Source organism: Streptomyces sp. NPDC054961, from assembly GCF_053609145.1.
In genome coordinates, this window is record NZ_JBSGWY010000037.1 from 20262 (window position 1) to 73200 (window position 52939).

Annotated in this window: 39 protein-coding genes, 2 tRNA genes and 1 pseudogene; 15 read left to right on the top strand and 27 right to left on the bottom strand. The window is 72.9% G+C overall.

Going from position 1 to position 52939, the window contains the following annotated elements; all coding sequences use genetic code 11:
• Window positions 1-470: 470 nt before the first annotated feature.
• From ACWF9Z_RS27760 to ACWF9Z_RS27795, 8 genes are all read right to left on the bottom strand, one after another.
• Window positions 471-1742, bottom strand: a complete 1272-nt coding sequence (locus ACWF9Z_RS27760) for an MFS transporter (protein WP_453606257.1) — start codon at window positions 1740-1742, stop codon at window positions 471-473.
• Complete coding sequence (locus ACWF9Z_RS27765) at window positions 1739-2152, bottom strand: PaaI family thioesterase (protein ID WP_453606259.1); 414 nt, start codon at window positions 2150-2152, stop codon at window positions 1739-1741. The genes ACWF9Z_RS27760 and ACWF9Z_RS27765 overlap by 4 nt, the downstream gene beginning before the upstream one ends.
• Window positions 2153-2198: 46 nt before the next feature.
• Window positions 2199-4223 carry an oxidoreductase gene (locus ACWF9Z_RS27770; protein WP_453606261.1) on the bottom strand — a complete coding sequence of 675 codons (2025 nt, stop codon included), beginning with the start codon at window positions 4221-4223 and terminating at the stop codon, window positions 2199-2201.
• A gap of 246 nt (window positions 4224-4469) precedes the next feature.
• The gene (locus ACWF9Z_RS27775; protein ID WP_453606262.1) at window positions 4470-5504 is read right to left on the bottom strand and encodes a methyltransferase; all 1035 of its coding nucleotides are present in this window, start codon (window positions 5502-5504) and stop codon (window positions 4470-4472) included.
• Window positions 5505-5737: 233 nt separating this feature from the next.
• Window positions 5738-8761, bottom strand: a complete 3024-nt coding sequence (locus ACWF9Z_RS27780; RefSeq protein ID WP_453606264.1) for an alpha-mannosidase — start codon at window positions 8759-8761, stop codon at window positions 5738-5740.
• A gap of 81 nt (window positions 8762-8842) precedes the next feature.
• Window positions 8843-9718, bottom strand: a complete 876-nt coding sequence (locus ACWF9Z_RS27785; RefSeq protein ID WP_453606265.1) for a carbohydrate ABC transporter permease — start codon at window positions 9716-9718, stop codon at window positions 8843-8845.
• A complete protein-coding gene (locus tag ACWF9Z_RS27790) occupies window positions 9715-10608 on the bottom strand; it encodes a carbohydrate ABC transporter permease (RefSeq protein WP_453606329.1) in 894 nt (297 codons plus the stop codon). The genes ACWF9Z_RS27785 and ACWF9Z_RS27790 overlap by 4 nt, the downstream gene beginning before the upstream one ends.
• 44 nt (window positions 10609-10652) lie before the next feature.
• On the bottom strand, window positions 10653-11987 hold the full coding sequence (locus ACWF9Z_RS27795; RefSeq protein WP_453606266.1) for an ABC transporter substrate-binding protein: 1335 nt from the start codon (window positions 11985-11987) through the stop codon (window positions 10653-10655).
• Window positions 11988-12464: 477 nt separating this feature from the next.
• On the opposite strand from ACWF9Z_RS27795, the gene ACWF9Z_RS27800 reads away from it, so the two are divergent.
• The 3 genes from ACWF9Z_RS27800 to ACWF9Z_RS27810 all read left to right on the top strand — a co-directional run bounded on the left by ACWF9Z_RS27800 (window position 12465) and on the right by ACWF9Z_RS27810 (window position 15131).
• A tRNA-Cys gene (locus ACWF9Z_RS27800) sits at window positions 12465-12537 on the top strand.
• A gap of 20 nt (window positions 12538-12557) precedes the next feature.
• Window positions 12558-14462, top strand: a complete 1905-nt coding sequence (locus tag ACWF9Z_RS27805; protein ID WP_453606267.1) for a hypothetical protein — start codon at window positions 12558-12560, stop codon at window positions 14460-14462.
• A 219-nt stretch (window positions 14463-14681) separates the two neighbouring features.
• On the top strand, window positions 14682-15131 hold the full coding sequence (locus ACWF9Z_RS27810) for a universal stress protein (protein WP_453606269.1): 450 nt from the start codon (window positions 14682-14684) through the stop codon (window positions 15129-15131).
• Window positions 15132-15268: 137 nt separating this feature from the next.
• On the opposite strand, the gene ACWF9Z_RS27815 is transcribed toward ACWF9Z_RS27810, so the two are convergent.
• Both ACWF9Z_RS27815 and ACWF9Z_RS27820 read right to left on the bottom strand, forming a co-directional pair.
• Window positions 15269-16219 (bottom strand): serine/threonine dehydratase, encoded by a 951-nt coding sequence (locus ACWF9Z_RS27815; RefSeq protein ID WP_453606271.1) that lies wholly within the window; start codon window positions 16217-16219, stop codon window positions 15269-15271.
• 115 nt (window positions 16220-16334) lie between these two features.
• Window positions 16335-16979, bottom strand: a complete 645-nt coding sequence (locus ACWF9Z_RS27820) for a TetR/AcrR family transcriptional regulator C-terminal domain-containing protein (RefSeq protein ID WP_453606272.1) — start codon at window positions 16977-16979, stop codon at window positions 16335-16337.
• A 192-nt stretch (window positions 16980-17171) separates the two neighbouring features.
• Here ACWF9Z_RS27820 and ACWF9Z_RS27825 point away from each other — a divergent pair, with 192 nt between their 5' ends.
• The 4 genes from ACWF9Z_RS27825 (at window position 17172) to ACWF9Z_RS27840 (ending at window position 23665) form a co-directional block, all read left to right on the top strand.
• Window positions 17172-18884, top strand: coding sequence for a ricin-type beta-trefoil lectin domain protein (locus ACWF9Z_RS27825; protein WP_453606273.1), 1713 nt, complete (start codon window positions 17172-17174; stop codon window positions 18882-18884).
• 12 nt (window positions 18885-18896) lie between these two features.
• On the top strand, window positions 18897-21341 hold the full coding sequence (locus ACWF9Z_RS27830) for an alpha-N-acetylglucosaminidase TIM-barrel domain-containing protein (protein ID WP_453606275.1): 2445 nt from the start codon (window positions 18897-18899) through the stop codon (window positions 21339-21341).
• A gap of 199 nt (window positions 21342-21540) precedes the next feature.
• Entirely contained in the window at window positions 21541-21999 is a 459-nt protein-coding gene (locus ACWF9Z_RS27835; protein ID WP_453606277.1) for a hypothetical protein, read from the top strand.
• A gap of 88 nt (window positions 22000-22087) precedes the next feature.
• Window positions 22088-23665, top strand: coding sequence for a molybdopterin-dependent oxidoreductase (locus ACWF9Z_RS27840; protein WP_453606278.1), 1578 nt, complete (start codon window positions 22088-22090; stop codon window positions 23663-23665).
• Window positions 23666-23857: 192 nt separating this feature from the next.
• Here ACWF9Z_RS27840 and ACWF9Z_RS27845 read toward each other — a convergent pair whose 3' ends face one another.
• Window positions 23858-24937: a metallophosphoesterase family protein gene (locus ACWF9Z_RS27845; protein WP_453606279.1), complete on the bottom strand. Its 1080-nt coding sequence runs from the start codon at window positions 24935-24937 to the stop codon at window positions 23858-23860.
• Entirely contained in the window at window positions 24934-25716 is a 783-nt protein-coding gene (locus ACWF9Z_RS27850) for a hypothetical protein (RefSeq protein ID WP_453606281.1), read from the bottom strand. Before ACWF9Z_RS27850 ends, ACWF9Z_RS27845 begins: the two co-directional genes overlap by 4 nt.
• A gap of 336 nt (window positions 25717-26052) precedes the next feature.
• Between ACWF9Z_RS27850 and ACWF9Z_RS27855 the strand changes: the two genes are divergently transcribed.
• Complete coding sequence (locus ACWF9Z_RS27855; protein WP_453606282.1) at window positions 26053-27120, top strand: alpha/beta hydrolase; 1068 nt, start codon at window positions 26053-26055, stop codon at window positions 27118-27120.
• A 24-nt stretch (window positions 27121-27144) separates the two neighbouring features.
• Here the strand turns inward: ACWF9Z_RS27855 and ACWF9Z_RS27860 are convergent, their stop codons facing one another.
• Complete coding sequence (locus tag ACWF9Z_RS27860) at window positions 27145-28389, bottom strand: cytochrome P450 family protein (protein ID WP_453606284.1); 1245 nt, start codon at window positions 28387-28389, stop codon at window positions 27145-27147.
• A 198-nt stretch (window positions 28390-28587) separates the two neighbouring features.
• Between ACWF9Z_RS27860 and ACWF9Z_RS27865 the strand changes: the two genes are divergently transcribed.
• Window positions 28588-29517, top strand: coding sequence for an SDR family oxidoreductase (locus tag ACWF9Z_RS27865; RefSeq protein ID WP_453606286.1), 930 nt, complete (start codon window positions 28588-28590; stop codon window positions 29515-29517).
• A gap of 76 nt (window positions 29518-29593) precedes the next feature.
• Here ACWF9Z_RS27865 and ACWF9Z_RS27870 read toward each other — a convergent pair whose 3' ends face one another.
• Complete coding sequence (locus ACWF9Z_RS27870; protein WP_453606287.1) at window positions 29594-30664, bottom strand: enoyl-CoA hydratase/isomerase family protein; 1071 nt, start codon at window positions 30662-30664, stop codon at window positions 29594-29596.
• A gap of 183 nt (window positions 30665-30847) precedes the next feature.
• On the opposite strand from ACWF9Z_RS27870, the gene ACWF9Z_RS27875 reads away from it, so the two are divergent.
• Window positions 30848-32389: a hypothetical protein gene (locus ACWF9Z_RS27875; protein WP_453606289.1), complete on the top strand. Its 1542-nt coding sequence runs from the start codon at window positions 30848-30850 to the stop codon at window positions 32387-32389.
• A gap of 39 nt (window positions 32390-32428) precedes the next feature.
• Here the strand turns inward: ACWF9Z_RS27875 and ACWF9Z_RS27880 are convergent, their stop codons facing one another.
• Together ACWF9Z_RS27880 and ACWF9Z_RS27885 are read right to left on the bottom strand one after the other, a co-directional pair.
• Window positions 32429-34306, bottom strand: a complete 1878-nt coding sequence (locus ACWF9Z_RS27880; protein ID WP_453606291.1) for an FAD-dependent monooxygenase — start codon at window positions 34304-34306, stop codon at window positions 32429-32431.
• A gap of 64 nt (window positions 34307-34370) precedes the next feature.
• The gene (locus ACWF9Z_RS27885; protein ID WP_453606293.1) at window positions 34371-35207 is read right to left on the bottom strand and encodes an AraC family transcriptional regulator; all 837 of its coding nucleotides are present in this window, start codon (window positions 35205-35207) and stop codon (window positions 34371-34373) included.
• A 171-nt stretch (window positions 35208-35378) separates the two neighbouring features.
• On the opposite strand from ACWF9Z_RS27885, the gene ACWF9Z_RS27890 reads away from it, so the two are divergent.
• The 3 genes and pseudogenes from ACWF9Z_RS27890 (at window position 35379) to ACWF9Z_RS27900 (ending at window position 38346) form a co-directional block, all read left to right on the top strand.
• Window positions 35379-36461, top strand: coding sequence for an MFS transporter (locus tag ACWF9Z_RS27890; RefSeq protein WP_453606331.1), 1083 nt, complete (start codon window positions 35379-35381; stop codon window positions 36459-36461).
• Between the two features lie 412 nt (window positions 36462-36873).
• Window positions 36874-37293, top strand: a complete 420-nt coding sequence (locus tag ACWF9Z_RS27895; RefSeq protein ID WP_359950158.1) for a peptidase inhibitor family I36 protein — start codon at window positions 36874-36876, stop codon at window positions 37291-37293.
• 73 nt (window positions 37294-37366) lie between these two features.
• Window positions 37367-38346: pseudogene (locus tag ACWF9Z_RS27900) on the top strand (IS5 family transposase).
• 286 nt (window positions 38347-38632) lie between these two features.
• On the opposite strand, the gene ACWF9Z_RS27905 reads toward ACWF9Z_RS27900, so the two are convergent.
• Both ACWF9Z_RS27905 and ACWF9Z_RS27910 read right to left on the bottom strand, forming a co-directional pair.
• Window positions 38633-39394, bottom strand: coding sequence for a transposase family protein (locus ACWF9Z_RS27905; RefSeq protein WP_453606294.1), 762 nt, complete (start codon window positions 39392-39394; stop codon window positions 38633-38635).
• Window positions 39395-39594: 200 nt separating this feature from the next.
• Window positions 39595-40668: a YncE family protein gene (locus ACWF9Z_RS27910; protein WP_453606296.1), complete on the bottom strand. Its 1074-nt coding sequence runs from the start codon at window positions 40666-40668 to the stop codon at window positions 39595-39597.
• 922 nt (window positions 40669-41590) lie between these two features.
• Here ACWF9Z_RS27910 and ACWF9Z_RS27915 point away from each other — a divergent pair.
• On the top strand, window positions 41591-42289 hold the full coding sequence (locus tag ACWF9Z_RS27915) for a nucleotidyltransferase domain-containing protein (RefSeq protein ID WP_453606297.1): 699 nt from the start codon (window positions 41591-41593) through the stop codon (window positions 42287-42289).
• Window positions 42290-42439: 150 nt separating this feature from the next.
• Here the strand turns inward: ACWF9Z_RS27915 and ACWF9Z_RS27920 are convergent, their stop codons facing one another.
• The 7 genes from ACWF9Z_RS27920 to ACWF9Z_RS27950 all read right to left on the bottom strand — a co-directional run bounded on the left by ACWF9Z_RS27920 (window position 42440) and on the right by ACWF9Z_RS27950 (window position 50962).
• Window positions 42440-43651: an alpha/beta hydrolase family protein gene (locus ACWF9Z_RS27920; protein ID WP_453606299.1), complete on the bottom strand. Its 1212-nt coding sequence runs from the start codon at window positions 43649-43651 to the stop codon at window positions 42440-42442.
• 312 nt (window positions 43652-43963) lie between these two features.
• Window positions 43964-45805 (bottom strand): ABC transporter ATP-binding protein, encoded by a 1842-nt coding sequence (locus ACWF9Z_RS27925; RefSeq protein ID WP_453606300.1) that lies wholly within the window; start codon window positions 45803-45805, stop codon window positions 43964-43966.
• A gap of 327 nt (window positions 45806-46132) precedes the next feature.
• Entirely contained in the window at window positions 46133-47113 is a 981-nt protein-coding gene (locus ACWF9Z_RS27930; protein WP_453606302.1) for a hypothetical protein, read from the bottom strand.
• A 6-nt stretch (window positions 47114-47119) separates the two neighbouring features.
• Window positions 47120-49411, bottom strand: a complete 2292-nt coding sequence (locus ACWF9Z_RS27935; RefSeq protein WP_453606304.1) for a hypothetical protein — start codon at window positions 49409-49411, stop codon at window positions 47120-47122.
• A gap of 8 nt (window positions 49412-49419) precedes the next feature.
• A complete protein-coding gene (locus ACWF9Z_RS27940) occupies window positions 49420-49794 on the bottom strand; it encodes a hypothetical protein (RefSeq protein ID WP_453606306.1) in 375 nt (124 codons plus the stop codon).
• A 634-nt stretch (window positions 49795-50428) separates the two neighbouring features.
• Complete coding sequence (locus ACWF9Z_RS27945; protein WP_453606308.1) at window positions 50429-50641, bottom strand: hypothetical protein; 213 nt, start codon at window positions 50639-50641, stop codon at window positions 50429-50431.
• A 244-nt stretch (window positions 50642-50885) separates the two neighbouring features.
• A tRNA-Pro gene (locus ACWF9Z_RS27950) sits at window positions 50886-50962 on the bottom strand.
• Window positions 50963-51045: 83 nt separating this feature from the next.
• Here ACWF9Z_RS27950 and ACWF9Z_RS27955 point away from each other — a divergent pair.
• Window positions 51046-51645, top strand: a complete 600-nt coding sequence (locus tag ACWF9Z_RS27955; protein ID WP_453606310.1) for a DUF309 domain-containing protein — start codon at window positions 51046-51048, stop codon at window positions 51643-51645.
• Window positions 51646-51852: 207 nt separating this feature from the next.
• On the opposite strand, the gene ACWF9Z_RS27960 is transcribed toward ACWF9Z_RS27955, so the two are convergent.
• Both ACWF9Z_RS27960 and ACWF9Z_RS27965 read right to left on the bottom strand, forming a co-directional pair.
• Window positions 51853-52242: a VOC family protein gene (locus ACWF9Z_RS27960; protein ID WP_453606312.1), complete on the bottom strand. Its 390-nt coding sequence runs from the start codon at window positions 52240-52242 to the stop codon at window positions 51853-51855.
• Window positions 52243-52247: 5 nt separating this feature from the next.
• Window positions 52248-52916, bottom strand: coding sequence for a LutC/YkgG family protein (locus ACWF9Z_RS27965; protein WP_453606333.1), 669 nt, complete (start codon window positions 52914-52916; stop codon window positions 52248-52250).
• Window positions 52917-52939: the final 23 nt, after the last annotated feature.

Here is a 52939-nt window from a genome sequence, read left to right on the forward strand (position 1 = left end):
GGGGGGGGGCCCCCCGCCGGCGCTCCCCCCCCCCCCCCCGCGGCGGCGGGGCGCCGGGCGGGCGCGCGGGGGGGGGCGGCCGGGGGGGGGGGGCCCCCCCCCCCCCGCCGAAGTTCCGCACGGGGATCAACAGCGCGATCAGCGTGAGGGCGAGGGCGCCGATGACGATGCCCGTACCCATCACGTGTCGCGATGCGACCGACATGCTGCCGACGGTGGACCGGCGGATTGACGGCACTGCGCCTCCTTGCTGCCTGGACCGGGAGCGCGCCTGCGGCTCTCGGTCTCCGGGTGGCAAGGGACGCTAGTACCCGCCGGGGCACCTCTTTCGAAGCCCCATCACGAATGGACAAACATCCGGGTGGCGGCCCGGAGGGCTGCTATGGGGGCGGGACCAACGGGGTGGATTTCCCCGTCAGTTGTCCGGATACCGCCTGGTTCATGAGGTGCGCGGAGGCCGAACCCCGCCCCTACTTCCCGGCCCGCCGCACGGTGACGCGGGCCGGGCGGCCCGTCACCGGCTCCCGCCCCGGACCGGTCCGGCTCCCCCGCAGCGGGGTCAGCAGCCCCGAGGCGGCGATCAGCAGGCACAGCGCCCCGGCGGCCAGGCTCACCGGCGGGACCCCGTGGCGGCCGGCCAGCCACATGAGCAGCGCGGCCCCCGCCGGGCCCGAGGCGTTGTGCACCGTCCAGAACGCGGAGGTGACCCGCCCCAGCAGGTGGTCGGGGGTGACCTCCTGGCGCAGGGTCATGGAACAGACACCGCCCACGGTCAGCCCGAACATGAGGAAGGTCGCCGTCACGGCGATCACCGGCAGACTGCGGCTGACCCCCATCACCGCCACCGACACCCCGATCAGGGCCGTCGCGCCCAGCCAGCAGGTGCCGAAGCCGAGGGTCCGCCGGAGCCGTCCCGCGGCGAGGGCGGCCGCGACGACGCCGATGCCGCTCACGGCGATCACGTAGCCGACCGTGGACGCGTCCCGGCCGAGTTCGACCTGGACGCGGTAGATCAGCAGGTCGGTGGCGCCGAGGGTGACGAAGGTCAGCAGGGTGAGCAGGACGGTCAGCGGGCGCAGCAGGGCGTGCGCCCACAGGAAGCGGAAGCCCACCACGAACACCTCGCGCAGCTTCGTCTCCTCGGCCGGTCGCGCGGGCTCCTCGCTCCGGACGGCGAACCTGACCCCAGCCAGACTGACCGCCGAGACCAGGAAGGTGGCCCCGTCCAGGGCCAGCGCCCAGTCGGCACCCACCCCGACGATGAGGGCACCGGCCACGACCGGTCCGAGAATGGTTCCGAGGGCGAAGGTGCCCAGCAGCCGCCCGTTGGCGGTGCCCAGGTCGGCGGGATCCACCAGACCCGGCACGGCGGTCACGTACGCCACGTCGAAGAGCGTCTTCAGGAGCGCGACCAGCACGGTCAGCCCGTACAGCAGCCAGATCCCCGAGCCGCCGGCCGACCACAGCAGCGGTACGGAGCACAGCAGCACCGCCCGCGCGAGATCGCAGCCGATCATCAGCCGGCGGCGGTCCACCCGGTCCACCACGTGGCCCGCGAAGGTTCCCGCCGCGATGGCGACGGCCCCGCCGACGCCGGTGACCAGGCCCATCTGGAAGGCGGACCCGGTGGCCTGGAGGACCAGCAGCGGCAGCGCGAGCATCGAGACGGAGCCCCCGAGCACGGACAGTGCCTGACCGAGCCAGAAGACGGTGAAGTCCTTGTTTCCCCTGAGCGAGCTCATCCCAGCAGGGCGTAGACGGTGGAGGCCTTCGCGGCCGGTTCCGGCGCGCCGTCGGCGGTCATGGTGATGTCGGCGAAGGCCATCCGCTTGCCGAGTTTGGTGATCCGTACGTCGATCAGCACGTCGGCTCCGACCACCGGCCGCTGGAAGCTGGTGGACTGCTGGACGGTGGTCATCGGGCCGTACGCCCCGCGCGCGGCGGAGATCGCGATGACGGTGGCGGTGTCGGCGGCGGCCATGAGGGCCTGGCCGCTGAGGCCTCCGCCGTCGCGGGCGAGAGCGTCCGACCAGGGCAGCCGGAGCACGGCGTGCCGCTCGCCCGTCTCCTGGACGGTGAGCCCGAGAGCGAGCACCCAGGGGGCGAAGTTGTCGTTGAGGATCTTGTCGGCGTCTGCCGGTGTCAGTGTCACCGGGTGATTGTGGCGGCCCGGCACGGGCCGCCACAACATCCTTTCCTCAGAGCGAAGCGGCCAGCTCGGTGCCCTGGCGGATGGCCCGCTTGGCGTCGAGCTCGGCGGCCACGTCGGCTCCGCCGATCAGGTGCGCCTCGACCCCGGCCGCGAGCAGCGCCTCGTACAGGTCGCGGCGCGGCTCCTGGCCGGTGCAGAGCACCACCGTGTCGGCGGGCACGAGGCGCTGCTCGCCGTCCACCGTGACGTGCAGCCCCTCGGCGTCGATGCGGTCGTACGCGGCTCCCGCGACCGAGACGACGCCGCGGTGCTTGAGCTCGGCGCGGTGGATCCAGCCGGTGGTGGTGCCGAGGCCGGCTCCGACCTTGGTGGTCTTGCGCTGGAGCAGGTGGACCTGGCGCGGCGGGACCGGGCGTTCGGGGGCCGCGAGGCCGCCGGGGCCGGTGTAGGCGGTGTCGACGCCCCAGTGGCGGAAGTAGACGGCGGGGTCCTGGGAGGCGCCTTCGCCGCTGTCGGTGAGGTACTCGGCGACGTCGAAGCCGATGCCGCCGGCGCCGAGGACCGCGACGCGCTCGCCGACGGGGGCTCCGTCGCGCAGGACGTCGAGGTAGCTGACGACGTTGGGTCCGTCGACGCCCTCGATGTCGGGGGTGCGGGGGGTGACTCCGGTGGCGACGACGACCTCGTCGTAGCCGCGCAGGGTCTCCACGTCGGCGCGGGTGTCCAGCTTGACCTCGACCGCGCGCTCGGCGAGCTGGGTGCCGAAGTAGCGGATGGTCTCCTCGAACTCCTCCTTGCCCGGGATGCGGCGGGCGATGTCGAGCTGGCCGCCGATGTGGCCGGAGGCCTCGAAGAGGGTGACGGCGTGGCCGCGCTCGGCGGCGGAGACGGCGCAGGCGAGGCCGGCCGGGCCGGCGCCGACGACGGCGACGCGCTTCTTCAACTGCGTCGGAGACAGGACGAGTTCGGTCTCGTGGCAGGCGCGCGGGTTGACCAGGCAGCTGGTGATCTTGCCGCTGAAGGTGTGGTCGAGGCAGGCCTGGTTGCAGCCGATGCAGGTGTTGATGGTCTCGGACCGGCCGGCGGCGGCCTTGGCGACGAAGTCGGCGTCGGCGAGGAAGGGGCGGGCCAGCGACACCAGGTCGGCGCGACCGTCGGCCAGCAACTCCTCGGCGATCTCCGGGGTGTTGATGCGGTTGCTGGTGACGAGGGGGACGGAGACCGAGCCCATCAGACGCTTGGTGACCCAGGTGTAGGCGCCGCGCGGTACGGAGGTGGCGATGGTGGGGATGCGCGCCTCGTGCCAGCCGATGCCGGTGTTGATGATGGTGGCGCCGGCCGCCTCGATCTCCTTGGCGAGGTGGACGACCTCGTCGAGGGTGGAGCCGCCGGGGATCAGGTCGAGCATCGAGAGGCGGTAGATGAGGATGAAGTCCTCGCCGACGGCCGCGCGGGTGCGCCGGACGATCTCCAGCGGGAAGCGCACGCGGTTCTCGTAGGCACCGCCCCAGCGGTCGGTGCGCCTGTTCGTGGCGGCGGCGATGAACTCGTTGACCAGGTAGCCCTCGGAGCCCATGATCTCGACGCCGTCGTAGCCGGCGAGCTTGGCGAGGCGGGCGGCGCGGACGAAGTCCTCGATCGTGCGCTCGACGTCGGCGTCGGAGAGCGCGTTCGGGACGAAGGGGCTGATGGGGGCCTGCAGGGCGCTGGGGGCGACCAGGTCCTTGTGGTAGGCGTAGCGGCCGAAGTGCAGGATCTGCATCGCGATCTTGCCGCCCTCGGCGTGCACGGCCTCGGTGATCACCCGGTGCTCCGCGGCCTCGTCCTCGGTGGTGAGGCGGGCGCCTCCCTCGAAGGGGCGGCCGGCGTCGTTCGGGGCGATGCCGCCCGTGACGATCAGGCCGGCGCCGCCACGGGCGCGCTCGGCGTAGAAGGCGGCGAGGCGCTCGAAGCCGCGCTCGTGCTCTTCGAGGCCGGTGTGCATCGAGCCCATGATCACGCGGTTCGGCAGGGTGGTGAAGCCGAGGTCCAGGGGGCTCAGCAGGTGCGGGTACCGGCTCTGGGAACTCATGGGGGGCGCCTCCTCGCGCGGGGGTGATGACCCTGTTCTAGCTGAGCGGGCGCTTATTTTGCAACTAGGTGCAAAATAGCGCCAAGGGGCTCCGGCGGCCGTATCCGCAGGTCACGGGCCCTGTACGCCCAGGCCTGTGGCGGAGCTCACGACCCGTGGACCCCGAAGACCGGGCGCGTCCGTTCCGTCCGGCGGCGCCTGACGGAACCGCCGGACTCCCGCCGCGACGCCCCGTACGGCGACGGCCTATACGGCGACGGCCTCCACGAGGGACGGCGGCGCCGGGGTCGGCAGGATCCGCTCGACCCGGAAGCCCGCCCGCGCCAGCAGGGCGTCGAGCTCAGCGGCGGTGCGCTCCCGGCCCCTCAGGAGCATCAGCATGACGATGTCCATCTCCACCCCCGGGTGCGGGGCGCTGGCCTCCGGCAGGACCATGTCCACCACGAGGAGCCGGGCGCCGGCGGTCGCCGCCCGGCGGACCGAGCCGAGGATGCGCAGCGCGTCCTCGTCGTCCCAGTCGTGAAGGATGTGCTTGAGCACGTAGAAATCGCCCCCAGTGGGCACGGTGGCGAAGAAGTCGCCGCCCTCGATCTCGTAGCGGCCCGCCAGCCCCGGTCCGTTCAGGACGTGTCCGGCCACCGTGGCCGGCTGGCCGAAGAGCACCCCCGTCAGGGTGGGGTCGCGGGTCAGGAACGCCCGCAGCAGGCCCCCGCGCCCGCCGGCCACGTCGACCACCCGCGAGCCGGGCGGGAAGGCGTACCCCTGCGCGACGAGTCCGTCGACCGGACCGGAGAGCGTCGCCATCGCGGTGTCGAAGGTCGCGCGGTCCTCGGGGGACTTGGCGAGGTGGTCGAAGAAGGCGGCGCCATGGGCCTCGGTGAAGCCGGGCTGTCCGGTGCGCAGGGTGTCCGTGAGCCCGTCGGCCGAGCGGCGGAGCATCGGGTCGGTCATCAGCAGCACGGACGGGTGCCGCGAGCCCGGCAGGTCGGTGCGCAGCCCCTGTCCCTCCTCGGTGAGCCGGAACGCTCCGCGTTCGTCCTCCCGGAAGAGCCCCCGGACGGCGAGCAGGCGCAGGATCCGGTGGAGCGAGGGGCCGTGGGTGGCGGTGCGGGCGGCGAGCTCCGCGGCCGTGCGGGGGCCTTCGGCGAGGTGGTCGGCTATCCGGTGGACGGCCACGGCCCGCAGCGCGGCGGAGTGGATGTGGCCGTACATGGCGTCGTGCAGCGGGGACGGAGCGAAGAGGTCGGTCGGCTCGATCGGCTCACCGGTGGCACTGGGCACGGTTCCACTCCCGAGGTCAGGGGACACCTACCCCTCCATGCTCGCCCACCCGTCCCGCCTTCCGAGGGCGTTCCCTGCCCGGTCCGCCCCGTCAAGGGCGAATTCGGGGCGCGGGCGTGCGGCGGCCCGGCGCCCGCCGCGCCCGTGAACCGCTGCCGCGCCGCGGACGTGTGGGGGAAGGCGGCGGAGCCCCGGCCCGGATGACCGGCCCGGGGCCCCGCGGGAGAGGCGGTTCAGGAGCGGTGGAGACGGATCGTGAGGATCTGGAACGGGCGGAGGGTGAGGGCGACCGCGCCGTCCGGGGCGGGCGCGCCCACGGCCGCGCCCTCCAGGGGGCGTTCGAGGAGGTCGCTCTCGACCGCCGCCGACAGCGGGAAGCCCGCCGTCAGCGTCGCGTTCGCGCGGCCGCCGCGGGATTCGTAGAGGCGGACGACGACGTCGCCGCCGCGGTCCTCGGCGAGCTTGACCGATTCCACGACCACCGCGTCGTTGTCCACCGCCACCAGCGGGGTCACCGGACCCGCCCCGCGCAGCACGCGCTCGGGCAGGTTCAGCGCGTGTCCCTCCCGGACCGCGTCGGCGACGGCCGCGCCCGGGGCGAGCGAGAAGCGAAGGGTGTGCGCGCCCTGGTCGGTCTCCGGGTCGGGGTAGCGCGGGGCCCGCAGCAGGGAGAGCCGGACCGTGGTGGTCTGCCCGCCGTCGGCGCGCATGGCGCGGGTCACGTCGTGCCCGTACGTGGAGTCGTTGAGGACGGCGACGCCCCAGCCCGGCTCTTCCACGTGGATCCAGCGGTGGGCGCAGATCTCGAACTTGGCCGCCTCCCAGGACGTGTTGGTGTGCGTCGCCCGGAACACGTGCCCGAACTGCGTTTCCGATGCGGACCGTTCGGCCTTGACGTCGAGGGGGAAGGCCGCCTTCAGGAACTTCTCCGTCTCGTGCCAGTCCACGTCCGTGACGATGTCCACCGTCTTGGCCCCGGCCCGCAGCGTGAGCGACTGGACGACCGCGGACGAGCCGAACGACCGGGCGACCCGTACCGTCGCCGACGGGGCCCCGGCCTCGGTGACCTCCAGCGCGTCCACCCCGACGAGGTCGGTGACCTTGTTGCGGTAGAACGCGTCGATGTCCCAGGCGTCCCACATGTTCGGGAAGTCGGGGTGGATCTGGAGCAGGTTCGCGGCGGCTCCCGGCGCGACCGACTCCCGTCCGGCCTCCAGGTCGTACACGGACACGATCAGGCCGCGGCCGTCGATCTCCACGCGCAGGCGCCCGTTGGCGAGGACCTTCCCGCCTCCGCGGCGCTCCTCCACCGTGACGGGCCGCCCGGCGGTCTGCGGCCGGCCCGCTCCGCCGGCCGGGACTCCGCGCCGGGCGTGCGGGGCACAGTTGAAGACGAGCTCCTCCTCGCCCGGGCCCGCCAGGGCGGTCTGCGCCGCGCGGGTGAGCGCCCGCAGTTCCTCCCGTACGCGTCCGTACGTCGCGCGCGCCTCGCGGTGCACCCAGGCGATGGAGGAGCCGGGAAGGATGTCGTGGAACTGGTGGAGCAGCACGGTCTTCCAGATCCGCTCCAGGTCCTCGTACGGGTACGCGTACCCGGGGGCCCTCACCGCGGCGGTGGACGCCCACAGTTCGGTCTCGCGCAGCAGCGATTCGCTGCGCCGGTTGCCCTGCTTGGTCTTGGCCTGGGAGGTGTACGTACCGCGGTGCAGCTCCAGGTAGAGCTCGCCGGCCCAGACGGGCGCGTCCCCGTACTCGGCGTGCGCCTTCTCGAAGAACGCGTCGGGGCGCTCGATCTCCACGCGCGGGGAGCCCTCGAGGTCCCGCTGCCGCTTGGCGCGCGCCAGTTGCTCGCGCGTCGGGCCACCGCCGCCGTCACCCCACCCGAAGGGGGCCAGCGAGCGCGAACCCCGGCCCTTCTCCTGGTAGTTGCGGGCCGCGTGCGCCAGCTGGGCGCCGCCGAGGTCCGAGTTGTAGGTGTCGACGGGCGGGAAGTGCGTGAACACGCGGGTGCCGTCGATGCCCTCCCACCAGAAGGTGTGGTGGGGGAACTTGTTGACCTGCGACCAGGAGATCTTCTGGGTCAGGAACCACGTGGAGCCGGAGAGCTTGACGATCTGCGGCATCGCGGCCGTGTAGCCGAAGGAGTCGGGCAGCCAGACGTTCTTGGTCTCGATGCCGAACTCGTCGAGGAAGAACTTCTTGCCGTACAGGAACTGGCGGGCCATGGCCTCGCCGCCGACCATGTTGGTGTCGGACTCCACCCACATGCCGCCGACCGGCACGAACTGCCCGTCCGCGATCTTCTTCTTGACCCGCTCGAAGAGCTCGGGCCGGTAGGTCTTGATCCAGTCGAGCTGTTGCGCCTGCGACATCGCGAAGACGAACTCGGGATGCCCGTCCATCAGGCCCAGCACGTTGGAGGCGGTGCGCGCGACCTTGCGCACGGTCTCGCGCAGCGGCCACAGCCACGCCGAGTCGATGTGGGCGTGCCCGATCGCGCTGATCCGGTGCGCGGAGGCGGCGGCGGGGGCGGCGAGCGCCCCGGCGAGCTCGGCGCGGGCGGCGGCCGCCGTGCCGGGTACGTCGGCCAGGTCCACCGCGTCGAGGGCGCGGTCGACGGCGCGCAGGATCTCGTAGCGCCGGGCGTCGCCCTCGTCGAGCTGCACCATCAGGTCGTGGAGGACTTCGAGATCCTGGACGAGTTCCCATACCTCGGTCTCGAAGACGGTCAGGTCCATCCGGGCGAGCCGGTAGAGGGGGTGGTCCCCGCTGGTCTGCCGGTCGCCCTCGTACGTGACCGCGTGGTCGATCAGGACGGGGTTCGAGGCGCCCTCGACGTACCACTCGACGCGCTCGCCGCCGGCCGCGCGGTCGGCGACGCGCACCCAGTCGTTGTACGGGTTCAGCGCCTTGACCTCGGTTCCGTCGGCCCGGTGGACGAGGCCCTCGCACTGGAACCCGGGCATCATCCGGTCGAAGCCGAGGTCGAGGACGGCCTCCACCGTGCGGCCGGCCCAGTCGGCGGGGACGGTGCCGGTGAGCTTGAACCAGGTGGTGCCCCAGGCCGGGCCCCACGCGTCACCGACGGCGCAGGGGCCGTACGGGGCGGAAAGCCCCTCGGCGACGGGGACGGGCTCGCCGGGGGCCTCCCAGCGCTCCACGGTCAGCGGGACCGAGCGCGCGTGGACGGCGGGCTTGATGCGCTCCTTGAGGACGCGGCGGAGGCGGTGTTCGGTGATGCTGCGGTCGTCGTGCATGACGGCTGCTCCAGGTTGGGGGTGGTGCGAGCGAATCGTGCGGGTGGACGGACGGACGGGGGAAGCCGCAGGGGGCGCGGGTCAGGTCTTGACGGCTCCCTCGCCGACGCCCTTGAAGAAGAAGCGCTGGAGGGCGAAGAAGAGGAGCACGATCGGGATCAGCGCCGTCATCGCCCCCGCGGCGATGATCCGCTGGTCGCTGACGGTGGTGGCGCCGGCCAGGGTCTTGAGGCCGAGTTGCAGGGTGTAGTGGTCGCTGTCGGTCAGCACCAGCAGGGGCCAGAGGAAGTCGTCCCAGGCGCCCATGAAACTGGTGATGCAGACGACGGCCAGGGCCCCCTTGGCGGCGGGGAGGAAGACCCGGGTGAAGCGGGTCCACTCGTTGGCGCCGTCGATGACCGCGGCCTCCTCGACCTCCCTGGGTACGGAGAGGAAGGCCGATCGCAAGACCATGATGTTGAGGACGGAGACCGCGCCGGGCAACCAGACGCCGATGAGGGTGTCGACCAGGCCCATCTCGCGGACCGTGAGGAACATCGAGATCATCACGGACTCGAAGGGGAACATCAGCGTCGCCACCAGGACGGTGAAGACGGCCTTGCGGCCCTTCCAGGCGGCGCGGGAGAGGGCGTAGCCGCCCATGGCCGCGAACAGCATGTTCGAGGTGACGGCGAGGAGCGCCACCGTCAGGGTGTTGCCGACGTACTGGAACAGTGGGAACGATTCGGCGACCCGGACGTAGTTGTCGAGGGTGGGCCGCGAGGGCAGGACCCCGTCGTACACGTTCTCGGTGCGGCCGCGGATCGAGGTCAGGAACTGCCAGACGATCGGCCCGATCATGATCACGAGCATCAGGAGGAGCGTGGCGTACCGGGCGGCGAGGCCGGTCCAGTGGCGCCGGGCGTCGGCTCCCACGCGCCGGCCCGCCGTTTTCCCGGGGGCGGGGAGGGCGCTCACCCTTCGTCTCCCTTCGACAGACGGCGGCCCAGCAGGCTGAAGACCAGCGTCAGGAGGAACAGCAGGATGGAGAGGGCGGCCGCGTAGCCGGTCTCGCCGGCGAAGCCGAGACCGACCTGCCGGATGAGGAAGGGCAGGGTGCGGGCTCCGCCGCCGGGGCCGCCGCTCTCGCCGCCGAGGATGTAGATCTCGGTGAAGACGCGGAGCGCGGAGATCGCGGAGAGGGTGCCGACGAGCAGCATCATCGGCTTCACCTGGGGGACGGTGATGCTGAAGAAGCGGCGGACGGGACCGGCGCCGTCGAGCGCGGCGGCCTCGTAGAGGGAGGGGGAGACGTTCCCGAGGGCCGCCAGGTAGAAGACCATGTAGTAGCCGAGGCCCTTCCACACGGTGACGATCATGGCGGAGACCAGCAGCATGCCGCTGTCGGTCAGGAACGGGATCGGTTCGGAGATGACGCTGAGCTCGATGAACAGCCTGTTGACCAGCCCGTCACTGCGCAGGACCCACTGCCAGATGAGGCCGACGACCACGGCCGAGGCGATCACCGGGGTGTAGAACGCCGACCGGAAGAAGCCGATGCCGGGGACCTCGGTCCGCACGAGGACCGCGAGGGCCAGGGGCAGGAACACCAGGCACGGGACGACGACCACGAGGTAGAGCACGCTGTTGCCGGTCGCGACCCAGAAGTCCGGGTCGGCGAACGCGCGGGTGTAGTTGTCGAAGCCGACGAAGCCGCCGCCGCGCAGGATCTGCGCGTCGGTGAAGGAGAGGATCACGGTGTTGACGAACGGCCAGAGGCTGAACGCCGTCACCATCACCAGGCCCGGTGCGAGGAAGAGGTACGGGGTCCACCACGTGCGGTGGCGCAGTCCCGTCTCGGCCTCCATGGCCCGCCTGGCCGCCTTGGCCGCCTTGCCCTCCGGGGCCGACGTCACTTCCGCGCCGCCTTGGCGAGCAGCTCGTTCGCCTCCTCCTGCGCCCTCCTCACCGCCGTCTTGGCGTCCTGCTCGCCCGTGATGGCCTTCTGCACCTCGCGCACGACCGCGTCGCCGACCTGATTGGTCCACTGGACAGGGGTGTTGGCGTCGAGGTCCGCGGTCTTCAACTGCTCGGCGCCGACGGCCCGGGCCAGCGTCTCCGCGTCCGTGCCGTCGCCCTTGTCCGCGAAGTACGGGTCGGCCAGTCCGGTGGCGTTCGACGGGTAGATGGTGGCCTTCTTCGAGAACGCCACCTGGTTGGGGCCGTTGGTGACCCATCGGGCGAACTCGGCCGCCGCGTCCATGTGCCGGGTGTCCTTCCTGATGCCGAGCGACTGGGCGTAGATGCCGATGTGGCCGAGCTTTCCGGTGACGGCGTTCGCGACCCGCGTCTGGGCGTAGACCTGCGGGGCGTTCTGCTTGATGTCCCTCACGAAGCCCGGCGAGCCGGGGCCGAAGACGATCTTCCCGCCACCGTAGAGCTGGTTGATGTCGGCCGACGTGAGCAGAGACTCCTTGGGCATGGCGCCCTTGTCGTACAGGTCCTTCATCCGCTCGACCCAGCCGACGGCCTCGGCCGTGTCGAAGGTGAACCGGTCCCGCTTCTCGTTCAGGACCGGTATGCCCATCTTCTGCCAGTCTCCGGGCAGCCGGCCCTTGGGGTCGGCCATGAACGCGGCGTACCGGCCACCGGAGGTGGCGGCGATCCGCTCGGCGTAGTCGAAGAACTGCTCGATGCTCGTCGGCGGCTTCGCCGGATCGAGACCGGCCTTCTCGAAGAGCTCCTTGCTGTACGTGAGGATCTCCGGGGTCACGTACCAGGGGTACGCGTACACGCCGTCGCCCTTGCCGGGCAGCTTGAACTGCTGCCACGCGCCCGGGACGTACTCCTTGGCCGCCTCGGGATCGAGCGTGGCCACGTCGGCGAGCATGCCCCGGTCGCCGAGGAGCTGGAAGGAGTCGGTGGAGAGGTTGACCACGTCGGGCAGGGCCCCGGCCTGGGCGTCGGCGACGAGCTTCTCGTTGTAGCCGTCGCCCGGCACGTCCTCCCACTTCACCTCCACGTCGGGGTAGCGCTCCTCGAAGGAGTCGATGACGCCCTGCACGTACGAGGTGAACACGGGCTTCAGCTGAAGGGTGCGGAAGGTGATCCGGCCGGCCACCTTCCCCGTCCTCTCCCCCTCCTTCACGTCCCCCGTGCCTCCGCTCACGCCGCATGCGGAGGCTGCGAGGAACGTGGCGGCCACGAGTGTGGCCATGGCCGAACGGGTCGCGGTCTTTCGGGTCATCGTCGCCGCCTTCAGGGGGAGTTCCGGCCTCGTCGCCGGAGCACTGCGCCCAAACTGGCCCGAAATCAAGTCGCCGTCAATACGACCAAAGCCCAGGCCGCCGGACACCCGTAAGTACCGATTTCCCACAGGAGCGCGGAGGACCGTCCGAAATACCCTCCCTGACCCGGCGCTGAACTGCACTGATGCGCTTTAGTACACAATACGTTTGGCGGAATATCGATGAGGCAACGAACCTCCCTTGCCTTCCAACTTCCGCGTTCTTATGATCCGTTGCACGGCGCGGCACGGTGCGGGCACTAATGCGCTTTACCTCGCACCCGCGCATCGGCTCCGCCGCTCACGGCGAGCCCCCGTCGCGCTGCCCTCGCGGAGCGCCCGGCCGTCGGCGGGTCCGTCCGTGCGGGGGGGGGCGGGTCCAGCCGGTTCCGGTACCGGATGGTGGGCGCGATCTCGGCCGGGGTAGATTCGGCGGCTCGGCGTGTAGCTCAGCAGCCAGAGCACCGACCTGCACAGTCGGAGGGCGCAGGGGCAGGACCTGCCACGCCGGCGATGAACGGGAACAACCGCATGACGCGACCGGCTTGGGTCGACTTCCACCTGGGCCACAGCCGGCCACGGCCCTACGAGCGGGACGCCGCCCTGCTGGCCGGCGTGCCGCCGACCCGGCGCGCCCTGTTCGTGCACGGTCTCACGGGGCCCGGGCTCGCAGCGCTCTGGTCCCTCCTCGAGAGCGGCCGTTACGAACTCCACGCTCCCCAGGAGGCCGCGCTGCTGTGCGTGGCGTGGCTGTTGCGGTCCGGCGACCTGGAGACCGCAGCCGAACTCGCCTTGCTCCTGGACCCGTTCGCGGACCTCCAGCCGTTCACCCCGCGCCCCGGGGCCACCGGGTCCGCCGACTCCGGGATCACGGGCTCCGCGCGCGAGGCGGCCCGGCTGCTCGCGCGGCAACGGCAGAACCCGGCCGTCGCCGCGCAGCGCGAGGCGCTGACCGTGTGGCGGCCCTTCGAGGACGAGTTGCTCGCGTACTGGCTGCGGGCGCACGCGCGCGCCGCCCACGCCCCGCGCGCGGAGGCCGCCGCCCTCATGACGCGGTACGAGGCCCTCGCCGCGGCCCACCCCCTGACCGGCCGGCACCGCTACCCGAAGTCGAACGCGTCGGTCTTGCTGCGGGCACTGGCCGAACGGGCCGACGGCCGCGAACTGCCGCCCCCGCTGGCCGGGTCGCTCCGGCACGCCGTCACCTCGATGGTCGCCAAACGCGGCCGGCCCGGCTCCCCCGAGCACACCCGGCTGCGCCAGGAACAGGTACGCCAGGCCGCCGTCCTGCGCGGCCCGTTCGCGCCCGTCCCCGACCGGTCGAGGATCCCCCACCCCGTCGGCCGGGCCGACGCGGCCGCCCCCACCGACCCGGCCGACCTGGCCGGCCCCACCGACCCGGCCCACCCGGCCGGCCCGTCGGCCCCGGACACCGCGCTGCCCCGGGCCGACGCGCTCGTCGACCTCGCGGCCGCCGAAGAGGCGCGGGCCGCATGGGAGACTGGGCTGTCCGGCGTCCGCCTGCCGCAGTCCGCCGGAGCCGCCCTCGCCCGGGCGTACCACCCGGAGGTCACCGACCCCGCGCTGCGGATCCTGCTGGCGAAGCTGTACCAGGGCGGCGCCCGCTACTGCTCCCACCTGTGGAATTTCGCCGGCCTCGCGGAGCTCCCCTGGATCCGCGCGGTGGCGGGACCGCCCTCACGCGATCCCGGGGCGCTCGCCTTCGCCCTGCGACAGCTGGCCACCGTGACGACGGAAGCCTCCTGCGCCTCCGTCACCGATCCGAGCCTGCCGCTCGTCCGCGGACTGTCCGCGCTGGCCCACGAGGCCGGGGTCCCGGCCTCGTTCGCGGCGGAGCCCTTCGCCGACCGGGACACCGGGGGCGTGAGCCAGGACGTCCTGCCCGCCGCGCGCGTGGCCGCCGAGCTGCTGCGCGGGACGCCGTACGCGCGCTACTACGGCATCGACTACGCCGCGGTCCGCGCCCTGGCCGACGCCGACGACCGGCAGGGCTTCGCCGCCCTGTGCGTCGCGCGCGCCGGCCGCGCGGCACCGGGCACCCCGTTCACCCGGCACGGGAACTCCCCGGAACTCGCCGTCGAGCCCGCCGTGATCGAAGAGGTCCGGGTCCTGACGGCCTTCAACCTGGCCGCGCTGGTCCACCAGATCGGCGTCGTCCCGGGTCCCGACGCCGCGGCCCTCGCCCGGTCCGCGTTCACCGCCGCGCGCCGCCGCGCCGCCACCCCCGCCAGGACGGCCCGCGCCTGGCGGCACCTGCTGTTCCACCTCTCGTTCTGCGCCCCGGACCAACAGGCCTCCGTCCTCGACTGGATCGACTCCGAGACCGCCCGCCTCCCCCGCGGCACGGCCGGCCGGCTCGCCCCCCTGATCGCGAGGCTCCGTACGGCGATGGCGGGCGGGGCCGTCGGCGACTGATCGCCACCGCGACCCAGGGAACCGCTACCCGGAGCACCGCGACCCGGCCGCCCGGCGCCCGGATCGGACGGCGCCGGACCGGACTGCGCCCGGACGGGGGCGGCCCGTGCCGTTCTCCGAAGTCTCCGGTCCGCGCGAGGATCGTCGTTCGAGGTCGGACCGGGTGGTTCGGGTATACAGGATGAGAACGATCATTCGGACGAACCGTGAGGAAACACCGTGAGCCAGAACACCGAGCCTCTGATCGTCGTCGGCGTCGACGGTTCGAACCACTCCAAGCAGGCCCTGCGCTGGGCGGTCGCCCAGGCCAAGGCCGTCGACGGCCGGGTGCACGCCGTCATGGGCTGGGAGTGGAACACCAACCCCTTCGGCGTGAGCCCGTCCGAACAGAACGAGCTCGTCCACGCCGAGGACGCGGCCCGGCAGAAGCTCGCCGACACCGTGGCCGAGGCGGTCGGCACCTCGCCGGGCGTACCGGTCTTCCGCCGGGTGGAGCAGGGCTCGCCCGCGCAGGTACTGGTGGACGCCTCGAAGGAAGCGGAGCTGACGGTCGTCGGCACCCGCGGCTACGGCGGCATCAAGGGCGCGTTGCTCGGGTCGGTGAGCCAGCAGGTGGTCCAGTACGCGGCCAGCACGGTCGTCGTGGTCCGCGAGGACGCCTCCGCCTGACCGCCGCCCCGGACCGCTCCCAGCGGATGCCGGGGGAACGTGGACGGCGGACGGCGGACGGCGGAGAGCGCGGGCCGGATGGCGGAAGGGAGGGCGGAGGGCGGAGGGCGCGTGCCGGATCCCGACGCCGCGCCGGATCAGGCCCCCGGGCCCACGCCCGGGCCCGCGCCCAGGTCCGCCGGGTCGGTGTTCGCGCCGCACAGCACCACCGCGACCCGCTCCCCCAGCGGGCGCGCGGCGACGCGTACCGCCGCCAGCGCGGTGGCGGCTCCGGCCTCGACGACGATGCGGTGCTCCTCCCACAGCGCGCGCCGGGCCGCGACGATCGCCGCGTCCGGGACCAGGACCGACTCCGCGTTCTCCTGCCGCACCGCCGCCAGGGCGTCCGCCGAGACCCGGGTCGCCCCGAGCGAGTCGGCGGCCACCGAGTCCACGGGGACGTCCACGGGCCGGCCCGCTTCGAGGGCCGCGCTCAGAGCGCGGCAGCGCTCCGGCTCGACCGCGACGACCCGTACGCCGTGCTCCCGCGCGGCGGTGGCGACGCCGGCGAACAGCCCGCCGCCGCCGACGGCGACGACGACGGTGTCGAGGCCGGGCAGGGCGCCGCGGATCTCGTCGAGCAGGGTTCCGGCGCCCGCCGCGATGAGCGGATGGTCGTACGCGTGGCTGCTCAGCGCCCCGCTCCCGGCGGCGAACTCCCGGCAGGCGGCGAGCGCCTCGGCGTACCGCTCGCCGACGAGCCGTACGTCCGCCCCGTAGCCCCGCAGCCGCTCCACCTTCACGCGCGGGGCGGTGGCCGGCAGGAACACGGTGGCGCGCACGGATGCGGCGCGGGCCGCCCAGGCGCAGGCGAGGCCGGCGTTGCCGCCGGAGGCGATGGTGACCCCGGCGTCCGGCAGGGTGCCCGCATCGCGGTGGGCGGCCAGGAAGTTGCGGGCGCCGCGGGCCTTGAAGGAGCCGGTGTGCTGGAGGTACTCCAGCGCGTACGAGATCCCCTCGCCCGCGGGTATCACCGAGACGGGCCGCACCGCCCCGGCGATCCGGCCGGCGGCGGCCCGCACGGCGGCGTAGTCGAGCTGCTGTTCCATGAACTCACCCTCTTGTCAGTGGAACGGACCGGACCCGGTCCGATGTGAACCGCCCCGCGGGCCCGCCCTCCCGAGCCGGACCGGAACCGACCCGGCGTCAGGAACCGTCCCGGCGTCAGGAACCGGCGGGCCGGGCCGCTTCGATCAGCTGGCGCAGGGCGCCGTAGTACACCTCGTGGTCGGTCAGGGAGGGCAGCACCTCGGCCAGCCCGCCCGCGAGCACGGGGAACTCGGCGGGGTCCAGGGCCGCCAGCGCCCCGCGCGAGGCGGCGGTGGCACCGGCCGGATCCCGGTGGTCGACGAACGCGGCGCTGCCGAGCGTCAGCAGGTACATCCGGCGGTAGACGGTCATGGCTTCGCCCGGGGTCATCCCGGCGGCGACGCTGTCGGCGAGCGCGGGCTCGACGAGCCGGGCCAGCAGCTGGCGTCCGAGCCAGGGGCGGCCGCCCCGCAGGATCAGCAGCCCGGGGTGGGCCGCGAGCAGCCGGTAGAGGGCGGTGAACCGCTGCTCGGTGGCCTCGGCCCAGCCGGTTCCGGCGGGGATCCCGGGCAGCTGGGCGGCGAGGTGCTCGGTGCAGAGGTCGAGCAGGCCCGCGAGGTCGGCGCAGCGGCGCTGGACGGTGGCGTGCGAGACCTCGAGCCGGTCGGCGAGGGCGCGGAAGCTGAGCGCGGCGGGCCCCTGCTCGTCGAGGATCCGCAGAGCAGCGGCGGCGATCGCCTCGGGGGTGGCCCGGTCCAGGGCGGCTGATCTTCGGGGCATGAGATACACCGTATCATCCAGCGTCACAGCCACTGGCACGTACGCCGTACCGCACGACGGGTCAACCCCAACGTGTGACACCGACTACGCCCATATTGCTGGTCATTGGGCAATAACAGTCGCCTTGTGTTGACAGCGGGTAGTCACACCGCTGCACTGAGCCCTCGACAGCCCCCACGTCAAGGAGACTCCGTGCCGCCTCGCCTGCGTGCGTCGCTCCCCTGTCTGACCGCGGCCGCCGTGCTCGCCCTCGCGCTCTCCCCCGCCCCCGTGGCGGCCGAGCCCAAGGCGACCTCGGACACTCCGCTCGCGCTCACGCCGCCCATGGGGTGGAACAACTGGGCGCACTACATGTGCGACATCGACGAGGCCAAGGTCGTGGCGAACGCGGACGCGCTCGTCTCCACCGGTCTCGCCGCCAAGGGCTACGACACGGTCACCGTCGACGACTGCTGGATGACCAAGAGCCGGGACACGGACGGGAATCTCGTCGTCGACACGGCGAAGTTCCCGCACGGCATGGCCTGGCTCGGCGAGTACCTGCACGCGCGGAAGCTGAAGTTCGGCATCTACGAGGACGCCGGACACCTCACCTGCGAGCGCTACCCGGGCAGCGGTTCCCCCGAGGGCGGCGGGCCGGACCACTACGCGCGCGACGCCCGGCAGTTCGCCTCCTGGGCCGTCGACTACGTCAAGATGGACGGCTGCAACCTGTGGGTGCCCGAGGGCTCCACCAAGGAGCAGGCCTACCGCGACGCCTACAACTCCGTCGCCAGGGCGCTGCGCGACAGCGGCCGGGACATGGTCCTGTCCGCCTCCGCGCCCGCCTACTTCCAGCAGGGCGAATGGGGCGGCTCCGACTGGCACAAGGTGCTCGGCTGGGTCGGCGAGACCGGCCAGCTGTGGCGCGAGGGCCGGGACATCAAGGTGTACAAGCCGGCCGCGCCGGACACCTCGCGGTGGAGCTCGGTCCTGGGCAACTACGGCTACAACCGCTGGCTGGGCCGGTACGCGGGCCCCGGCAACTGGAACGACCCCGACTTCCTGATCGCGGGCGCCCCCGGTCTCACCGCCGCGGAGAGCCGCAGCCAGGTCGGGCTGTGGGCCATGATGGCCGCCCCGTTCATCCTGTCCTCGCAGGTGTCCGAGCTGAGCCCGGCCGGGCTCGCCGCCCTCGGCAACACCGATCTGATCGCTCTGGACCAGGACCCGATGGGCCGCCAGGGCACGGTGGTCTCCTCCAACGCCACCTTCGACATCCTGGTGCGGCCGCTCGCCGACGGGGACCGCGCCGTGGCCGTCCTCAACCGGTCCGGCAACTCCCGCGAGGTCCGGGTGCCGCTCGACGAGATCGGGCTGCCCTCCTGCACGGTCGACGCGAAGGACCTGTGGAGCGGGCAGGCCCGCGAGGTCTCCGACGCGCTGACCGGGACGGTGGCCGCCCACGACACGGCCGTCTGGCGGCTCGCCCCGCGCGGCGGCTGCGCCCGGACGCTGCCCACCGGGCAGATCACCGGCCAGGGGCCCCGCCAGGGCGCCGCCTGCGCCGACGGGGCGAGCACCACCGGGGTCGGCGCCGTGGTGATGGGCGCCTGCACGGGAGCGCCCGACCAGCGCTGGACCCTGCACCGCGACGGCAGCCTGCGGCTGGCGGGAGAATGCCTGTCCGCGGGCGCGGACGGCCGGGTGGAACTGGCCGACTGCTCCTCCGGCCACCGCCGCGCGCCGGGGCAGAGCTGGACGCACCGCCGCGACGGCGCACTGGTCGAGGACGCCGGAGGGCTCTGCCTGACGGCCCCCGCCTCCGCGGCCGCCCCCGCCGAACCGGGCGTCCCGGCCGAGCGGCTGCGGCTGACCGCCTGCGGCGAACACCGGGTCGACCAGGCCTGGTCCCTCCCGGCCTGACGGCCCGCGCGCATGAGGAAGCAGATCGCGGCCGAGCCGACGAGGGCTGCCGAGCCGACGGACACCGCCCGGCGGCCGCGTGCCGCCGAGCCACCCGCCCCGACCGAGACGAGGACGCGCATGCCGGGCCGGAACCCACGAAGCGGCCGGGCCGGGCGGATGCGCCGCCGGGCCACCCTGGCCGCGCTGCCCGCGGCCCTGCTGACCCTGGCGGTCGCCGGGGCCTCCCCCGGGGCGGCCGCCCGCGCCGTCCGGCCCCCCGCCGGATCCGCCGCCCCGGTCACCGTCCGGGCCGGAGCGCCCCGGGAACCGGCACGGGACGTACGGGACCCCGCGCGGACGGCGCCCCGCCCGCGCACCTTCGACGCCGCCCCGGCACGGGCCGCACTGGAACGGCTGCTGCCGCGGCACGCGGCGCAGTTCACGCTGCTGCCCGACGCCGGCACCGGCGCCGACACCTTCACCGTGTCCGGAACCGCCGGCGCGATCACCGTCCGGGGCTCCACCGGAGCCACCCTGCTCACCGGGGTCGGCTGGTACCTCCAGCACGTCGCCGGAGCCGACATCGGCTGGCCGGGCGACAGCATCGGCATGCTGCCCGCCCGGCTGCCCGCCGTGCCCGCGCCGGTCACCCGCAGCGCGCAGGTACGGCACCGGTACGCGCTGAACGACACCGACGACGGGTACGCGGGCCCGTACCGCACCTTCGAGCAGCACCAGCGCCAGATCGACCTGCTCGCCCTGCACGGCATCAACGAGGTGTTCGTCCAGGTCGGCGCCGAGTACGCGTACTACCGGGCGCTCCAGCGCTTCGGCTACACCGCCGCGGAGCTGCGGGAGTGGATCCCCGGCCCCGGCCACCAGAGCTGGTGGCTGCTGCAGAACCTGAGCGGATTCGGCGGTCCGGTCACCGAGCGGCTGATGAGCGAGCGTGCCGAGCTGGGCGGACGGATCGCCGAGCAGCTGCGCGGCCTGGGCATGACCCCGGTGCTGCCGGGCTACTTCGGGACCGTGCCGCCGTCCTTCGCCGCACGCAACCCGGGCGCGAGGACGGTGCCGCAGGGCGACTGGGCGGGCTTCGACCGGCCCGACTGGCTGGACCCGGTCTCCCCGGTCTTCGCCGAGCTGGCCGCCGCCTTCTACGCCGAACAGCGCTCGCTGTTCGGGGACAGCACCATGTACCGGATGAGCCCGCTGCACGAGGGCGGCCAGACCGGCTCGGTGGACGTGAAGGAGGCCGCCGGGGCGGTGCAGCAGGCCCTGTGGGCGGCCCATCCCGGTGCGCTGTGGGCGGTGCTGGGATGGCAGGACGATCCGACGAAGGAGCTGCTGGCCGGGGTGGACACCTCGAAGCTGCTGATCCTGGACGGGCTGTCGGACCGGTACAACCGCCTGGACCGCGAGACCCGTTGGGGCGGCGCCCCGTACGCGCTCGGCACGATCTACAACTTCGGCGGGCACACGACGATCGGCGCGAACACCTCCGTGTGGCTCGAGCGGTTCACGTCCTGGCGGGGCAAGAGCGCCAGCGCGCTGACCGGCATCGCCTATCTGCCGGAGGCCACGGGGACCAACCCGGCGGCCTTCGACCTGTTCACCGACCTGGCGTGGGAGCCGGGCCCGGTCGACCAGCGGAAGTGGTTCGCCGACTTCGCGGGCCGGCGGTACGGGCGCCCGGACACCGAGGCCTCGGCGGCGTGGGAGGAGCTGCGCAAGGGCCCGTACAGCACCTCCTCGGGACTGTGGTCGGAGTCCCAGGACAGCCTGTTCACGGCCCGGCCGAGCCTGACGGCGACGGGGGCGGCCTACTGGAGCCCCAAGTCGATGCGCTATCCCGCCGGTTCGGTACGCCGGGCGCTGGACCACCTGCTCAAGGTGGATCCGCGTCTGCGCGGCTCCAGCGCCTACCGCTTCGACCTGGTGGACACCGCCCGGCAGGCGCTCGCCAACCACGCGCGGGTGCTGCTGCCGCGCGTCAAGACGGCCTACGAGGCCGGGAACCTGGCCCTGTTCCGCGAACTGACCGCCGAATGGGCCGATCGTGAGCGGCAGTTGGACGAACTCGTCGGATCCGACCCGAACTTCCTACTCGGCACCTGGCTGTCGGCGGCCCGCTCGCACGGCGCGGACCGGGCCGAGCAGGACCGGTACGAGTACGACGCCCGCTCGATCCTGAGCGTGTGGGGCCGGCAGAGCACCAGCGAGGGCGGCTTCCTGCACGACTACGCGAACCGCGAATGGGGCGGCCTGGTCGGCGAGTTGTACGCACGGCGCTGGTCGGCCTACTTCACCTCGCTGGAGGAGGCGCTGGTGCGCCGGGCCGCGCCGAAGGCGATCGACTGGCATGCCTTCGAGGAGGGCTGGGCACGGCTCACCACCCGCCATCCGGACCGGCCCCGTGGCGATCCGTACGACCTGGCGGCCGCCGTCGCGGCCACCCTTCCCCAGGCCGGATGACCTGCGCCACGCCCCCGGCGGAGAGCGGGTCATGATGTGATCTTCACCCTCAGGCGGGAATCTCCCCACTCCCCCGAGGGAGCCGCGAGCCGTCCTCCGGCCGGAGGAGCGGAGCGCTCGGTTCACTGTCGGAAATCGATCAAGGGCGGCCGGCGGAGCGATCCGGCGGCCGCTCCTTCCGACGCCGGGAGCGCCCGCCATGTCCCAGACCGACCTGTCCCGGTCCGACAGGCCCGAGACCGACAGGCCCGAGAGCAACAGGTCCCAGACCGACGCGGAGGACCGGCCCTCCGCGACGCTGGAGCTGCTGACGCTCCTCGCCGCCGGAGCCGCCGGAGCCGCCGGGGCGGCCGGTCCCGGACGCGCCGCCCCCGACCGGTTAGCCCGGCCCACGGCGGACCGGGCGCCGGACGGCCCGCGCCGGTCCGACCTGCGGGAGCGGCTCACCGACGGGGTGGTGGAACTGCGCAAGCGCGGGGAGAGCGCCACCCGCCGGGCGGCCGCGCCGGGCGCACCCGCCGCGCCGGGCACCCCGGGCACCTCGGGCCCATCCGGCCCATCCGGCTCATCCGGCGCAACGGGTTCATCCGGTGCGGAGCACTACCTGGAGGCCATGGCCCGGCGGGCCGCGGAGCGGGCCGGCCGCCCTCGCGCCTGACCGCGCCACCGCCTCACCGCCCCCCGCGGAGTCACACTGGAACCCACACGGCTGAACGGCGGCTCCTGCGACGGGCGGTGATCCCGAGATGTCCGGTACGAAAGCGGACCCGGGGCGGCCGCGGCCGTACGCGCTCGGCGCCGTCAGCGGGCTGGTCGCCGCCTTCGCCGGACTGGCGGTGGCGGAGCTGGCCGCGGTGGCCGTACGGCCCGAGGCCTCCCCCGTCACCGCCGTCGGCGGGGCCGTGGTGGACCGCACCCCGGCCGCCCTCAAGGAATGGGCGATCCGCCAGTTCGGCACGGCCGACAAGCTGGTCCTGACCCTCGGGATCGTCCTCCTCCTGGCCTGCGTCGCGATGGCGGCCGGGCTGCTCGCCGTACGGCACCGGCCGGCGGGGATCGCGCTCGCGGCGGCCTTCGGCGTGGCCGGCGCGGCGGCCGCGCTCAGCCGGCCGGAAGCCGGCTTCAAGGACGCGCTGCCCTCGCTCGCGGGCGGCCTGGCGGCCGCCGTGGTCCTGAACCTGCTGGTCACGGCGGTGCGACGGCCCGACCCCCGGCCCGGTGCCGAGGGCCTGGACCGGCGCCGCTTCGGCCGCCTCGCCCTCGCCGTCGTGGCCCTGTCGGCCGGGGCCGGGTACGCCGGGCGCCGGCTCGGGGCCTTCGGATCGGCGGGAGCCACCGCCTCCCGGGCGGACCTCGTCCTGCCCCGGCCCGCCGCGCCCGCGCCGCCGCTGCCGGCCGGCGCGGACCTGCGGATTCCCGGGCTCTCCCGCTTCGTCACCCCGAACGCGGACTTCTACCGCGTGGACACCGCCCTGGTCGTCCCGCGCGTGGACGCGGACTCCTGGCGGCTGCTCATCCACGGCGACGGAGTGGACGCGCCCCTCACCCTCGGCCTGCGGGAGCTGCTCGCCCGCCCGCTGGTCGAGCACGACATCACCCTCACCTGCGTGTCCAACGAGGTCGGCGGCCCGTACGCGGGCAACGCCCGCTGGCTCGGCGTGCGCCTCGCCGACCTGCTGCGCGAGGCGGGGGTCCGCCCGCCCTCGCAGGGCGGTCCGGCCGACCAGCTGGTGGCGCGTTCGGTGGACGGGATGACCCTCGGCACCCCCGTCGAGACCGTGCTGGACGGCCGCGAGGCGCTGCTGGCCGTCGGGATGAACGGCGAGCCGCTCCCCTTCCAGCACGGCTTCCCCGTACGGATGGTCGTGCCGGGCCTGTACGGCTACGTCTCCGCGTGCAAGTGGCTGAGCGAGCTGCGGCTCACCACCTTCGACGCGTACGACGCGTACTGGGTGCGCCGGTCGTGGGCCCCGCGGGCACCGGTCAAGACCCAGTCGCGCATCGACACCCCGCGCTCCGGCGCCGGGCTCGCGCCCGGCCGGGTGGCGGTCGCCGGGGTGGCCTGGGCGCAGCACCGGGGCATCGCCCGGGTCGAGGTACGGGTGGACGCGGGCCGGTGGCGGGAGGCCCGGCTCGGGGAGGCCGACGGGAACGACACCTGGCGCCAGTGGGTGTGGCCGTGGGAGGCGACGCCTGGGCGGCACGTCCTGGAGGTCCGCGCCACCGACGGCACGGGCGCCGTGCAGACGGGGGAACGTGCGGCGACCGTCCCCGACGGGGCGACCGGCTGGCACGCGGTGTCCGTGTCGGTCTCGGGGCGGTAGCCCGGAGCGGGACGGGCCCGGACGCCCGGACGGCCGGACGGCCCGGACGGCCGGACGGCCCGGACGGCCGGACGGCCCGGACGGCCGGACGGCCCGGGCCCGCGGCGCGGCGCTTCCGGGCCGGGGCGGGATCCTTGCGGCCTCGGAAGCAGCTGGGCCGCGGGCCTGCCGTGCGGGCGGCCGCGGGCCGCGTCAGGCGGCCGGGACCTCGGCGGGGCAGACCATGGCGCCCGGGCCGGCCAGGGCGCGGGCCCGGTGGAGGAGCGCCGGCGGGGTGGCGGCGCTGAGGGTCCAGACGACGGCGCCGCCGGCGGGCGGCTGCGGCACGCCGGCGAACCGCTCCGGCAGTTCGGCCTCGGCGGTCGCCTCGTACGGCAGGTGCAGGGTCTCGTAGCGCACCGGGGCGGTGTCCACCGGCCGGATCCCGATCCGGGCGCGCGCGCCGGCGGTGTCCTCCGGATCCGCGTCGACGGCGGCGTCCACGTCGATGAGGAGCTCGGTGAAGCCGCGTCCGCCCGGCTCGCCGGGGCCCCGCGCGTGCGCGTTGCCCGGGTACACCGCGAAGGCGCCCGCGCCCGGGACCAGACGGTGGTGGACGTGGCCGAGCGCCCAGTAGTCGTACCCGGCGCGCTCCAGCGTCGCGGGGGTGGTCGGCGCGCAGATCCGGCGGCTCCAGGCCCCGTGCAGGCTGGTGTGCAGGAGCCCTATGTTCACGGTGCCGGGGACCCGGCGCGGGTATCCGGCGGCGAGGTCGCGCCGCTCGTCGGGGTCCGCCACGGACCGGCCGTGCACGGTGACGCCGAGGCTCGGCCAGGACACCGATTCGGGGGCGTCGGCGCCGAACCAGTGCACGGACGGCGGGAGGTGCAGTTTGTGCGGGAGCGGGGTCTCCGCGTCGTGGTTGCCCGAGACCACCGCCGTGTACAGCCCGGCTTCGTGGAAGGCGCCGAGCGCGTCCTGGCAGGCGGCCAGCGCCCGGGCGTCGGCGTGGCGGCGGTCGAAGACGTCGCCGGCGACGAGCACCGCGTCGAAGCCGCCCTCGACGATGTGGCGCACGGCCGCGCGCAGGGCCTCGTACGGAGCCTCGCGCGGGTCTATGGCCGGCGCCCCGCGATGGTCGGCCAGCCCGCGGAGCACGGACCCTATGTGCAGGTCGGCCAGGTGGGCCACACGGACCGGGCCGGACGACGGGGCGGGAGCCGGAGCGGGCACCGGGCCGGGTGACACGGCGGGCGCCGGACCGGGTATCGGCCCTGTGGCGGGGACCTTCACCGGCCGAGGATGAGGTCGGTCTTGAAGGCGTCGCGCTCCAGCAGCCAGCCCTCGGCCCGCAACTTGCCCATCAGGTCGGAACGCAGCTCGACGGCTCCCCGCAGGGTGCGCGCCTTGGCGGTGATCTCGGTGAACCAGGCCAGCTCGCCGGTCGCGGTGCGCAGCCGGCTGACTTGTGTCTCCATCACGTGGTCGAGCATGCGGCCAGGATAGTTGGCCTGCCTCACGGGACCGTGGAGACGGGACGAAGCGGTGACCGACTCCGCCCAACCGGCCGGTTTCGCACCCCACTTGGCCAGCTTTCCGGGGAGCCGGTCCAGGACGAGGGCGCGCGACGCGTCCAGTCCGGGAAGCTCTCCGGGAGCCAGGCCCGGCACCGGGCGGCACTTCTTGTTGGTGAAGTCGAGGGTGGCGCGGGTGTGGCTGAGATTCACCTGGACGGTGTAGTTCGCGTCCCCGGCTCCGAAGTTGTGCAGGCTCGCCCGGTCCATGACCCGGCGCACGGCGGCCGGCTCCGCCCCGTCGCCCTCGATCTCGAAGCGGGCCTTGTAGGCGAGGCGGATCCGGTTCTCGTCGTCGTGACGCCGGATGCGGACGATCCAGCCCTGGCCGTTGAGGCTCTGCCCGGCGTCGTCCACGTACTGGGCGACCTCGACCCGGCCGGGCGCGCCGAGGGACAGTGCGGCGGCCGCCGCCGCCGTGGGCAGGCCCTCGGCGTCCAGCACGTGGTCCGGATCGAGCAGCAGCTTGACCTGGTAGGCCGCGCGCGCCGAAGCCACCGATGCCACCCGCACCCGCATTCCGGAATGAATCCGGCGATTCGCCTTTTTCGGAGTATTCCGCATATCCCCGTCGATCATGCCACATACGGCACCCGCGCGTACGAAATCCCGGGTGTCGTGCCGGTGAACAGGCGGTGAATCTACCCCAGGTCCACCGTCCTGACCTGCAGAGCCGCTGGACCCGTGGGACGGGCCCCCGTCGCGCACCCCCGACACGGCTGCGCCCCACGCCCCTCCGGGGCGGCGGGCGCCGTACATTTCAGGGATTCTCCGTCAATTCAGGATTCTCCGTCATCAACCGTCCGAGGGTCCCGCACGTCAGGAGCCGGCGCAGTGGAGCTGACCAGTACGTCGTTCCTCACCACGCTGATCGTCGTCACCGCGCTGGCCGTGCTCGGCGCGCTGCTCCTGTGGAACCGGGTCCCCGGTCCGGGCTGGGTGCGCTGGCCGGCCCGGCTGGTGATGATCGCCCTGTGCCAGCTCACCGCCATCTGCGTGGTGGCCACCTGGATCAACGGGAGCTACGGCCTGTACTCCTCCTGGGACGATCTGCTGGGCACCGACGCCGGGCAGAACGACTCCGCGATGACCGGTCCGCCGCCCGGCCGGGCCACCTTCACCCTGGGCGGCGACGGGACCCGCAGCACGTACTTCCGCGGCTCCCGTTCGAAGCTCGCCGGCCAGGTGATCGTCTGGACTCCCCCGGAGTACGACGCCCCGGGCGCGGACCGGACCCGGTTCCCCGTACTGATGCTCCTGCACGGTTACCCCGGCTCGCCGCGCAGCTGGATCGACGTCGGCGGCATGCCGGGGGCGCTGGAGGAGCTCGTCCGGCTGGGCGCGGCCTCCCCGTTCATCCTGGTGATGCCCGAGCTGTACCCGGGCGGGGTGAACACGGACTGCACCAACACCCCGCGGCGCAAGCTGGCCGACTGGCTCGCGCGGGACGTGCCGGAACTGGTCGCCAAGAAGTTCCGCACCCTTCCCGAGCCCGCGGGATGGGGCCTGATGGGCATCTCGACCGGGGCGTTCTGCGCGGCCAAGCTTCCGCTCCAGTACCCGCGGGTGTTCCGGGCGGGCGCCGCCCTGGACCCCGATCCGCTGACCGGGGATCCGGACGTGCTCACCGATCCGGTGCTGCGGGAGCGCAACAGCCCGATGTGGCTGGTCGCGCACACGAAGAAGGCGGACGTCGGGCTGTTCCTGGCTACTTCCGCGCAGGACAAGGACAGCCCGGTGCCGCAGCTGGCCGCCTTCGCCAAGGCCGCCGAGGGCTCCGGCGTCCGGGTCAAGACCCTGGTCCGCCCGCAGGGCGGCCACAACTTCCAGACCTGGACCGGGATGTACCCGGACGCCCTGGGATGGCTGAGCACGGAGATCTCCCCGCCGCGGGGCCCGTAGGCGAAGGCCGCCGGCGGAGCCCCCTTACCGCCGCGCCAGCCGGACCGGCAGCGCCTCCACGCTGTTGCCGATGAAGCTGCGCTGGTGCGGGAGTCCGGCTTCGGGTACCGCCAGGTCGAGGTCCGGGAAACGGGTGAAGAGGGCCTCCAGGGCGGTGGTGGCCTCCAGCCGGGCGAGCGGGGCGCCGACGCAGTAGTGGGCGCCGTGGCCGAAGGAGAGGTTGCGGGCCGCGGTGGCACGGGTGACGTCGAAGCGGTCGGCGTCGGGTCCGTGGAAGGCCTCGTCGCGGCCGGCCGCCGTGTAGCCGGCGAGGACCGGGGTGCCCTGCGGGATCACCGTCCCGCCCACGGTCAGGTCGCGGGTCGGGTAGCGGAACGGGAACCAGCTGACCGGGCCGTCGAAGCGCAGGGTCTCGTCGACCACGTCCGACCAGGTGGCCTTCCCTTCCAGGACCAGCGCGAGCTGGTCGCGGTGGGTGCACAGGGCGCGTACGGCGTTGCTGATCAGGTTGAGGGTCGTCTCGTGTCCGGCGACCAGCATCAGCCGCATGGTGCCCGTGAGTTCGGCCTCGCTGAGCCGGTCCCCGTCGCCGTCGCGGGCCGCTATCAGGGCGCTCGTCAGGTCCTCGCCCGGGGCGGCCCGGCGGGCGGCGGCGATGGCGCCGATCAGCTCGACGAGCTCCCGCACGGCCGCCATGACCTCGGCCGGGGTGGTGTCGGTCGCGATGATGACCGTGTTCGACAGCTCGTGCAGCCGCCCCCGGTGCTCGGGATCCACCCCGAGCAGTTCGCAGATCACGCTCATCGGGAGCGGGAGCGCGAAGTGCGTGCGCAAGTCCGCGACCCCGTCGGGGGCTTCGGCGGCCGCCCGGCCCAGGTCGTCCAGCAGCGCGGCCGTCAGCTCCTCGATCCGGGGGCGCAGCCGCTCCACCTGGCGGACGGTGAAGGCGTTGCCCACCAGGGAGCGCAGCCGGCGGTGGTCGGCGTCGTCCGCGGTGTGCATGCCCTGGGCGTTGGCGAAGACCCGCAGCGGCCAGTCCGGCGCGATGGTGCCGTCGTGCAGGGCCGGGAAGTGCCGGGCGTCCTTGGCCACGTCGGGGTGGGCGAGGAACTCCTTCAGCGCCTCGTGCCCGAGGACGACCGCGCCCGGTACACCTCCGGGCAGGACCACCTCGGCTACGGGGCCCTGGGCCCGCAGCCGGGCGTTGAGGGCGTGCGGGCAGCCGCCGGCGGGGTCGATGACGTGCGCGCGTGCGTGATCGGAGGACAAACCGGATCTCCTGACGATATGGACGGATCTCGGCCAACAGTGCGGCCTGGGGGGCGGGTTGTTCAAGTCCTGCCCCGCCCCGTCCAGGAAAGGGGCACCCGGACGCCCCGCCGGCGGCGCCGCGCCGCGGCATCGCTCCGCCACGACGCGCCGCGCCGTTCCGTCCCCGCCGCACGCGGGCGCCGTAGGGTCGCCGCCATGACGGAGACAGCGGGGCGGCGGACGCTCGAAGGCAAGGTCGCGCTCGTGGCCGGGGCGACCCGGGGCGCGGGGCGGGGCATCGCGGTCGAACTGGGCGCGCGGGGCGCGACCGTGTACGTGAGCGGGCGCAGCACCCGCGGCCGGCGCTCCGAGTACGACCGCCCGGAGACGATCGAGGAGACGGCCGAACTGGTCACGGCGGCGGGCGGCCGGGGCATCGCGGTGGTCGCGGACCATCTGGTGCCCGCCGAGGTCGAGGCGCTGGTCGGCCGGATCGACGCCGAGCGGGGCCGCCTCGACGTGCTGGTGAACGACATCTGGGGCGGAGAGCGGCTCTTCGAGTGGGAGAGCACGGTCTGGGAGCACGACCTGGACAACGGACTGCGCCTGCTGCGCCTCGCGGTGGAGACCCACGCCGTCACCAGCCATTTCGCGCTCCCCCTGCTGCTGCGCGAGCCGGGCGGGCTGGTGGTGGAGATGACGGACGGCACGGCGGAGTACAACGCGAGCCGCTACCGGGTCTCGTTCTTCTACGACATCGCCAAGTCGGCGGTGCTGCGCATGGCGTTCGCGCTCGGGCACGAGGTGGGACCGCGCGGGGCCACGGCGGTGGCGCTGACTCCGGGCTGGCTGCGCTCGGAGATGATGCTGGACCACTTCGGTGTCTCCGAGGCGAATTGGCGGGACGCCCTGGAGAAGGTCCCGCACTTCGGCATCTCGGAGACCCCGTTCTACGTGGGCCGCGCCGTCGCGGCGCTGGCGACCGACCCGGAAGTGGCCCGCTGGAACGGCCGGTCGCTCTCCAGCGGACAGCTCGCCGGGGTCTACGGCTTCACCGACGTCGACGGCAGCCGGCCGGACGCCTGGCGTTACATGGTCGAGGTCCAGGACCCGGACCGTCCGGCGGACGCCACCGGCTACCGCTGATCCGCGCCGGGGGCGGGGCGGGGGCGGGCGGAGCGCGGGCGGGCACGCCCCCGCGCGGGCCCGCGCCCGCGCCCGGTCAGGCCAGCGGGGCGAAGAAGCGGGCCACGTCCTGCGCGGTGACCTCGCCGAGGGTGGCCGGGGACCAGCGCGGGCTGCGGTCCTTGTCGATGACCTGGGCGCGGATGCCCTCCACCAGGTCGGGCGAGGTCAGCCCGTGGCAGGAGACCCGGAACTCCTGGTCGAGCACCGCCTCCAGATCGCCGAGCGCGCCGGCCCTGCGCACCGCCTCCAGGGTCACCTTGAGCGCGGTCGGGGACTTGGCGAGGATCGTCTCGGCGGCCTCCTTGGCCGCCGGGTCGCCCTGCGCGAGCAGCCGCTCGACGATCTCCTCGACGGTTCCCGCCGCGTAGCAGTGGTCGATCCAGCCCCGCCACTCGGCGAGCCGGCCGGGCTCGGGGGTCGCGGCGTGGCGTGCCAGTACCTCGTGGGCGGGGGCGAGCGCCAGGTCGGCGGTCAGCGCGGACAGCCGGCCGGCGGGTACGAAGTGGTCGGCGAGCCCGCACAGCAGCGCGTCCGCGGCCGACACCGCCGACCCGGTGAGGGCGAGGTGCGTACCGAGCAGGCCCGGGGCCCGCGCGAGCAGATGGGTGCCGCCCACGTCCGGGACGAAGCCGATGCCGGTCTCGGGCATGGCGACCCGGGAGCGTTCGGTGACGACGCGGACGCTGCCGTGGGCGGAGACGCCGACCCCTCCGCCCATCACGATGCCGTCCATGAGGGCGACGTAGGGCTTGGGGTAGCGGGCGATGTACGCGTTGAGGCGGTACTCGTCGCGCCAGAAGCCGGCCGAGGCCCCGGTCCCGGCCTTGGCGTCGTCGTGGATCGCCCGGATGTCCCCGCCGGCGCACAGCCCCCGCTCGCCCGCACCGCGCAGGAGCACCTGGTCGACGCCCGGATCCCCCTCCCAGCCGGTCAGGGCCTCGGTGATGGCCAGCACCATGGGGTGGGTGAGGGCGTTGAGGGCCTTGGGGCGGTTGAGGGTGATCATCCCGGTCCGGCCCTCGACCGAGCACAGCACGGCGTCCCCGGGGCTGTCGGCTCGGGTGGCGGCGCGGGTGTCAGCGCGGGCGGCGTCTTCGGTGTTCACACCGGCCAGTATGAAGGGCGAGGAAAACGCCGCGCGGGCGGCCGGGTGGGAGGCCCGCCCCCGCGCGCCCCCGCGCGCCCCGGGGCGGCCCGGGGCGGCCCGTCCGGGAGACCACCGGGGCCGAGCGACTGACAAGCGCCAGCGCGGGGTACACAATCGAGCGACTGACGTCGGGGGGCGCTGATGGGCCGCACACTGCGGGTGGGGTTACCGGTACTTCTGGCCGGTCTGGCCGTCTGGTACGGCTCGTACTACACCACGATCGTGGTGTGGGAGCTGCGCAAGCTCCTCTCCTGGCTGGCCGTGCCCCTGCTGGCCTTCGCCCTCGTCGGGCTGCCCTGGCTGCTCGTCCGGACCGTTCGGCGGCGCCGGAGCGACGCGGGCGCCGCGGCGGGCGAAGGCGGCGCGGCGGCGGCCGTCGGATGTCTGGCCGGCGTGCTCGGCCTCGGCCTGGCGGTGTGGTGGCTGGTGTACGGCGCCTACCTCCAGGACCGCGCGTACATGCACGACGTACGGGTCGTGACGGAGGCGGTGCCCGAACTGTCCGCCCGGGCGCCCTACGTGGTCGGGAAGGCGCAGGCCGCGCCCCATCTCGGCGACGTCACCGGCGAGATATCCGACATCACCTACCTCCCCGACTCGGACCGGTTCGCGACGCTGGTCGAACGGCGCGGCTGGCTGTCCGGGTACGAGGTCGGGCTGGTCCAGGACGTCCCGCTCGGCGGCAACAGCCGGACGCAGGAACGCTGTTCGTTCGACGTGGAGAAGGCGGACGCCCGGATCGGCGGCTGGTTCGGGCACAACCTGGGCCGGAAGATCTCGGCCGAGAGGCGCTGGGTCCGCTTCGACGCGGGCGACGCCTACGTGACCTGCTCGGACGGTGTCCCGGTCGTGGCCGTCCCGCTCAAGCGGCAGACCGGAACCCTGGTGGTGACCGAACGGCCCGCCGGACTCGCGCTGTACGACGGGCGGACCGGCAGACTCACGATCACCGAGGACACGACCTCCGTGCCCGGACCGTCCTATCCGCTGAGTCTCGCGGCCCGGCAGCGGGAGGGCACGGCCGCGGTCGGCAGTTTCGCCGACTGGTGGTACGAGCGCAGCGGTTGGGACGCCTCCGAGGACGGCGCCAACGAAGGCAACGAGTCGGAGTTCACCCTCCAGTACCGCGACAAGAGCGGGCGCAGCGCGTACGTCACGCCGCTGACCCCGCAGGGGGAGGCCAGCTCGGTCGTGGCCGTCTCGACCGTTCCGACCCGCCACCGGGGCGGCGGGCTGGCCCCGATGACCATCCACCGGCTCAGTCCGACGTGGTCGTCGCCGAAGGCGCTCGTCGCCCTGATCAAGGCCGAGTACCGGGACGTCTGCTGCTACAACGACGACAGGGTGTTCGAGCTCGTGCCCACCGGAGGCAGCACCTGGACCGCCACCGTGGGCAGCGAGCAGAACATCCGGTACCGGGTGGAGGGCCGGGGGCAGGTGGACGGCCGGGAGGCGACCTGTCTGAAGGCCGCCGACGGCGGACTCATCCGGTGCGCGTACGCGGCGCCCGGCTCGCCGGAGGAGCAGGAGCTCCAGCGCCGGGAGCGCGAGAAACAGAAACCGAAGGAGGACGGGGCCGCGGCGCCCGGCGGCGACCTCACCGGCTACACCCCCGAGCAGCTCGCCGAACTGCAACGGCGCCTCTCCGAGGAGGTCGTGCGCCGGCTGAAGGAGAAGACCTAGCCCCGGCCTGGGCCAGGCCTGGGCTAGCCCCACCCAGATCTAGCCCGACAGGACCGCCAGGTATCCGGCGAGGGCCGCCGCCGTGTCGGCGAGCGGGAAGCGGGCGGCGAGGTAGCCGTCCGGGCGCACGACGAAGCCCGTCGGGCCCTCGGGGCGGTAGAGCCGGGCGAACTCTCCGGCCGCGTCCCGGTACACGGCGACGGTCAGGGCCTCGGACGCCGCGGGCGCGGCCTCGCGGGCGAGGACGGCGACGGTCCGCGGACCGGTCCCGGGGAGCGGGCCGCCGGTGGCCCCCGGGGCGGAGGGGCCCGCGGAGGGGCCCGCGGGGACGTCCGCCGGGGCGGTCGCGCCGCCGTCGGACGGCGGCTCGGTACCCGCCGTCCGGATCCGCTCGGCGGCGTCGGCCGCCCGGGCCAGGACGTCGCCGTCGCCGTCCGCCGCGTACAGCAGCACCACGTGCCCCGTGCGGCCGCGCAGGACGTCGAACAGGCGCGAGGAGTAGGCGGCGATGGACTGGGTCAGCCCCGCGCAGTCCGGGGCCCGGTCGCCGGGCCGGGGCGCGCCGGCCGGCCCGGAGGAGGCCGCGGAGCCGGAGGAGCCGGAGGAGCCGGGGGCGAGCGGTCCGCCCCGGTAGCCGACGAGCAGCTGGGCCTCACGGAGCATCAGGGTCTCCGGGTCCTCGGCGTCGGCTTCCATGCCCTGCCTGGCGTGCCGTACGGTCCGGCCGACGACCTCCTCGCCGACGGGGCGGCGCTCGGCGTCGTAGCCGGCGACCAGGGCGGGCCCCGCCGCCCCCCGCAGGACGAAGGCGAGCTTCCAGGCCAGGTTGCAGGCGTCCTGGATGCCCGTGTTCATGCCCTGGGCGCCGGTCGGCGGGTGGATGTGGGCGGCATCGCCCGCGACGAAGACGCGTCCTTCGCCGTAGCGGTCGACGATGCGGTGGCTGATGCGGAACACGGAGGACCAGCGCAGTCCGGAGAGGGTGGCCGGCTGCGGGGCGAGGCGGTCGACGACGGCCTGGATGTGGGGCAGTCCGGGCACGCGCGCTCCCTCCGCCGCGCCCGCCAGGCCGTGCGCCACGCCGTCGCCGTCGCCGTCGCCGTCGACCGGCGCGGCGGCTCCGTGATTCCCCGCGGATCCCCGGCCGGACTCCGGCCCGGCCTCCCGGGCGGCGAGTTCGGGCGGGACCAGCATCGACATGCGGTAGCGGCCCTTGCCGGGCAGCGGGATGCAGACGAGCACGTCGTCGGTGGAACCGTCCTCGGCGCGGTGCGTGGACCGCAGGCCGTATCCGTAGGGCAGGTCCCAGTCGGCCACCACGTCGGCCAGCATGTACCCCTCGGCGAACGCGTCGCCCTCGAAGCGCAGGCCCAGCCCCTTGCGCACGGTGCTGTGCGCCCCGTCGCAGCCGATCAGGTAGCGGGCGCGCAGCTCCTCCCCGGCGCCGGAGGCGGTGCGCAGCCGGGCGGTGACCCCGTCCTCGTCCTGGGTGAAGGACAGCAGTTCGGTGCCGCGTTCGATGACCGTGCCCAGGCCGGCGACGTACTCCTCGATGAGGCGCTCCGTCTCGTACTGCGGCAGCGCGGCGAATCCGTACGGCACCTCGGGAGGCAGCACCAGGTCCACCCGCGCCTGCTGGCGGCCGTTGACGTAGATCAGCTGTCCCCGCATCGGAAGCGCGGCCTCCAGGACGGTGCGGGCCAGCCCCATCCGGTCCCACACCTCCAGCGTGCGCGGCTGGATGCCGACGGCCTTCGCGTACGGCAGGCGGGCCGGCAGCCGGTCGACGAGACGGCAGCTCACGCCGTGCCGGCGCAGTTCGGCGGCCGCGCTCAGTCCGACCGGCCCGGCGCCCGCGATCAGCACCTCGGTCGTACCCGTGGCGTCGGTCGTGGCGGTCGTTCGCGCGTGCGCCACGGAAACCTCCCAGCGCCCGGCCCCGGTCGGGGCCCGGTCAGGTACGGGGCCCCGTGCGGACCCCTCACTCCATGGTCGTGCGGGGGCGCGCGGGAGGCGAGCCGGGCCGGAGCGCCCCCGTCGGATCCCGGCGCCCGGCGGGATCCGGAAGGGAGGCCCGGGCGTGCGTGCCCGGGGTGTGTCCGAAGGCCCGGCGGAAGACGTCGATGAACGCGCTGGCCGAGGACCATCCGCAGCGGTGCGCGACCGCCGTCACGGGGGTGTCGACGGCCAGCAGCCGCAGCGCCTGGTGCAGGCGCAGCTGCGTCCGCCACTGCGGGAACGTCATGCCGAGCTCGGCGCGGAAGAGCCGGCTCAGCGTCCGCTCCCCGGCTCCCGCTCCCGCGGCCGCCGCCAGCGCCGCCAGCCCGCGGGGGTCCGCCGGATCGGCGTGGAGGAGGGCGCACACGGCGGCCAGCCGGGGATCGGCGGGGGCGGGCAGGTGCAACGGCTGCAGGGGCGAGGCCCGCACCTGGTCCAGCAGCACCCCGAGCATCCGGCGCCGCTCCTCGCTGCCGTCCTCGGGGCCCCTGGTGTAGGCGAGGATCAGCTCGCGCAGCAGCGGGCCGACGGCGAGCACGGCGGGGGCGAAGAGGGAGAGCGGGTTCTGGTGGGTCGGCAGGCCCACGCAGTGCAGGTCGACGCGGCCGAACGCGCGGTGCTCGTGCACCGTGCCTGCCGGGATCCACAGGGCGCGGGTGGTCGGGGCGACCCAGGTGCCGGCGTCGGTCGTCACGGACAGCACCCCGGAACCGGCGTAGCAGATCTGGTGGTCGTCGTGGTGGTGCGGATCGATGCCGTGGTGGGTGTCGAGCTCGCGGACGCTCGTCGCCGCGCGGGGGGTGTGGCGGATTTTCTGCATCACCCGGCAATTTATCGGAAGCGGGACGCACCGGGCGAGGGCGATTCTCGTTCGGTGACCTCCACGACACCGGTTCCGACCCCCCGCGCCGGGCCTTCGGCCCCGCCCACCCCTTCGCCCCGCCCTCCCGCACGGCTCCGCACGGCCGCCTTCTCGGCGGGCCACTCGTGCGTGGACGTCTACCAGGGCGCCGTCGCCGCGCTCGTCCCCTTCCTCGTCTCGGAGCGTTCGTACGGCTACGCGGCCGCCTCGGGCATCGTGCTGGCCGCCTCCCTGCTCTCCTCCGTGGTCCAGCCGCTGTTCGGAGCGCTGACCGACCGCCGGCCGACGCCTTGGCTGATCCCGCTGGCCACGGCCGGCGCGGGGCTGGGCGTGGCCCTGGTCGGGCTCGACGCCGGGTACGCGGCCACGCTGGCCGCCGTCGCCCTGTCGGGGCTCGGCGTCGCCGCCTACCATCCGGCGGCCGCCCGGCTGGTGCGCGTGGTGGGCGGCTCCGGGCACGGCGCGATGAGCTGGTTCGCGCTCGGCGGCAACATCGGCTTCGCGTGCGCTCCCCTGCTGGTGGTCGCCGCGCTGGCGCTCCCCGGCTCCGCGGGGTGGTGGCTGCTGGCCCTCCCGGCGGCGCTGGGCGTGTTCCTCAACTGGCCACCGGCCGCGGCGCGTTCCGAGACCGAGGCCGGGTCCGGACCGGTACCCGACCGGGGCACGGCGGACAACTGGCGGGCCTTCCTGCGGCTTTCGCTGGTCGTCGTGGTCCGCTCGGTGGTCTTCATGGGGCTGAGCACCTTCATCGCCCTGTACGTCCGCGAGCGCGGTGGCGGTGAAACGGCCGGCGCGGTGGCCCTGTTCGCCCTCTTCGCGGGCAGCGCCGGCGGCACCCTCCTCGGCGGCCGGCTGGCCACGCGCTGGGGCCGGGTCACCACCGTCCACCGCGCCTACGCGGCGGCGGTACCCGCCGTAGCGGGTGTCCTCTTCCTCCCGCTGCCGCTCGTGTACGGGTGCGCGGCGCTGGCCGCCGCCGCCCTGTACGTGCCGTTCTCCCTCCAGGTCACCCTGGGCCAGGACTACCTCCCGACGCGCATGGGCACGGCGAGCGGGGTCACCCTGGGACTGACCGTCAGCATCGGCGGCCTCGCGAGCCCCGTCATCGGCGCCGCGGCAGACGCCACGTCCGTGGGCACGGCCCTGGTCCCCCTGGCCGCCCTCCCCCTGCTGGCCTGGGCCCTGGCCCGCCGGCTTCCGGAGCCCGCCTAGGGTCTGTGTGATGTCGTGATCAGTCGGCGGTCTTCAGGAGGTCGTCGATTCAGATCATTGCGGCGCGGAGGTGAACGCCTGCGAGGTAGCTCTCGGGGGACTTGTCGTAGCGCACGACGCCGTCGGTCGCGCCCTCGACGTACCTCCGAGGACCGCCACGCCCCGTCCCCCGAGCCCGGCGTCTAGCCCCCTGCGCTCGGCCCTGCGGGCACGCGCGCGCCCGCCGCCACCTCGACGCACACATCACACGGCCCTTGTGCGACGAACACATCACATTTCTGCAACTGTTCAGAAGGTTCCCCGCTGTTAGCCCAGCGCCCTGCTTGGCTGGGCCAGCACGGCGAACTCCCTTGGTGCAGTCCCTCGTTCACTGTCGCCCCGGCCCGCCGCTGGGCCGCGATTAAGGAACTCCATGCGATCACGCGCATTCTCCGTCCCCCTTGCCACGGCCGCACTGATCGGTGGCGTGACACTTGGCGCAACACCGGCCCAGGCGGCAGGGGAAGACTGCCCGTCCGATTTCGTGTGCCTCTACGAAGACACTGGTTACAACGGTCTCAGGCACGACTTCCGGGGCAGGCTGGGCGCCATCCAGTTGAACGCGGTCCTGAACGGGATGGCGAACGACCGGACGTCCTCCATCGTCAACAACACCAACCTGGTCGAGCGCTTCTACCAGAACTACGACCAGGGCGGGAAATACATCAAGCTGTACCCCGGATGGGCCGCAGCCGACCTGCGGAGGGTGACGATCTACAACGCAGACGGCTCCTACTTCGGCGTAAACACCTTCAACGATCGCATCTCCTCGTTCAACGGGTCGTACAACTAGGGCCCGTGTGATGCCGTGATCAACTGCTGGGTTCTGGCCTGTTCGAGGCGTGGAATCCGGTACGACTGTGGTCGTGACGCGTAGGCAACTCACTCATGCCCAGTGGAAGTTCATCGAGCCGTATCTGCCGATCGGTAGGTACGGGCCGTATCCGGAGCGGTTGCGGCAGCAGTTCGAGGGGGTGATCTGGCGGTTCCGCTCCAGTGGGCAGTGGCGGGAGATGCCTGCCGAGTTCGGGCCCTGGGCCACCGTCTACGGACGCTTCCGCGTCTGGCGGGACGCCGGTGTGTTCACGGCCCTGCTGGAGGGCCTGATCGCCGAGGGTGACCGGGCGGGAAGAACGGACTTGTCGCTGGTCAGCGTGGACTCCACCACGGTCCGCGCCCACCACGACGCCGCGGGGATGCGCGTCAGCAAGCACCTCATGAAGGCCCTGGAAGAAGCCGGGCAGGAGCAGGAGACAGCCCGACAAAAGGGGGCGGCGCGGAGGAACAGAACGGACAGGACGAACGCCGGCGCATCCGGCGAAAACACAAGATCCGCCTGACCGAAGCCCTGCTCGGCCGGTCCCGGGGCGGCCTCACCAGCAAGATTCACCTCGCCGCGGACCGCCAGTGCCGTCCGCTCACGCTGGTCCTGACCGCCGGGCAGGCCGGGGATAGCCCGCAGTTCATCCCCGTGCTCGCGAAGGTGAGAATCCGCCTGCCGGTCGGCCGTCCCCGCACGACGCCCGGCGCGGTCGCCGCGGACAAGGCGTACTCGTCCCACGGTAACCGCGCCTACCTGCGTAAACGCGGGATCAAGGCCGTCATCCCAGAAAAGAAGGACCAGGCCGCCAACCGCAAGAAGAAGGGCACGCAAGGCGACCGGCCCATCAGCCACGACGCCGACCTCTACAAGGAACGCAACACCGTCGAACGCCTGATCAACAAGCTCAAAGCCTGGCGAGGCATCGCCACCCGCTACGACAAAACCTCGGACAGCTACCTCGCCGGCCTCCACCTCCGCGCCGCCATGATCTGGATCGACGACCTCCTCAAAACCGCCGACTGATCACGACATCACACACGCCCTAGTGCTGTGACCGGAAGGGTGCACCGGGTCGCGGCGCCCGGCACGGCACCAGAGGCCGTGTTCGACGGATCTTCGTACGTCATCATGTCCCGGGCGCACTCGACGCAGCCTTCGACGACGACCTCGGTGCCTGGCGTCGCGCCCATCCCGAGCTGACTGTTCGCCGCCCTGAATCCGTCGAGTCGCTCGTCTGCCACTCCAGCTTCCTGGACATGCCCACCCACCCAGCACTTCGTGATACTCACTCAATGAGCCTTTTCCAACCTCAGGCTGGCGCAAGGTGAAGCGCGAGGATGGCCTGGACGATGCCGGTGATGCGGGTGGTGCTGCAGCGGAGTTTCCGCAGGAGGCGCCAGGCCTTGAGGGTGGCCATGGCCTGCTCGCCGAGGGCGCGGATGCGGGCATGGGCGACGTTGACGGCTTGCTGTCCGGTGGAGAGGTTGCGGTGCTTGCCGCGGAAGGGCACCCGTACGGTGCCGCCGACGCCCTGGTAGCCCTTGTCAGCCCAGCAGGCCAGGTCGGCCTTGGCCAGGGCGTCGATGATCCCGTGGGTGCGGGCGGCCTTGATGTCGTGGATAGCGCCGGGCAGCGCGGCCGAGGCCCACAGCAGGCGGCCGAACGGATCGGTGAGGGCTTGGACGTTCATGCCGTGCTTCTTGTGCTTGCCGCTGCAGAAGGGCCGGTCGGCGGCGATCCGGTCGATCGGCAGCAAGGTGCCGTCGAGGATGACGTACGCCTTCCCGGCCGCGGCGCGGACCGCCTCGGCCAGGGTGGGGGCGAGCGCAGCCGGCAGCCCGACGGCCTCGACCACGTACCGGTAGGCGGTGGTGGTGCCGACTCCGAACCCGGCCGCGAGCTGGGCGTAGGTGTGCCCGCACCGCAGATGGGCGAGGGCGAACAGCGCCTGGCGTCCAGCGGTCAGGCGCCGCCATCGGGTCCCGCGCTCGTGGCGGCGAGCGCGCAGCTGCTCGGACAGCAGGCGCAGGGTCGAGGTGGACACGTCAATGCCGGACGGGTAGACAAGCACATGAAGCCCCTGGTGGAGACGGTTCTCTTGGTCGAAAACTCATCTACCAGGGGCTTCACCCGTCTGTCAGCCCAACTGCCCAGCGCACCCAACAGGTTGGAAAAGGCTCATTGGGTGCCGTTGGAGGCAAAGGCGTCAGGTTCGGATTTCGTCGGCAGGAAGCGCGTGGCGCCTGGATCTGCCGAGCGCTCGTGTCGCCGTCACAGTCGACCGACGGCTACCCCCATGGTGTCACCGGCGCCGACGGTGATGGGGGTCACGGCGTTGGTTGCGGTGTTGATCGCGAACACGGTTCCCTGGGGTGTCCCGTTGCCGTAGGAGCCGACCACGTAGGCGCTCTTGCCGTCGGGGGTGAGGGCCACCTCCGCGGGACGGAAGTACCTGCCTGACCCGGTGTCCGGCGGGATGTCGCCGATGGGGATGGTCTTGGTGACCTTGTCGGTGGTCAGGTTGATCACCGACACCTTGCCCTGCCTGATCTTGTTGTCGACGCCGACCACGTAGGCCCGCTTGCCGTTGGGGCTGATCGTCAGCCCGCCCGTGCCGGCACCGGGGATGGTGCGGACGATCTTCTGCTTCACGAGGTTGACCACCGAGACGGTGCCGCTGTTCCCGGTCACGTAGAGGCGCTTGCCGTCAGGGGTGACCGCCATGCCGTTGGCCGCTTCGTTGAGGCGGATGGTGGCGATGACCTGGTTGTCGGCGGTGTTGATCACGGACAGGCTGCCCTTGCTGTCGGCCACGTAGAGGCGCTTGCCGCCGGGATTGATCACCACCTGGTCGGGCCTGCTGGTCTTGATGGTGGCGGAGACCTGGTTGGTGGCGGTGTCGATCACCGACACATTGTCCCCGTCGAAGGGGTTCTGGACTGCCACGTAGACGTGCTTGCCGTCCGGGGCGATCGCTTCCCCGTAGAGGAGGTCGGGAGAGAGTTCGTCCTTGTCGAAGGGGATGTCCGTGACGCTCTTCTTGGCGATGTTGACCGCCGACACGTACTTGAAGGCGTTGGTCACGTAGAGACTCGCGCCGTCGGGGGTGACCGCGACCTGCTCGGGGCCGCCGCCGACGGCGGTGGTCCCGAGCCCCTGGACCTTGTTGGTCCTCGTGTCGATCGGGTACACGTGGCCGTCGAGGCTGGTGACGTAGGCGTAGACCTGCCGTTGCGGCTTCGGCGGGTGCGGGGCGGCCGTGGCGGGCGCGGGTGCCAGGAGCGCCAGCCCTAACGTGATGGCTACCGCGATGGTTCGCCGTACAGCGGATCGCTGAAAGTGCACGTGGACCTCCGGATCGACGTGATGGTCTCTCGTGCCACCCGGTGTACCGCCGCGACTGACCAGCCGTCAGCGGATCTGTACGTCAGCCACCCGGAAGAGTGCCAGCCTGAGCAGCACGCGACGGGGGATGGCACTGGGCCTTCGACCGTCACCCGGAGTCGCGCACCGGCGGAAGCGAACAGCCGTCTATCTCCCCGCCCAGCCCGGGCACCGGTCTCCGGCGCGGCAGGCGCCCTGACCCACCCGCATCTCCGCCCGTGCGAACTCGCAGTCCTCCTGCACCTGCTCGAGTGCGCCGAAAACGCCTACCCCAGTGCTCTCACCAGGCTGCTGGCCGGCGACCTCAGCCCCCGCGCGGGCGGGCCCCCGGAAGCCGCGGAAGCACAAGCGGGTCCTCCAGGAAGCGGAGCGCCGCAGGCAGACACCCGGATCACCAGCCTCGTCCAGGCCGTCCTCACCCTGCATCTGACCAGCTCAGAGTGAGGAGGAAAGGGCTCAATCTGCAAATCGCCAGGCGGGGCTGGAGGGGTTCGCAGTTCATCTGCGCGACACCGCACTCCCATGGTTCGCCAGTTCCCTCGACCCTGAGCAGATCGCCCGGGCGGCTCCTGACGCCCTACTCACCCCGTGGGGGTTCGCTCAGGACTTGATCGAATTCCTCCCCGCAGTGATGAAGATCGCTACGTAGTCCTCGAACCCATCGCGGAGACCCCATTCCTCGCGGATCATTGCGGCTTCGTACCGGGCTCGGGAGTCCCCTCGGCCCCTACATCATGCGACGAATGGCCGAGAACGCCCACGCGGGAAACACCGCCCACACAGCCGAAGCCGGATGCGAACCGCTCCGCGAGATCTGCGCCAGACCCGAGAAGTAGGAGCACCCGCCCCCTACGTCACCGGCGTCGGAACGTACGCTGCGACCATGGATGACCCCGTGCTCACCGCCCGCGAACTGGTGCGGGACCGATTTCCCGCCGCCCGGGCGGCCTTCCTCGCGGGCAGCGTGCTGACTGACCGCCGGACGCCCACATCTGATCTGGACATCGTGGTCCTCTTGGACGGGCCGCCCGCCCCCAGCCGGGAGAACCTGGTGTATCGCGGCTGGCCGGTGGAGCTGTTCGTGCAAACAGACGCCGCCTGGCACAGCTTCGCCGAACAGGAGACTGCGAAGCGGAGTTCACCGCTGCTCGCCATGTGTGCTGACGGCATGCTCCTGGTGGACGCGGACGGGCTGGGCGCCTCGCTCCAGGACGAAGCGCGCAAGCGCTGGGCCGCGGGCCCGCCGCCGCTCTCGGACCGTGAGCGCGACTACCAGCGGTACGTCCTCACCGACTTGCTCGATGACCTGCGTGGCTGCTCGGACGCCGCAGAGCGGGTGTACTTGGTCGCGCACATGCTGCAGCGTGCCTCAGAGCTGGTCCTCCTGGTCGGCGGGCACTGGCTCGGCGGAGGCAAATGGCTGTCGCGGCGACTGGCTGCGGCCGACCCCGCACTGCACCGCGCGTTGTCCGAAGCTGCCGCGCAGGCGACCGCCGGGGATACGAAGGTCTTCGCCGCGGTGGTGGCAGAGGTGCTGAACTTGGCCGGGGGTCCGCTGTGGGACGGATATGCCATCCGATGAGCATGGATCGCGCCCCGCAGCGTGACATCGACACCCCGCTCGTCGGCGAGCTCGTGGAAGAGTCGGGCGCAACATCGCTGACTCACCCGCCCTGCGCTAGGTCCAAGCCGCCCACCCTGCGACGGACCGCGGCGTCGCGGTAGCGGACGCTCAGGGGAGGAACGTCACTGCGGGGAAGGCCGGGGACGGCCCGTCGAGCAGGTGTCCCGGACGGTGGCGCAGGTGCTGGTCGAAGAAAGCGAGCGGGTACGCCTGCTGGATCCGCACCGCCTGCTCGGGATCGAGGGTGCCGATCACGTCCTGGAGCTGCTGCCCGCTCCATCCGTAGATCTTCGCCACCTGCGGGAACAGCGCCTCGTTGTCGCCGTACGAGAAGTGGGCGGCGCCCTCGGCCTGGATGTCCAGCCGCGGGCCCCGCAGGAGCGACCAGAACGCGGCGGCCGCCGGATCCGTGGCCCGGGTGAACTCGGCGGACATCATCATGAACGGCCGGTCCAGCTCGCCGGCCAACGGCGGGTTCATCTGCATCGGGCCGTCGAGGCTCAGGCCGGCCCGGATGCGCGCGTCCGCGAGCGTGGCGCAGGCGGCGGCCGTCCCGCCCTTCGACCAGCCGAACGCGCCCATGCGCCGCGGGTCGAGGGAGCCGAGCAGCCCGGCCGGCAGCTCCCGCTGGTCGACGTCCGGGTTGCGCCCTGCGGCGAGCTGCTCGACGCAGTCGAGGACGAAGCGCAGGTCGGCGGCGAAGTCCCCGGGCAGCGTCGGCGCCTTCTGGTCGGAGAGCGGGACGGCGACCCGGCCGTCAGGGAACGCCGTGTACGTGTCGTACTGGTGAGCCACCGTCACCACCGCGTATCCGTGGCTGGCGAGCTCCTGGACGATCACGGTGTGGTCGCCCTGGTGGCTGTGCGCGCCGTGCGCGAACACGACGACGGGCAGCCGTCGGTCCACCCGGCACACCGGAGCGCCCGTGTGGCCGGCGGTGAGCGGCGCCAGAGGGGCCAGATCGCTGAGCCCCGCGTTGGCGAGGAACGCCTGGAGGGCGCCGTCCGGCATCCAGGGCGCCACCGGGTACCGCTGGACGTTCCGGGCGGGGTACCAGACGGTGGCCATCAGCTCGCGGAAGTGCCCGGGGCCCGCGATGCCGTCCGGGCGCGACCGGTCGACGAGGTGCAGCGGGACCGTGCCCACCGGATGCGGCCCGGTGGGACCGGGCAGCGTGAGCCGCGCCGGGACGGGGGGAGGCGTGCCGGGGTTCGCCCAGGCGGGACCGGCGAGGGCGGCGAGCGGCCCGGCGGCCAGCGCGGCTCCCAGGACGCGGCGGCGCGTGGCGCCCTTCCGGCTGATGAACGACGTGTTGTTCATGGGTCCCCCCTGGTGACGGATCGTCAATCGTGCCTCGACGGACGGTCCGTGGGCACGAGGGAACGCTGTCACACCCCCTGCCGCGCGGCATCGGCCCACGGGTTTACATCCCGAGGCCGATGCGGCGGGCCGTGCCGTCCGGCTACGGGGCCTTCCCGGCCACCTCGGGCTCGGGGTCCCGGAGGATCGGCCGGTCCCGCTCCCGCCACGACCACGGCGCGGTGACCGGCCCACCGCCGACCCCGGGTTCCGCCGGGGCGCACCCTGCCGACCGGCCGCCCCCGCGCCGCCCCGTGCCGGGCCGGACGGCCCTCAGTCCCGCTCGGCCGGCGACGCGGCGGGGGCCACGTCCTCGAGGAACCCGCCCGACTGGTGCTGCCAGAGCTTCGCATAGGCCCCCTCCGCGGTGAGCAGCTCCTGGTGGGTGCCCTGCTCGACGATCCGTCCGTGGTCCAGGACGACGAGCCGGTCCATGCCGGCGACCGTGCTGAGCCGGTGTGCCACCACGAGGGCCGTCCGCCCGTCCATGAGCCGCCACAGCGCCTCCTGGACGAGGATCTCGCTCTCGGAGTCGAGGGCACTGGTCGCCTCGTCGAGCAGCAGGATCGGTGCGTCGCGCAGGATCGCCCTGGCCAGGGCCACGCGCTGGCGCTGTCCGCCGGACAGCTTGATCCCGCGCTCGCCCACCATGGTCCCGAAACCGTCCGGCAGGGCGTCGGCGAACTCGGTGACGTGCGCCGCCTCGGCCGCGCGGCGGACCTCGGCGTCGGTGGCGTCCGGCCGGGCGAACGCGATGTTGTCCCGCAGGGTGCGGTGGAACATCGCCGGATCCTGCGGCACGTAGGAGATCTGGCTGCGCAGATCGGCCTGGGACAGCCGGCTGATGTCCTGTCCTCCGATCAGGATCCGGCCGGCGTCGATGTCCGTCATCCGCAGGAGGAGCCGGGTGAGCGTGGTCTTGCCGCCGCCCGACCGGCCGACGAGGCCGATCTTCGTCCCGCTGGACACGTCCAGGTCGAGGGAGTCGAAGAGGGGCTTCGCACCCGCGTGGGCGAAGGTCACCCGCTCGAAGCGCACCTCGGCGCCCTGGGGCAGCAGCGGTTCCGGGGACTCCGGGTCGAGCACGGTGGGCGGGGTCAGCAGGAGTTCGGTGAACTGGGCCGCCTCCGTCATCGCGCTCTCCAGGCGGCGGTAGATCTGGTTGAACTCGAACATGATCCGCGTCGCGTTGGAGTAGTAGGCGAAGGCCACGACGATCGCCTCCACGCCGTGCTCCCCGCCGCCCAGCGTGATGGCCAGGAGCAGGCCCAGCGCGTTGGTCAGTACGGACATCGGTGCGACCAGCGTGTCGATGCGCAGGTTGCCGTAGTCCCACGACCGCAGCGTCAGGCGCCGGGACTCCGCCACGCGGGAGCGGTGCTCGGCCGCCTCGCGCTTCTCGGCGGCGAACGCCCGCACGGTCTCCATGTTCATCAGGCTGTCGGCGACATGACCCGACACCCGGGCGATCGCCTCCTCGCGCCCGGCCACGAGCGCCTGCCGGCGGCGGATCAGCGGCGCCACGCACAGCCCCGTCAGCGCGATGAGGGACAGGAGTCCGACGACGAGCAGCGGTTCGTACTGCCACAGCACCACCGAGCCGAACAGCAGCGGGACGAGGCTCCCCACGACCGAGAAGGTCAGCGTGTCGACGAACTCCTCGAAGCGGGAGGCGAAGCTCAGGACCCGTTTGGTCAGCGAGCCCGCGAAGTTCTCGTGGAAGAAGGCGGCGTCCTTGGCGAACAGTTCGTCCATGCCCACCACGTACATGCGCTCGATGCCGAGGGCGTCGAGGCGGTTCAGGCAGTGCAGCCCGACCCGCCACAGCAGCTCCCCGATCAGCAGGGCGCCGGCGAAGCCGAGGACGTACGGCAGCATCGGCCCGATGCCGCTGCCGGCACCCGTCCCGGACGGTCCGGCGATCCGGCCGACGAGCTTCGCGACGACCAGCGGCGCGATGTAGTTGATGCCGATGTTGCCCAGCGCCGGGAGCAGCATCCCGGGGGCCGTCCACCGGCGGAGGCGGAGCAACTCCCGTCCGTAGTAGCGAAGCGCGAGGAGTACCGGACCCCTGCGCGGTGAACCTGGACCTGGGGGTAATTCAGGCGTTCCCATAACAACCTTGTGCTGTCGTGTGGCAGAACGGGGCGGCCCCGGCCCGGGGGTACCGGCGGGCCGGGAGACCGCAGTGTCCCGCGACGGCGCCCGCCCAGTCCAAGCCTTTTCCCGCCCCTGCGGAACGCGCCCCCGACCGCGCCCCCACCCACTTCGCGCGCCCCCGGCCGGCCTGGCGTGCCCGAGCCGCGCGCAGCGCCCGGAAACCCGAAAGAGGCCGTTCCGGATTTCTCCGAAACAGCCCGCGGAAGCACGGTGATCGACCTGTCCTCCCCCTTCGATGCCCCACTGACGCTTCGGAGGGACAACCGCGCTGTCTGCGGGCCGCTACGACGTGGCGCAGCCGAACTTGGCTGCGGCCGCTTTGGTGAAGGCGGTGAACAGGTCCTGGGGAGCGGGTGCGCCCGCGCCGAGGGATGCGGTGTATCGGGTGCCGGTCTCCATGGCGAAGTACGTGGGCTTGCCCGAACAATCGGAGAGGGTATGGGTGGCGTCGAAGCCCTGCCCCGAGAATCCCTTCGACTTGCGTATTCCTGAGATGGCGGCGGGGTCCTGGGTCGCGGAGAAGGTGGCATAGGTCTGCTTCGCACCCTCCGCGGTCGCCGTTCGGCATGCCCAGGTGGCACCCGAGTCCTGAACGGTTTCCCTGAGGACGGCAGGGAGTGTGAAGCCGGGCAGGGCGCACACGCTGCCCGCGGTGGCCGGGCGCTGCTCCGCCGCCGGGGCGATGCGGTCGGGGGCCGAAAGCGGGGTGGGCGGGGTGCAGCCGGACCGGGCGCTGATCCGGTTCGCGGCGCCGGTCAGCAAGCGGACCACCTTCTCGGAGTCCGCGGTCTCGGCGGCGCTTCCCCACACCAGACCCGCCTGGCTGTCCGTACAGGCCGCCGGGAGCTGGACCCAGGCGCGGCCGGGGGCGGCGCCGCCGCCCGGGAAGAACGACGCCGTCGAGGCGTCGGGCCAGTTGCCGCCGGTGAAGGCGAAGTCGCCGCGTTCGCTCGTTCCGCGGACGAAGAGCCTCTGCGTGTCGGATCCCGGCTGCGCGGCCGCGCTGCGCTCGATGACGCAGTCGAACCGGGTCCTGCCGTCGTCCGACCCGCTCAGCGCGCCCGGACGGCTGGTGATCCTGCCCGCGCCGGTGAGTACGGCTGCGGCGTCATGGGCCGACACCACGCCCCCGCAGAGGGCGGAGTCGCCGAACGTGTTCGTGTTCAGCCACAGATGCAGACCGCCCACGACGGCCAGGGCGGCAATGGCGGCGGCGAGCGCCTTGCGCGGGAACTTGGCCACCCGCTGCGGGGATGTGGTCACGGTGCTCTACTTCCTTGTACGGAGGGCGGAGTAAGCGTCCTCGCGTCCGGTGATGTAACTCTGCTTGGCCTCGCCCTTGGCATGTTCGTGGGCCACGGACCCGTTGGCTCCCTGCCCGGTCGCAAAAGAGTCGATCAAGGAGTTCGTCGCGCCCACGCCGGCTGCGGCGTCCTGGCTCTCCTTCTTGAGCGCCATGGCCTCGTGCTCCGCCGCGACGTCTTTCGACCATTCGTAGGTGGCAGCGTCGATCAAGCGCTGTGCCGGGTCGCCGATGACCGGGAACTGGGTGATCAGTCCGCCGAAGCCGTGGTAGCCGTACCGGGCGGCGTCGTTCATGGTGCCGATCTTGGTGTCGCGGTCGTCGAGGGTGATGTCGGAGCCGATCGCGTTCATCGCTCCGAAGACCTCACCGACGTGGCGGGCGCGGTTGTCCCAGTCGCCGACGACGTTGCCGGCCTCGCCCGGTCCGGCGGGCTTGGCGTGGGTGAGGTACTCGGCGGAGTAGCGGCGCTCCGATTCGTACATGACGTCGTAGGCGGTGATCGGCTGGCCGGTGGGGCCCGTTCCGACCTCGCCGTCGGCGACACCGCGCATGACGCGCAACAGGCTGGGCTTGCCGTTGGTGATGCTGGAGTCCTCACCGTGGGCGGTGATGCCGTCCTGGCCCATGGGGCTGCCGGGCGAGGTGCCGCTCAGGATGGAGTGGGTGTCGGCGGTGTAGTCGACCAGGGCCCGACCCAGAGGGGCCTTGAGGTGGTCCGCGATCGTGTCGCCCTTGCCGTCGGCGTCCAGGATGGAGATGGTCTGCTGCATGACCCGCGCCTCGGCCTCGGAGTGGTGGCCGTAGTCTGCCGACGCCACCCCCGGTTCCCTGCCCGTGGTGGAGGCCTCCAGTGCCAGGCCCAGGCCGGTGCGGGCATCCTTGCCCTCGGACTCGAGGTCTCGGTGGGTCTCGAAGTTGCCTTGCCAGACCGGGGTGTCGTCGAACTTCCAGTCCCGGTCCTTGAGCAGGTACTGGAGGTTGTCGTTCTTGCCGTCGACGCCGGGGTCGAAGTAGGAGGTGGAGGCTTCGGGGTTCTTCGACATGATGCCGAGGACTCCGTCGAGGGGGTCGTTGGCGAACCAGCCCTTGTTGGTGCCGCTGAAGTCGCCGTTGAGGTCCCAGACGTCGGGGTCGCCCCCCTGCTTCTTGTCCTCGGCCTTGCGGATGTCCGAGGCCAGGTCGTGGAGGAACGGGGTGGAGTAGCCGTCCCCGTTCTGCATGAGGGTGACCAGGCTCTGGTAGCCGCGGACCTTCTGGCCGTGGTCCCGGCTGATGGCGTTGGGCGAGTCGCCGATCTGCTTGAGGTCGTAACTCTCCAGTCCGGCCTTGTTCAACTGCGTGCGGAAGTTCTTGTAGAAGTCGGACTTCGGGTCCTGCATCGCGTTGGACAGCGAGTTGGCCAGGCCCTTCTGCAGGTCCAGGTAGCGCTGCTTGTTGCCCTTGTCGTCGCCGTACGCGTGGTCGTTGAGCTTGTTGGTGAACTTGAGCGTGTTCTCCGCGCCCATCCCGTTCAGGAAGGTCTGGGTGAACTCCGGCCGTGAGGAGTTGTCGCGGAAGGAACGGCTCAGCTCGGCGTAGTCGGCTTCCGAGACCTTCTCGCCGCTGTTGATGCGGGTGGCGATGTCCTCGGCGTTGCGGGCCTCGTAGACCTCGATGTCGCCCTGCGCTCCGGCATTGAAGCCGTCGAGGGTCTCGTCGTTGCCCTTGCCCAGGGCGTCCTTGTTGCTGTCGACGACCACGGCTTCCAGGGCGATCTTCACGCCTTGGTCGGCCTCGGAGACGGCTTTCACGCAGTCGTCGATGTGCTGCTGCCACTTGGCGACGGCCGTGCGGATGGTGGTCTCACCATCCGGGTCGTGGTGGATCGCGCTGCGCTCCTGCGGGGTGAGCTTCGCGTAGTCGTAGGCGACCGTCCCTTGTTCCGAGACGGTCATGTCGGCCTTGACCGCATCGTCTCGTGCGCTCTCGACCCGCTTCTTGAGCTCGGTGAACTGGCTGTGCGCATCGCGCAGGAGGCTCGCGACGGCCTTGGCCTGGATCTGCGCGGCGGAATATTCGTAGCGAGTGGCCGCGAAGCCCGTATGGGCCACCCCGACACTGATACCGGTCCAGTCCTGACCCATGGTGATTTTCTGAACGCTGTCGCCGTAGCGGGTTTCGACCTTCTTCAACTCGCCGGCCATGGAATCCCACTTGTCGGCGGCCGTTGTCAGCAGATCCAGGTCCGTGGTCATCACTTCGTAGTAGGTCAGCACCTGTCCCCCTAGATCCCGTTGAGCTTGGACTGACCGATCGGCCGGAACTGGTCACCCAGACCTGAGTCGTTGCGCACGAACAGGCCCGAGGCGCCGCGCAGGGCGCTCTTCTCGGACCCGAGACGGCCCATCAGGACCTTGACCTGCTTGTCCCACGTGTCCGCGACCTTCTTCAGGCCAGGGGCGGTGTCCCAGCCGTCGAAGCCCTTCACGGCGGTGTTGGTCGCCTCGTCCGCGTGTTCCGTGGCCGTCTTGGTGTTCGGCTGCAGCTCGGTCTCGATCGTGTTCGCCGCCGCCGTCTTCTCGGCCGGTGTCGACCCGAAGGTCCCCGATCCCCCTGGTGCGAATGGTCCTGCGGGAGCACCCGTGCCGCTCAACCGCATGTCCGCTCGCTGATCGGCAGAGCGGGCGCGTAGCGCGCCCCACTCACTGTCGAACTCCCCAGACATGTCCCGCGTCCTCCCCCTTGACGTCTCGTGATCATAGACATGGCAACTGCACATACATCGAGTGAGCGCACCGCCTTAACGCCCCTCTTACGGCGCCCTGATCCACGGCCGTCGGCCTCATCAGGCCAGGTCGAGGCGCGCCTCCTCCGGGTCCGGGGAGCGCTGGAACATTCGCTTGCGATCCCCCTGCGCACCACCGCCGACCGCGGCCGCATCTACCGCCGATGGGGCTGCCGGGACCCACTGCATCACCGGCTCGGAGCACACGGCCCTCGCCTCGTCACCGACAGCCGTCACATCGCGGCCTTCACCACCTGCCGGGGGGGGGGGGGGGGCGGGGGCGCGGGCCCCCCCCCGCCCCCCCCCCCCCCCCCCCCCCCCCCCCCCCCCCCCCCGCCCCCCCCCCCCCCCCCGGGCCCCCCCCCGCGGGGGGGGGGGGGGGCGGCCCGCCCCCCCCCGACCCTCTACCGGCTGCCCCGGCCACTCTCTCCAGCGCCCTCGGCGACGCCGTCCGCCGACACCGTCTGCCCCACAACCCCGCCAGCCCCCGGTCCTACGCCGGGCAGCGTCACCGGAGCGGCTGATAGGGGGAGCGGAGGAGGCCGCCCGCTTCCTCGTCCACTGCCACCATGCCGATCCCGCGATGGCCGATTTGTTCGAGTTCCTCATCGGCACGGGCCCGCGCAAGGGCGAAGCCCTCGGACTCCACCGGGACGACGTCCACCGTGCCCAGGTTGTCTTCTACGTGCGCTGCACCCTCTCCGCGATCGACGACAACCACCTCGTCATCACCACGCCGAAGACCCGGTCGAGCCGCGGCTGGGTCGCCATCTCTCCCCGGGTCGCCACAGCCCTCCGGCGCCGCGCGCAGACGGCGCCTCGAACCATCGACCACACCTCACCGGAGCCGAAAGGGCCAGCCACGAAACGGGCCGCACACCGTGGCTGCGACCAACACGGCCCCGGACGCACGAAAGGCCGCCCTCTCATAGTTGAGAGAACGACCTCCGACCTGCGTTTCCGCATGGTCGGGACGACAGGATTTGAACCTGCGACCCCTTGACCCCCAGTCAAGTGCGCTACCAAGCTGCGCCACGTCCCGATGTGCTTCCGACTGGGCTCCCACTTGGGCTTTCCCCGTCCCGGCGGCACATGCAGAACATTACCCCACGACGAGGGGTGTGCATGCACGGGTTAACCGTCGGGAGGGAGGATGGCGGGGTGAACGGACGAGATCGGGACGGTGAGGGGCGGGCGCGCAGCGCGCGGCCCAGGGACGGGCTGGGGCGGCCGCTGCCCTACGGGGCCGAGGGCGTGGAGCGGCAGCCCGAGGGGGTGCGGCGGTCGCCCGGGGAGAGCGTCGCGGAGGCCCAGCGGCTGCTGGACGCCGGGATGCCCTTCCACGCGCACGAGGTGTTCGAGGACGCCTGGAAGTCCGGGCCCGAGTCCGAGGCCGCGCTGTGGCGCGGCCTCGCGCAGCTCGCGGTCGGGCTGACGCACGCGGCGCGCGGGAACGCGGTGGGCGGCGCCCGGCTGCTGCGCCGGGGCGCGGATGTCCTGGCCGGACGGGACGGGGACGACGGCGGGGGTGCCGGGGGCGGGGGCGGGGACGCCGGGGGCGGGGACGAAGGCGGGGCCGCTCCCGGGACCGGCCCCGCGTACGGAATGGACCTGCCCGGGCTCGTCCGCTGGGCGCGCGAGCTGGCGGCGCGGGTGGAGGGCGGCGCGGCCGTCGACGCGGCGGCCGAGGCGCCGCACCTGACGGCCGGCCCCGGTCCCGCCTGACCGCTGCCCTGCCCCCGCCGCCCCGGCCGCCGGCCTCTGGCCGTCACGGGCGCCCGCCCGGCCGCCGCCACCCCTGCGGGGCCGCACCTGGCGGCCGGGCCCTGTCCCGGCTAACCGCCGTCCCGGCCCCCGGCCTCCGGTCGTCGCGGGCGCCCGCCCCGCCCGGCCCGGCCGCCGTCACCCCCGCGGGCCACCGACCCGCAGGGCCTACGCCGGCTGGAGGAGGTCCCAGCGGTTGCCGTAGAGGTCCTGGAAGACCGCCACGGAGCCGTACGTCTCGTGGCGCGGCTTCTCCAGGAAGTGGACCCCTTCGGCGGCCATCCGGGCGTGGTCGGAGGCGAAGTCGTCGGTGTAGAGGAAGAAGCCGACGCGGCCGCCGGTCTGGTCGCCGACCCGGGAACGCTGGGCTTCGTTCTTGGCCCGGGCCAGGAGGAGGGCGGACTCCTCGGCGCCGCGCGGACGGACCACGACCCAGCGGGTGCCGTCCGGGCGCGCGGTGTCCTCGACGAGGTCGAAGCCGAGGGCGCGGGTGTAGAAGTCGATGGCCTCGTCGTAGTCGTGGACGACGAGGGCGGTGAGGGCGATGTGTGCGGACATGACGCCTATTGTGCGCCGAGGAGCACGACCTCCAGGGTGCGGGGGCCGTGCACTCCCTCGACCCGGTCCAGCTCGATGTCGCTGGTCGCGGAGGGTCCGGAGATCCAGGTCAGGGGCCGGGTGGGGTCCAGGAGCGGCAGCGCCCGCGGGACCGAGTCGACCACCTGGCCGGGGACGCGGACCACGCAGATGTGGTGGTCCGGGATCAGGGTGATCCGGCGCCTTCCCTGGCCGGGGCCGCCGTCGAGGACGATCGTGCCGGTCTCGGCGATGGCCAGGGCGCAGCCGGTCACCACGCTGTCCACGGCGTCCAGTTCGTACGGGGTGAAGTCGGCCCGGTCGTGGATCCGGGTCGGGCGGGCGGACGCGAGCCAGTGCGGGGGCAGCCCGGACGGCACGAGGACCGACGCGGCGCCGCGCTCGGCGAGGAGCCGCGCCAGCAGCCCGGCGATGCCGTCCTCGTCCACGCGGTGGACCTTCGCGCGGTACTCCGTGAGGTGCGCGGCGAGCAGGTCGACGTTCTCGGCCGCGGTGCGGGCGCCGTGGACCTGGAGGTAGTCCCGGGGGATCCCGGCGTCCCGGGGCGGGGCGGCGGCCGGCGCCCGGGCGCGGGGGCGGGCGCGCCGGCGCGGGGGGGGGCGGGAGTGGGCGCTGTCGCGGAAGGGGGGGCGGATGTGTTTGGGGGGGCCCACCCCAA

What these genes read in the sequence shown, in the direction of transcription:
- ACWF9Z_RS27760 (WP_453606257.1), bottom strand. Translation starts at nt 1,742, where the DNA reads ATGAGCTCGCTCAGGGGAAACAAGGACTTCACCGTCTTCTGGCTCGGT.
- ACWF9Z_RS27770 (WP_453606261.1), bottom strand. Translation starts at nt 4,223, where the DNA reads ATGAGTTCCCAGAGCCGGTACCCGCACCTGCTGAGCCCCCTGGACCTC.
- ACWF9Z_RS27780 (WP_453606264.1), bottom strand. Translation starts at nt 8,761, where the DNA reads ATGCACGACGACCGCAGCATCACCGAACACCGCCTCCGCCGCGTCCTC.
- ACWF9Z_RS27790 (WP_453606329.1), bottom strand. Translation starts at nt 10,608, where the DNA reads ATGGAGGCCGAGACGGGACTGCGCCACCGCACGTGGTGGACCCCGTAC.
- ACWF9Z_RS27795 (WP_453606266.1), bottom strand. Translation starts at nt 11,987, where the DNA reads ATGACCCGAAAGACCGCGACCCGTTCGGCCATGGCCACACTCGTGGCC.
- ACWF9Z_RS27805 (WP_453606267.1), top strand. Translation starts at nt 12,558, where the DNA reads ATGACGCGACCGGCTTGGGTCGACTTCCACCTGGGCCACAGCCGGCCA.
- ACWF9Z_RS27815 (WP_453606271.1), bottom strand. Translation starts at nt 16,219, where the DNA reads ATGGAACAGCAGCTCGACTACGCCGCCGTGCGGGCCGCCGCCGGCCGG.
- ACWF9Z_RS27820 (WP_453606272.1), bottom strand. Translation starts at nt 16,979, where the DNA reads ATGCCCCGAAGATCAGCCGCCCTGGACCGGGCCACCCCCGAGGCGATC.
- ACWF9Z_RS27830 (WP_453606275.1), top strand. Translation starts at nt 18,897, where the DNA reads ATGAGGAAGCAGATCGCGGCCGAGCCGACGAGGGCTGCCGAGCCGACG.
- ACWF9Z_RS27835 (WP_453606277.1), top strand. Translation starts at nt 21,541, where the DNA reads ATGTCCCAGACCGACCTGTCCCGGTCCGACAGGCCCGAGACCGACAGG.
- ACWF9Z_RS27840 (WP_453606278.1), top strand. Translation starts at nt 22,088, where the DNA reads ATGTCCGGTACGAAAGCGGACCCGGGGCGGCCGCGGCCGTACGCGCTC.
- ACWF9Z_RS27865 (WP_453606286.1), top strand. Translation starts at nt 28,588, where the DNA reads ATGACGGAGACAGCGGGGCGGCGGACGCTCGAAGGCAAGGTCGCGCTC.
- ACWF9Z_RS27875 (WP_453606289.1), top strand. Translation starts at nt 30,848, where the DNA reads ATGGGCCGCACACTGCGGGTGGGGTTACCGGTACTTCTGGCCGGTCTG.
- ACWF9Z_RS27885 (WP_453606293.1), bottom strand. Translation starts at nt 35,207, where the DNA reads ATGCAGAAAATCCGCCACACCCCCCGCGCGGCGACGAGCGTCCGCGAG.
- ACWF9Z_RS27895 (WP_359950158.1), top strand. Translation starts at nt 36,874, where the DNA reads ATGCGATCACGCGCATTCTCCGTCCCCCTTGCCACGGCCGCACTGATC.
- ACWF9Z_RS27915 (WP_453606297.1), top strand. Translation starts at nt 41,591, where the DNA reads ATGGATGACCCCGTGCTCACCGCCCGCGAACTGGTGCGGGACCGATTT.
- ACWF9Z_RS27920 (WP_453606299.1), bottom strand. Translation starts at nt 43,651, where the DNA reads ATGAACAACACGTCGTTCATCAGCCGGAAGGGCGCCACGCGCCGCCGC.
- ACWF9Z_RS27925 (WP_453606300.1), bottom strand. Translation starts at nt 45,805, where the DNA reads ATGGGAACGCCTGAATTACCCCCAGGTCCAGGTTCACCGCGCAGGGGT.
- ACWF9Z_RS27940 (WP_453606306.1), bottom strand. Translation starts at nt 49,794, where the DNA reads ATGCGGTTGAGCGGCACGGGTGCTCCCGCAGGACCATTCGCACCAGGG.
- ACWF9Z_RS27955 (WP_453606310.1), top strand. Translation starts at nt 51,046, where the DNA reads ATGCACGGGTTAACCGTCGGGAGGGAGGATGGCGGGGTGAACGGACGA.
- ACWF9Z_RS27960 (WP_453606312.1), bottom strand. Translation starts at nt 52,242, where the DNA reads ATGTCCGCACACATCGCCCTCACCGCCCTCGTCGTCCACGACTACGAC.